Here is a 55,758-nt window from a genome sequence, read left to right on the forward strand (position 1 = left end):
TGGTGGTGTCGGTGCCGGTGGTGGGCTCGGTGACGCCCATCGATTGCAGGCGCAATTCGCCGCTGGCGAGCTTGGGCAGGTAGTAGCGCTTCTGCGCCGGGCTGCCGTGGCGCAGCAGGGTGAACATGTTGTACATCTGCCCGTGCACGGTGCCGGAGTTGCCGCCGCAGCGGTTCACCTCTTCGAGGATCACCGAGGCTTCGGCCAGCCCCAGGCCGGAGCCGCCGTACTCGGCTGGGATCATCGCCGCCAGCCAGCCGGCCTCGGTCAGGGCCTTGACGAAGGCTTCTGGGAAGCCCTTGCGCTCATCGATGCCGCGCCAGTAGGCGGCGTCGAACTCGGCGCACAGGGCACGCACGCCCTCACGGATGGCATTGAGTTGTTCAGTGTCATGGGGGGTCATCAATCGGCACTCCGCCTTGGCTTATTGTTGGAATTCAGTCGAACTGCACTTCGCCGCGCTGGGCCAGCCCGGCGCCGTCGCCGGCCCACAGTTCGGCGTGGCCAGGGGCGCTGATGCGCCCGCCGACCTCGAAAGGCTGCGGGGCAATCAAGGGCCGCAGGCCGCGGTAGGCGAAATGGCGCAGGCGCGCCTCGGGATGGGCCCGGCAGAAGGCCCCCAGGCTCAGGGTGGCGATCAGCGGGCCGTGCACCACCAGCCCCGGGTAGCCCTCGGTGGCGGTGACGTAGGGATAGTCGTAATGGATGCGATGGCCGTTGAAGGTCACCGCGCTGTAGCGAAACAGCAGGGTCGGCGTCGGCTCCAGCGACTCGCGCCAGTCGCCCTCGGGCAGCAGCTCGCCACTGCTCATTTTCGGCGGGGACGGTTCGCGGTAGACGATGTCCTGTTCTTCGCGCAACGCCAGTTGGCCGTCCTGAAAGTATTCGTGGCACAGGGTGACGAACAGCAACTGGCCGGTGCGCCCGGCTTTTTCCTCGACCTGGAGGATGCTGCTGACGCAACTGGCCTCGGCGCCGGCGCGCAGCGGCCGGTGAAACGCCAGGCGGCCTCCGGCCCACATGCGGTTGCGGTTGGCCGCCGGTGGCAGGAAACCGCCCCGCGCCGGATGGCCGTCGCCGCCCAGGGCCGCCGCCGGCTGCGGCTGCTGGAAAAAGCACCAGTGCCACAGCGGCGGCAGCGCTTCGTCCGGGGCTGGGGTGGGCAGGCCGAAGGTGGCGGCGATGCGGGTCAGCAGGTTGGCGCTGAGGTGGTCGTCGATCCGCTGGCTGCGGCCGATCCAGGCACTGGGGTCGGTGACACTCATAGAGGCAAGGTCCTGTGGCACGAAGGTGATGGCGGCCATCATGCAAGGGTGTGGCGCGTATGGAGAATTTGCATTTCTATAAACCGGCGTTCGTTTATGCTGAACGCCGCTCAGCACTCTCTTCCCCACCTTCGGGAGCCCGGACATGCATTTCGATCTGGCGGACCTGCGCCTGTTCATCCATATCGCCGAATCCCCCAGCCTGACCCAGGGCGCGCGCCGCGCCTTTCTCTCGCCAGCGGCCGCCAGCGCGCGGATCAAGGCCCTGGAAGGCCAGCTCGAAACCCGCCTGCTGTACCGCGACAGCCGCGGCGTGGAAGTCACCCCCGCCGGCGAACGGCTGCTGCAGCACGCGCGGCTGATCATGCGCCAGGTGGATTTCCTGAAGAGCGAATTCACCCAGTACGGCGGGGATTCCTCCGGGCATATCCGCATCTTCGCCAACACCACGGCGGTCACCGAGTTTCTGCCGGAGGTACTGGCCGGGTTTCTCTCGGCGCGCCCGGGGGTCACGGTGGACCTGCAGGAGCGCCTGTCCCGGGACATCGTCCGCGGCGTGCTGGACGGCACCAGCGACATGGGCATCATCGCCGGCCCGGTGGAGGCCGCCGGCCTGCAGGTGCTGCACTTCAGTACCGACCATCTGGTGCTGATGGTGCCGGTGGACCACCCCCTGGCCAGCCAGGCCTCGGTGACCCTGGAACAGACCCTGGCCTACCAGCACATCGGCCTGCATGAGGGCAGCACCTTGCTGAGCTTCCTGCGGGAGCACGTGGAGCGCCTGGGCAAGCCACTGTCGCTGCGCATCCAGGTGTCGAGCTTCGAGGCCATCTGCCGCATGGTCGAAGCCGGGGTCGGCATCGGCATCATTCCCGAGTCGGCGGCGCTGCGGCACAGCCGCACCATGCGACTGGTGACGGTGAAGCTCGACGAAAGCTGGGCGCTGCGCGAGCGCAGCATCATCGTCCGTGAACTCGAAGCCCTGCCGGGCACCCTCCGCGCCCTGATCAACACCCTGATGCCGCAGGCCAGCCCGGCACCCACCATCGGCAGCCGGCATGACCGATGATCGACAAGGCCAGAGGCGCAAGCAAAGACATTGATACCGATCAAGAGCCGCGAGCGCCGGGGCAGTCAACCTGAGGCCAATCAGGGCTGTTCGCACAGCCCGCCCTTTGGCTCTCCGGAGACTTGACCATGTCCAGCACTGCTCTCGATATCCTCCCCCACCCGCCATTCCCGGCGCAGCAAGGCCAATACTGGATCGACGCCCTGAACGACGGCAGCCACGTGCTGATCCGCCCGCTGCGCCCCCAGGACCGGGATCGGGAAAAGGCCTTTATCGAAAACCTCTCCCCGGTCACCCGGCACCAGCGTTTTCTCGGTGAGGTCAAGGAAGTCGGCGATCAACTGCTGGATCAACTGATGGACGTCGGCACCCCGCAACGGGTGGCCTACGTGGCCCTGGTCCACGACAACGGCGAACTACGGGAAGTCGGCATCAGTCGCTACGCCCAAGTCGACGACCAGCCCTGGCGCTGCGAATTCGCCGTGACCATCGCCGATCAATGGCAAGGCAAGGGCCTCGGCGCGCTGCTGATGCAGCACCTGATCGACGAAGCCCGTACCAATGGCTTCCAGCAGCTGTATTCGGTGGACTCCGCCGGCAACTACAGCATGCGCCGGCTGGCCAAACAGCTGGGCATGCGCAGCGCCATCGACCCCGACGATGCCACCCAGGTGATCCACAGCCTGGAGCTGTAAGCTGCCGCGCGCCGCGCCTCGGACCGAGGCGCGGCGCGCCCCTTAACACTCTTTGACAGTTTCCCGACAAAGCTGCCAAAGACTGCCCAAGCCCCCTTGCCTAGCATCCGCCCATCGAATGTCCGGTCGGTTGCTGTATGTCTTCCAAACTTCTTCACCTGCCTCTGCTCGGCGTGCTCCTGGGCAGCCTGGGCTGTCATGGCCAGCCCCCCGCGCCGCCGACTATCGGCCGCGGTGACTACGCCAGCATCATCGGTTACCTCAAGCAGTACATCCCCCGGGAAATGGCCGAGCATCGGGTGCCGGGGCTGTCCATCGCCCTGGTGGACGGCCAGGAGCTGATCTGGGCCCGGGGTTTCGGTTTTGCCGACCAGGCCCGCGGCCTGCAGGTGACCGAGAACACCGCGTTTCGGGCCGGGGCCCTGTCGCAGTTGCTGACCGCCACCGCCGTCATGCAACTGGTGGAACAGGGACGCCTGCAACTGGACGCGCCCCTGCAAGACAGCCTGCGGGAATTCTACGTCCGCTCGCGCTTTCACCAGGACCAGAACGCCGCTGACCAGGCGGTGACCCTGCGCCGTCTGCTCAGCCACCAGGCCGGCCTGCCCACCGACTATCTGCGCGACCGTTACACCCGCCAGCCCCTGGGCGAGCTGCCGGGCAAGGTCAGCGGGGTCTGGCTGAACCATTGCCCCGGCACCCAGACCGCCTACTCCAACCTGGGCTACGCCCTGCTGGGCGCGGCGATCGAGCGCAGCAGCGGCCTGGACTTCGAGCGCCAGTTGCAGAAAAGCCTGCTGCGCCCGCTGGGCATGAGCCAGTCGAGCTTCCTCGGCACCCGCCTGGCCCAGCCCTACCGCGCCCGGGGCTATGCCGACGGGGTCGGCAGCGCCGACGAACCGCTGCGCGACCTGTCCGCCACCGGCCTGTGGAGCAGCCCGCGGGACCTGAGCCGCTTTGTGCGGATGCTGTTCGCCCAGGGCTACTACAAGGACCGCCAGGTGCTGTCCCCGGCCTCAATCAATGAAATGGGCCGGGCGCAAAACACCGGCAACCCACTGGATTTCGATTGTCAGGTGGGCCTGGGCTGGTACCTCTCGCCCTGTGGCGAGGAATGGGTCAGTCCGGGGATCCGTACCTGGCAGCACAGCGCTGTGGGCAGTGACTTCCAGGCCCGGGTCAGTGTGCTGCCGGAGCAGCAGCTGGCGGTGATCGTGATGAGCAATTCAGGCTCCGGCGAGGCCGTGGCCAAGCCGCTGGTGCCCAAGGTGCTGCGCATGCTGCTGCAGGCCCACGGTGCCCCCGCGAGGCAAAAGCGCGACAGCGCCCAGCCCCAGGAACGGGTCGGCGGGCGGCGTCGGGTTCCGCAAGCCGCCGACCGCCAGCACCTGGCGGGTTTCTATGCCACCACCTGGGGCGTATTGCGCATTCGCGATCAGGACCAGCGCCTGTTCGGCGAACTGGCCGGCAAGCGTTTCGAACTGCTGCGCGACGAACAAGGCTGGCTGCGGGCGCAGAAGAAGTTCCTCGGCCTGTGGCAGCAGGACCTGGGTGACCTCGGACGGGTGCAGTTGGACCTGATGAACGTCCAGGGGCGTCGGGTGTTCACCGCCCGGCGCCACGGCCAGCTGCTGGCCATGGGCGAGCGCGTCGATCCGCTGCCCCTGCCCGACAACTGGCTGACCACGGTGGGCACTTACCAGGCCCTCAACGAGGACTCGGCCAACGCTGCCGTCAGCGACATCAGCATCACCCTGGAAGACGGTTTCCTGATGATCCGCAGCCTGCAACAGGGCCACGCACCCACCGATTACATCCTGGCCCCGATCGACAACGCCCACGCCGTGATTGCCGGCCAGGGGCCGGGCCTGGGCGATACGGTACGCCGCCAGATCAATGGCATCAGCGTCCTGGGCTACTCATTCAAACGTACCTACACCCGCCACTACCTGAGGTTCTAAAGCCGTATGAAAACCCTGAAACGCACCTCCACCGTCACCCTCCTGGCCAGCGCCCTGGGCTTGCTCGGGGCGTCCCCGGCCTTGCACGCCGAGGACTGGAAGTTCAGCGTGCGCGGCGGTGCTGCCAGCGTGCCGCGCTACAGCGGCAGTGACGAACGCACCGTGGCGCCGATTCTCGGCGGCGAGATCGTCAGCCCCTACGGCTTCTTTCTCAATACCGACCAGGGTCTGGGCTGGGGCAACGAATGGGACGGCCTGTCCTTCAGCACCTGGGTCGGCGCCAGCGACGAGCGACGCGACAAGAACCACCTGGGCCAGGGCTCCAAGCGCCTCAAGGGCATGGGTGAAATCAAGTCCCGGGCGCAGTTCGGCGCGCACCTGGGCTACGACCTGGGGCCGTTCGAACTGGGGGCCACCCTGACCCACGCGCAGAAGAAAAATAACGATCGCGACACCGGCTCGGCCTACAGCCTGCTGCAGCTGAGCATCGCCAGCACCCTGTACGAGGGCCGCCTGGGCAGCCTCGACGCCAGCCTCAACAGCCTGTACGGCAACGCCGACTACATGCAGACCTGGTATGGCGTGAGCAACACCCAGGCGGCCAACAGCCGCTTCAGCGCCTACCGCGCCAAAGGCGGCCTGGTGAGCAGCGGTGGCGACCTGACCTGGAACCTGCCGCTCAACGAGCAGACCAAGCTCTCGACCCAGCTGTCGCTGCAGTACCTGAGCAAGGAAGCCGGCAACAGTCCGATCGTCGACCGGCGCCTGCAGACGGTGCTGGGCACGCAGATCGAATACAGCTTTTGAGCTTCAAGCGGCAAGCTTCAAGCTGCAAGCGGTGGCGTTTGGCTTGCCGCTTGTAGCTTGCCGCTTGCAGCTGCCTTCAATCCACATGCGCCCAGGTCATGCGGAACGAGGCGCCGCCCCACTCCGAATCCAGTACTTCGACCTTGCCGCCGTGCCATTGCGACACGCGCCGCACCAGCGCCAGGCCCAGGCCGAAACCGCCGGTGCGCCGGTCACGACTGGCATCGAGGCGGGAAAACGGTTCGAAGATTTTCTCCCGCCCGTCCACCGGCACTCCGGGACCGTCATCGTTGACCCGCACTTCGTAGCCGTGCTCCAGGCGCACCAGGGACACTTCCACCCGCCGCTCGGCATAGCGGATGGCGTTGCGCAGCAGGTTGATCACCGCCCGGGCCATGAAGCGCGGCTCGATGCGCACGTGGTCCACCTGGCAGCAGCGGATCAGCAACTGCACCCCCGCCGCCTCAGCTTCCAGGGCCACGCTGCCGACCACGCTGTCGAGCCAGTTCTGGGCCTGGATGTCTTCGCGACTGATGCTGGCCGCGCCGTGTTCCAGGCTGGCGTAGGTCAGCAGCTCGGAAACCATTTCCTCCAGTTCGCCAAGGTCGGCGTACATGTCGGCGATCAGTTCGCGGTTTTCCTCCGGGTCGGGCTGTTGCTGCAACTGGTCCAGTTCGAAGGACAGCCGGGCAATGGGCGTGCGCAACTCGTGGGACACGGCGTTGGTCAACTCGCGCTGATTGGCGATCAGGCCTTCGATGCGCGCCGCCATGCGGTTGAAGTGCTGGGCCAGGTCGCGGATGTTCGAACGCCGCGACAGGTGCAGACGGGTGCTCAGGTCATTGCCGCCAAAGCGTTCGGCGGCCAGGCGCAGGCGCTCCAGGTCGCGCCAGTGCGGACGCACCCAGAAGTACAGGACGATGGCCAGCAGCGCACCGAGCAAGGCATAGGCGGCGATGTTGTAGAGCAGGGTCAGCGGCGGGTCTTCCGGCAGCTTGATGCTCAACAGCTGGGAGCCGCCGTCGATGCTGGAAATGAATTGGTTGAAATCATCCCGGACCACCAGTTGCTTGGCGCTCAGCAGCGCCCGCTCGCGCTCGTTGAGGTCCAGGTCGCCAGCCTGCACCAGCTTGAGCCCCAGCCCGTAATGGGGCTTGAGCAACTCCAACTGATGCTGGCGCCCGGCCTCGTCAAAGGGCCGCAGCTGCTTGCTGAGGCTGTAGGCCGGCCCGCGCACCGCATCGCGGTTGTAGGCCTCGATCAGGTCCACCGCCAGGTAGTTGAGGAAGATGTGTTGCACCGCGGTCATGGCCCCGGCAAAGCCGAGGGCCAGGAACAGGTAGAGCCCCAGAAACAGCCGCAGCATTCAGATCTCCCAGGCGAACGGATTGAACAGGTAGCCCTTGCCCCACACGGTCTTGATGCACACCGGCTCGCGCGGGTTGTCCTTGAGCTTGCCGCGCAATTTGCTGATGTAGACGTCGACGCTGCGGTTGAGGCCGTCGAACTCGATGCCGCGCATGCGGTTGAGGATGTCATCTCGGGACAGGGTCTTGCCCGCCGCGCTGGCCAGCAGCCAGAGCAGCTCGAACTCCATGGTGGTCAGTTCGATCGGCTCGCCGGACAGACGTACCTCGCGGCTGCTGCGGTCGATGCTCAGCACGCCGAACTCCAGGGCGCCGCGCGAGGCGCTGGACTCCGGCACCTGGCGCCGTTGCAGGGCCCGCAGGCGCGCCAGCAGCACCGCCGGCTTGATGGGTTTGATCACGTAATCGTCGGCGCCGGATTCCAGGCCGAGGATGTGGTCCAGATCGTCTTCCTTGGCGGTGAGGATGACGATCGGGGTGTCGGCCACGGCGCGGATTTCCCGGCACACGTGCAGGCCGCTCTGACCCGGCAACATCAGGTCGAGCACCACCAGTTTCGGTTTGAATTCGAGAAACGCCGCCAGGGCCACATCGCCCCGGTGCACCGTCAGCACTTCAAAGCCGTGCTGGGACAGGAAGTTGGCAATCAGCCCCGCGAGCTTCTCGTCATCTTCCACCAGCAGGACCTTGCCAAGACCCAGGTTATCCATAGCAATCCGTTCGCGAACACACAGTTTTGAGTGCGCGCAGTATAGAGGGGCCAAGGTTAAAAAAAGGCTAAGGTCGCGGCAAAACCGGCGTGTTGTCGCGGTTTTGCGCAAAGTTTCATTCTTTTAAGAGTTTTTAACAATTTGCCCCTGCTTTTACACAAGGGCAGCGCCTCACCAGGCCGGCACGCCGCTGTGGAAGCGGAACTCCGGGTCCGGGGACTCGATCAGTGCCTGCTCGGCGGCCCGCACCTTGTCGATCACCTGGGCGATGTCCCGGGCGTCGCCATATTGATAGGCCAGCTTGAGGTAGCCCTGGTAGTGCCGGGCCTCGCTTTTGAGCAGGCCGAAGTAGAACTTGCCCAGCTCTTCGTCCAGGTGCGGCACCAGGGCTTCGAAGCGCTCGCAACTGCGGGCTTCGATAAAGGCGCCGACCACCAGGGTGTCCACCAGCTTCACCGGCTCGTGACTGCGCACCACCTTGCGCAGGCCCGAGGCATAGCGCCCGGCGTGCAATTGGCGCAGCTCGACCTTGCGTCGTTTCATCAGGCGCATGACCTGTTCGTGGTGCACCAGCTCTTCCCGGGCCAGGCGCGACATCATGTTGATCAGGTCGACATGGGAGTGGTACTTGGCGATCAGGCTCAGGGCGGTGCTGGCGGCCTTGAACTCGCAGTTCTTGTGGTCGATCAGCAGGGTTTCCTGGTCGGCCAGGGCCGCCTGGACCCAGGCGTCGGGAGTCCGGCAGCCGAGAAAGTCATGAATTTCAGGAAAGTTCATCGGTGCATTTCCGAGCAATCCGCCATGGCAATGGCGGCAGTATCAGTGATCGATAACATGAGGCTCACGAGACAATTAAGGCTTCACAGCGAAAGGCTGGCGATTATACCGGCCACGCCGCAGACCACCAGCGGCCGCGATTGATATGCATCAACGTCCGCCCCGGGCGCCAGCAACTATAGTTGTGCACGCTAGCCGTTCATCCCTTTCCTGGAGATCCCGATCATGCAAAGCATCCGCAGTATCCTGGTGGTCATCGATCCCACGCCGGGCGAAAGTCTCGCCCTCAAGCGCGCCAAGCTGATTGCCGGGGTCACCCAGGCCCATCTGCACCTGCTGGTCTGCGACAGGAAGCACGAGCATTCGGCGCTGCTCAGCGTGCTCAAGAGCAGCCTGACCAGCGAAGGCTACAGCGTCACCACCGAGCAGGCGTGGAACGAGAGCCTGCATGAAACCATCATCGACGTGCAGCAGGCCGAAGGCTGCGGCCTGGTGATCAAGCAGCACGCCCATGAAAACCCGCTGAAGAAGGTCCTGCTGACCCCGGCGGACTGGAAGCTGCTGCGCTACTGCCCGACCCCGGTGCTGCTGGTCAAGACCGCCACGCCCTGGGCCGGCGGCGTGGTCATGGCGGCCATCGACGTCGGCAACATGGACGGCGAGCACCGCACCCTGCATGCCAGCATCGTCGACCATGGCTTCGACATCGCCAGCCTGGCCAAGGCCCAGCTGCACGTGATCAGCGCCCACCCGTCACCGATGCTCTCGGCCGCCGATCCGGTGTTCCAATTGAAGGAAACCATCGAGCAGCGCTATCGCGAAGCGTGCAAGGCGTTCCAGGCCGAGTTCGAGATCGACGACGCCCACCTGCATATCGAGGAAGGTCCGGCGGATGTGCTGATTCCCCACATGGCCCACAAACTGGGGGCCGTGCTGACCATCATCGGCACCGTGGCCCGCACCGGGCTGTCGGGGGCCTTGATCGGCAACACCGCCGAGGTGGTGCTCGACTCCCTGGACAGCGACGTGCTGGTGCTCAAGCCGGCGGACATCATGGACCACCTGGAAGAACTGGCGGCCAAGGCCTGAGCCCCTGTTCGGCAACCCCATCGCGCAACCTGCGCCGTCCATGACGGCGCTTTCGCTGGCCAGCCAGCGCATCAACCTCCCCTCGTAGCAGCCGGCCGGCGAAGAGGCCCTTGAGCCTTGCACCGCCCTGACGGCCGCCTTCGCTGACAAGTCAGCTCCTACAGCGGTATTTGCGTGGGAACCCTTGGTGTTGGCGCCGGCTGGCCGGTGAAGCACTCAGCCCAGGGCGTCCTTGAGGAAACCGGGGGCGATGTAGCGCTGGTAATGGGCTTCTGACAGGAGGAAGAATTCCCGATCGATGGCGTCGCGCAACTCCGGCAGGCCCCAGTCGCGGAACTCCGGCAACAGCACCATGCCGTAGGCGTCCAACTGGTTGATCACCCGCGCGCCCCGGGCAATCAGTTGGTAGGCCCAGCAGTATTCGGACTGGTGCGGCACGAAACGGATCTTGCGCTGCTCCAGCTGCCCGCGCAGGCGCGCCGGATCGAAGACTTCCAGCTTGGCCGCCATCACCTGCACCAGCAGTTGCTCAAGACGCAGCCAGACCGCGCGCTTTTGCTCCTCGTTGTAACCGTTCCAGTTGATCACTTCGTGATGGAAGCGCTTGCAGCCACGGCACACCAGATCGCCGTAGACAGTGGAGCAGAGGCCGACGCAGGGGGTCTTGATGGTCTGATTGGGCATAGAGAAACAACGCACGCAAAGGCAAAACAGTCGGCAATGTTAGCCCTTTGTCTAAGATTGATCACCCCTCAAACTTCAATACAGCAACTTACGTTGAGACTTTTTTTGCCGTAGAATCAGCCAGCCTTTTTAGGCGCCAATGTCCGTTTGAAGCTGTTTTCAAAGCGTCACGAGCACAGTCGTTCCTTCAGAGCGGTGTTGGCGAGGGATTTTTCCAGCGGGGAAAAATCCAGCGCCAACCCTCATCAGCTCCCCGTTCTGCAGGCGTAAAACTTTGAAAGCAGCTTCTGTAAGGAATTGTCGGTAATTCTGGCTAAGTGGCGCACAACGCCACGCAGCGCATGAGTACGGCAATTTCGGGATGAGCGTCCCGGACACCCATTTGGGACCACTGATGAGGGTAATAACTGTGCTTGAAGCCTACCGCAAACATATCGAAGAGCGCGCAGCACTGGGTATCGTTCCCCAGCCGCTTAACGCCGAACAAACTGCAGGCCTGGTCGAGCTGCTGAAGAATCCCCCGGCTGGCGAAGAAGCTTTCCTCGTTGACCTGATCACCAACCGCGTTCCACCAGGAGTCGACGAAGCCGCCTACGTCAAGGCCGGTTTCCTCTCCGCGCTGGCCAAAGGCGAAGCCTCCTCCCCTCTGATCGACAAGAAACGCGCCGTTGAACTGCTGGGCACCATGCAGGGCGGCTACAACATCGTCACCCTGGTGGACCTGCTGGACGACGCCGAACTGGCGCCAGTGGCCGCCGCTCAACTCAAGCACACCCTGTTGATGTTCGACGCTTTCCACGATGTCGCGGAAAAAGCCAAGAACGGCAACGTTCACGCCCAAGCCGTGCTGCAATCCTGGGCCGACGGCGAGTGGTTCAAGAACCGCCCGGTACTGGCCGACAAGATCAGCCTGCGGGTGTTCAAGGTCACCGGCGAAACCAACACCGACGACCTCTCCCCTGCCCCTGACGCCTGGTCCCGCCCGGACATCCCGCTGCACGCCCTGGCCATGCTGAAAATGGCCCGTGACGGCATCGTACCGGACGTGCAAGGCTCCATCGGCCCGATGAAACAGATCGAGCAGATGCGCAACGACGGCTTCCCGATCGCCTACGTCGGCGACGTGGTCGGCACCGGTTCGTCCCGTAAGTCGGCGACCAACTCGGTGCTGTGGTTCTTCGGCGACGACGTTCCTTACGTGCCGAACAAGCGTGCCGGCGGCTTCTGCTTCGGCAGCAAGATCGCTCCAATCTTCTACAACACCATGGAAGACGCCGGCGCCCTGCCGATCGAATTCGACGTGTCGAAGATGAACATGGGCGACGTGATCGACCTGTACCCGCACGCTGGCAAAGTCACCAAGCACAACAGCGACGAAGTCCTGGCCACCTTCGAAATGAAGACCCCGGTGCTGCTCGACGAAGTCCGTGCCGGCGGCCGTATCCCGCTGATCATCGGCCGTGGCCTGACCGAGAAGGCCCGCGCCGAACTGGGCCTGCCGCCATCCGATCTGTTCAAGAAGCCTGAAGCTCCCGCTGAAAGCACCAAGGGTTTCACCCTGGCGCAGAAGATGGTCGGCAAGGCGTGCGGCGTGACTGGCGTGCGTCCAGGCACCTACTGCGAACCGAAGATGACCACCGTCGGCTCCCAGGACACCACCGGTCCCATGACCCGTGACGAACTGAAAGACCTGGCTTGCCTGGGCTTCTCCACCGATCTGGTGATGCAGTCGTTCTGCCACACCGCGGCCTATCCGAAGCCGATCGACGTCACCACGCACCACACCCTGCCTGACTTCATCATGACCCGTGGCGGCGTGTCCCTGCGTCCGGGCGACGGCATCATCCACAGCTGGCTGAACCGCATGCTGCTGCCGGACACCGTCGGCACCGGTGGCGACTCCCACACCCGTTTCCCGATCGGCATCTCGTTCCCGGCCGGTTCCGGCCTGGTGGCCTTCGCCGCCGCCACTGGCGTGATGCCTCTGGACATGCCGGAATCGATCCTGGTTCGCTTCAAGGGCAAGCTGCAGCCTGGCGTCACCCTGCGTGACCTGGTCCACGCCATCCCTTACTACGCGATCCAGAAAGGCCTGCTGACCGTCGAGAAGAAAGGCAAGAAGAACGCCTTCTCCGGCCGCATCCTGGAGATCGAAGGCCTGGAAACCCTGACCGTCGAGCAAGCCTTCGAACTGTCCGACGCCTCGGCCGAGCGTTCGGCTGCCGGTTGCACCATCAAGCTGTCCAAAGAGTCGATCGCCGAGTACCTGAAGTCCAACATCACCCTGCTGCGCTGGATGATCGGCGAAGGCTACGGCGATGCCCGGACCCTGGAGCGTCGCGCCCAAGCGATGGAAGCCTGGCTGGCCAACCCTGAGCTGCTGGAAGCCGACAAGGACGCCGAGTACGCCGAAGTCATCGAGATCGACCTGGCCGACGTCAAGGAGCCTGTGCTCTGCGCGCCGAACGACCCGGACGACGCTCGCCTGCTGTCCAGCGTCGCTGGCCAGAAGATCGACGAAGTGTTCATCGGTTCCTGCATGACCAACATCGGTCACTTCCGCGCCGCCGGTAAGCTGCTGGATCAGGTCAAGGGCCAGCTGCCAACCCGTCTGTGGCTGTCGCCGCCGACCAAGATGGACGCTCACCAGCTGACCGAAGAAGGCTACTACGGCATCTACGGCAAGGCCGGCGCGCGCATGGAAATGCCGGGCTGCTCGCTGTGCATGGGTAACCAGGCACGTGTAGAACCGAACTCGACCGTGGTGTCGACTTCGACCCGTAACTTCCCGAACCGTCTGGGCGATGGCGCCAACGTCTACCTGGCTTCGGCCGAGCTGGCGTCGGTGGCTTCGATCCTGGGTCGCCTGCCGACCGTCGAGGAGTACATGGAATACGCCGGCAAGATCGACAGCATGGCCGCGGACGTGTACCGCTACCTGAGCTTCGACCAGATCGCCGAGTTCCGTGAAGCGGCGGCCAACGCCAAGATCCCGGTGGTGCAAGCCTAAGGCTCTAGCGTTGTAAAAAAGAACGCCGCGTATTCCACGATACGCGGCGTTTTTTTATGCCTGCTGCCTTGGGTGGCCGCCCTGCCCGCTAGTTCGCCCTGAGCTGCGCAGCCACCCAGGCGCGATACGCCCAAGCGCCCAGACTCAATGCCAGAGCCCAGCCTGAGCCTGACCACTCCAGTTCTGCAGGCTTTCCTGCAGCGTGTCGTCGACGCTGGTGCCACTGAGCAACACCTGATACTCGGCAGTCGATGGCAAGCCCGCCAGGGCGTCCTTGGCGTTGTGCTTGAGCCGGGCCAGGGCCAGGCGCTTGTGCTCCAGGTTGACCTGGCGGAAGAACTCGTCCAGGGCCTCGATGCTGGTGCCGTCCAGGTCCGGCGACTCTTCCAGGCTGAGAATGACGCTGTGAATCGGCACCTGCGCATGGCGGATCAAGCGCAAGGCGCCGCCCAGGATGCGCTCGGCGTTGGCGAAGAACAGCGCCTCCCCCGGTCGCAGGATCAGCACCCCCGGCACCTGCCGGGCCTCGGGATGACGGCTCAGGTCGACAAAATCATGACCACTGCCCAATTGGCCGAGGACCTGGATATCCGCCGCCGACAGCTGACGCAGCATCAACAGAATGCTCACCCCCACCGACAGCAACAGACCGTCCAGCACCCCCAGCACCAGCACCGCACTTACCGCGCAGATCACCAGGAAGCGATCCCGGCGCCAGATGAAATAGCGCCCCAACGGTTGCAGGCTCAGGCCATGGCCCAGGGCATACATGACGATCGCCGCCAGCACCGGTTCCGGCGTCAGGGCGATATAGGGCAATACCGTCAGCACGATGACCAGCATCACCGCCGCCGCGGTCAACCCCGCCAACCGCGAGCGCGCCCCGGCCGCCTCGTTGGCCGAGGTGGCCGAGTAGCCGGCGCCGGCCGGCATGCCGTGAAACAGCCCCGACACCAGGTTGGAAGCGCCCAGGGCCAGCAGGTCGCGATTGGACGACACCCGGTCGCCATGCTTGAGGGCCAGGGAGCTGATGGAGCCGTAGGACTCGGCGTACAGGATCATCACCAGGGCAAACGCCAGTTCACCCAGGCGCAGCCAATCGGCAAAGGGCAGGTCCGGCAGGCTCGGCACCTCAAGCTTCAGCTCGATGACACCGATCAGCGCCACCCCGTGAGCCGGCAGGTCGAGCCATTGTCCGGCGCCGATGCCAATCACCACCGCCACCAGCCCGCCAGGCACGTAGGGAATCCGCGAACAGATCGCCAGCACCAGCAAGGCCACCGCCGCCACCGCCACGCCCGCCCAGTTCCACTGCGGCCATTGCTCCAGCAACTGCGGCAGGAAACGCACCAGGTTGCCGGTGCTCAAGTGCACCCCGACCACGGTGGCGAACTGCTTGAGGATGATGGTCACCGCCAGGCCAAAGGCAAAGCCGCGCAACACCGGCTTGGCAATGAACGCGGTGACGCCGCCCAGGCGAAACAGCCCCGCCAGGATGAAAAACGCCCCGGTGAGCAGCACCAGGGCGAACCCCAGGCTCAGGCGCAGCTGCGCATCGCCGGCGGCCAGGGACAGGGTCGCCGCGGCCAGCACCGCGGCCGAAGACGAGGTGGCCGAGACGATGGCAAAGCGGCTGCTGCCGAACAGGCCGTAGCACAGCAGCCCGGCGAACAGGGCAATCACCCCGGCCTGGGGCGGCAAGGCGGCGATGCTGGAATAGGCCACCGCCTCGGGCAGCAACAGGCCGGCGATGGACAAGCCGGCCAGCAGGTCGCGGCTGCGTCGCGGTTCGGAAGTGGCAGCGAGCTGCCCTTGATCAGTCGACAATCTGGCCCACCCATCCTGGCAAGTAACGTGCGTCCTGGCTGCGCGCCAGCTTCATGGCCCGGGCCTGAACCTTGGCCCCCAGCCGGCCCAGCGCCTGACTGTCGATGCGCCGGCGGAAAAAGTCCGCCCAGAGAAATTCGCTGAACGGTGTCGCGTCCTTGGCGAAGCCGCCAGCACGCCGCAGCACCCCCGCCAGACTACGGTAAGGATCGTCCTGCAGCTCGAGGATGCGCGCGGGAATCCGCTCGAACGAGCGCCGCACGCCCTGCGCATCGTAAGGATGAGCCCATTGGTTGAACGCCATCACTTCCCAGAAACTGTCGGGCTCGACAAAGGACAAATCCTTGAGCACCAGCAACGGCACCTCTTTCACCCCCTCCTGCAACAGGGCCATACCGAAGTGATGGTGGTCGACGATGTAATAGCGCTGCTTGGGGCCCAGCACGCAGGGGAACCAGTGGTCCTCCAGGGCCGCCGCCCGCGCCTTGCGCTTGAGCTGCTGCCACATCTGGCGCTTGGCGTTGACTTCGGCCAAGCCCACGGTGAGCTGGGTCGGGTGCAGGGTATCCAGGCGGGCGTGGATCAACTGCGGATGAGCACGGGCCATGCAATGACTCCAGACAGGAACAAAATCATCAGCTTAGACCTTTATTCGCGGCCGCAGACGATCCCGGTCAATGCCATGAACGACAACGCCGCCGAGGCTGTGAAGCACCGGCGGCGTTGTCTGTTGGAGCGGGCTTGAGCCAAGGCTTGGCTGCAAGCGTCGCGGGCCGGGTGCGCCCTTCGCCGGCAGCTCGGCTGCTAGCGGGGGAGCGCGGCCCGAAGGCGCCTGCTAGGGCTTTGCAGCACTCAAGAGGCCAGCGAGTACACCAGGGCGGTAATCGCCACCAGGCCTACCAGGGTCACGAACACGTTGGACGCCTGGCCGCGATAGCGGGCCATGGCCGGCACCTTGCGGATGGCGTACATCGGCATCAGGAACAGGATCGCCGCGATGACCGGACCGCCGAGGGTTTCGATCATCCCCAGGATGCTCGGGTTAAGGGTCGCCACCGCCCAGCAGATCACAAGCATGAACGCCGCGGTCACGCGGTCCAGGGCCTTGGCCCCGGGACGCCGGCCACTCTTGATGATCAGCCCCTTGAGGCCTTCGCTGGCACCGATGTAGTGGCCCAGGAACGACTTGGCAATGGCCACGAAAGCAATCAGCGGCGCGGCAAAGGCGATGGTCGGGTTGCTGAAGTGGTTGGCCAGGTAGGACAGGATCGACAGGTTCTGCGCCTTGGCTTCGGCCAACTGCGCCGGCGACAGGGTCAGCACGCAACTGAAGACGAAGAACAGCACCATGGCCACCATCAGCAGGTGGGCACGGGACAGGATCTGCGAGCTGCGCTCTTCGGCGTGCAGGCCGTAGCGGCGCTTCTGGTCCACGGCAAAGGCCGAGATGATCGGCGAATGGTTGAACGAGAACACCATGACCGGGATCGCCAGCCACAGGGTGTGCAGGAAGGCCGAAGGCGCCGGCACGTCACTGGCGGTGGCGAGGATGCCGCCGTTCCAGTGGGGAATCAGGAACACCGCGAGGAACGCCAGGGCGACGATGAACGGGTAGACCATCAGGCTCATGGCCTTGACGATCACCTGCTCGCCACAGCGCACCACGGCCAGCAGGCCGAGAATCAGCATCAGGGACAGGATCGCCCGCGGCGGCGGCGCGATGTGCAGCTGGTGCTGCATGAAGCTGCCGACGGTATTGGTCAGGGCCACGCTGTAGATCAGCAGGATCGGGAAGATGGCAAAGAAGTACAGCAAGGTGATCAGGGCACCGGCCTTGATCCCGAAGTGCTCTTCCACCACCTCGGTGATGTCGGCGCCATCGCGCCCGGACAGCACGAAGCGGGTCAGGCCGCGGTGGGCAAAGAAGGTCATGGGGAAGGCCAGCAGCGCCAGGATCAACAGCGGCCAGAAGCCGCCGAGGCCGGCATTGATGGGCAGAAACAGGGTACCGGCACCGATGGCGGTGCCAAACAGGCCCAGCATCCAGGTGGTGTCTTGGCGGTTCCAGCTACTCAGGGTCGCTGGGGCCGCCGTTTCAAAGCGTTGATCAACGCTGTTGGCCTGATCATTCATCCGGTGGGATCTCCACATTCCGGTCGTTTGCCATTCGACCGGAGCGCGTCGGAGTACCCGACAGACAGAACCCCGGCCGAAATAGAGGGGGCGCGATTGTCCGGGATTCCGCGGGCGCTGCATAGACTCAGCTGAGGAACGGTTTATGCGCAGCAGGCATTTTTTTGTTGGCCGGCGAAGCGTCTGGCCCGGTCCTCTCACGCTCAATCCACGTTCCGTAGGAGCTGGCTTGCCAGCGAATGCGCCCGCAGGGGCAATGCACATCCCGCGTACCTGTTCCTCGGCAAGCCGACGCGCGCTGGGCTGCGTTGACAAGATTCACGGCCAGGCGGCATGATCGGCCCCCATGAATATCTACGCGCTCAACCCTGCCTCTACCACCACGACTGCCTACGGCGGGTCGTGTGGTAGCTGTGCGGGATGATGCAAGCACAGTAAAACCAAGGCCCCGCCAGCAATGGACGGGGCCTTTTGTTTCTCCGTCCAGCTGGCACTACAAGGAGAGACAAGATGCCTTTATCCAACCCCAAGCGTGCCCTGCTGGTCATCGACATGCAGGTTGGCCTGTTCAACGGACCGGACAAGCCCTACAAGCGCGAACAGACCCTGGAAAACATCAATCAGCTGATCCGCCGCGCCCGCCAGGCCGGGGCACCGATCTTCGCCGTGCGCCATACCGGCCCCGCCGATTCGCCGATTGCCGCCGGCAGCCCACTCTGGCAACTGCTGCCGACCCTGGAAGTGGATGAAGAACTGGACTGCGTGCTGGACAAGACCCGCCCCAGCTGCTTTGTCGGCACCGGGCTGGCCGAGCGCCTGCAGGAAGCACAGGTCAAGGAACTGGTGATCGTCGGCATGAAGACCCAGTACTGCGTCGACGCCACCTGCCGCGCCGCCGGCGACCTGGGCTTTGCCGCGCTGCTGGTGGAAGACGCCCACACCTGCATGGACACGCCCGTGCTGGGAGCGAAAAAAATCATCGCCCACCATAACGCCACCTTGAACGGCCCCTTCGTGCGGCTGATCAAGACCCCTGATGTGACCTTCTGATTCAAGCCGGCCCGCCACTGCCCCGGGGACGCCGAATCGCGCGTTACGCCCCGGGAACAGTGCCGGCCAGGATTGCCAAAATCCGCGCCGCCCCCCACCCTTGAGCCCTCGCCACGGTCTGCGCATGCCAACGGACCGTCGTCCGCGGCCATGCCGTACCCTCCCCAGCGCCGTTCATTCATTCCCAAGGAGCCCCTTGATGCGTGCCACCGTCCTGGTCCTGGTTGAAAACGTCAACGCCTACCTGCCGCTGCTCGAACAGCTGGGCTTTCATCTGATCCTGGCGCCCACCGCCGCCGAACGGGCCCGGGCCATCCAGGACCACGCCGGGCAGATCGACGCCGTGCTGACCCGAGGCCCACTGGGGCTGACTGCGGCGGAAATCGACGCCCTGCCCCGGCTGCAGATCATCTGCGTGATCGGTGCCGGCTATGAGCAGGTGGACCTGCAAGCGGCGAGCAACCGCGGGATTGCCGTGACCAATGGCGCCGGGGTCAACGCCTCGTCGGTGGCCGATCATGCTCTGGCCCTGTTGCTGTCTCTGGTCCGGGGCATTCCCCAGTCCGATGCCGCCGTGCGCCAGGGGCAATGGCCAAAGGTCCTGCGCCCTTCCGTGGCCGGCATGCGCCTGGGCATCCTCGGGTTGGGCGCCGTGGGCCAGGCCATCGCCCGCCGCTGTGCCCTGGGGTTCGACATGCCGGTGAGTTATCACAGCCGCCAGCCCCGGCCGGACCAGCCCTACCGCTTTTGCCCGAGCCTGCTGGAGCTGGCCCGGGACTCGGACGTCCTGGTGATCGCCACCCCCGGCGGCGCCGAGACCCGGCATCTGGTGGACCAGCCGGTATTGCAAGCCCTTGGCGCCGAAGGTTTCCTGGTGAACATCGCTCGTGCCAGCGTGGTGGACACCAACGCCCTGCTGCAGGCGCTGAAACAGCGGCGGATCGCCGGCGCGGCCCTGGACGTGTTCGATGACGAGCCGCAAGTACCGGACGGTTTCAAGGGCCTGGACAATGTGGTGCTGACCCCTCACGTCGCCGGCCTTTCGCCCCAGGCCAGCCGCGACACCGTGGACATGGTCGGCCAGAACCTGCTGGCCCACTTCGAGGGCCGGCCCCTGCTGACCCCACTTCACCTGCCGGCACCGAACTGACCCATCCCCGAGCCAACGCCTATGCTCGTGAGGCGGACAACCTCCGGCCTGCATGGCTTGTATAGGAGCTGGCTTGTGCAGGAGCTGGCTGGCCAGCGAAAGCCAGCGCCGGTCATGACGCCCTCTTCGCCGGCGAGCCAGCGCCTACGGGGGCTTGGTCTCACCGAGTTGTAGACACACGGGGCTAAATTCAAACGCTTGTATCAAAAGCAATGATTGCCCAGCAACACGCGCACCTATAAAGGCTCGCCGCGATTGTGGGGAGCCGTTAGGCGCATTAGATTAGTCAATAATCTCTGGCCTCCAGAATAAGCAGAAGGGATAAGCATGGCGCTTACAGACCAGTCCACCCGTACTCGCTCCGGCGAGGAACTTGACGCCAACCTGATCGATCCGTACCTCAAGGCGCACATTCCGGGCCTGTCCGGCACGCCGCGGATCAGCCAGTTCCCGGGCGGGGCTTCGAACCTCACTTACCTGCTGGAATACCCTGACCAGGAATTCGTCCTGCGGCGCCCGCCCTTCGGTCACAAGGCCAAGTCGGCCCACGACATGGGCCGCGAGTTCCGCATTCTCAACCAGCTCAGGGACGGCTTCCCCTACTGCCCAAAGGCCTACGTGCACTGCACCGACGAGTCGCTGATCGGTGCCGAGTTCTACGTCATGGAACGGGTCAAGGGCATCATCCTGCGCTCCGACCTGCCGCCGGAGCTGGGCCTGGACGCCAGCCAGACCGAGGCCCTGTGCAAGAGCTTCATCGACCGTCTGGTGGAACTGCACCGGGTCGACTACAACGCCTGCGGCCTCGGCGACCTGGGCCGCCCCGAAGGCTATGTGCAGCGCCAGATCAAGGGCTGGAGCGAGCGCTACGAAAAGGCCCTGACCCCGGATGCACCGCACTGGGACACGGTGAAGGCCTGGCTCAACGACAAGATGCCCGCCGACCACCCGACCTCGAGCATCGTGCACAACGACTACCGCTTCGACAACGTGATCCTCGACCCCCACAACCCGATGCAGATCATCGGCGTGCTGGACTGGGAACTGACCACCCTGGGCGATCCGCTGATGGACCTGGGCAACAGCCTGGCGTACTGGATCGAGGCCGCCGACCCGGCGCCGGTGCAACTGATGCGGCGCCAGCCGAGCAACGCGCCGGGCATGCTGACTCGCCAGGAATTCGTCGATTACTACGCCGAACGCGCCGGCATCCAGATCGGCAATTTCGACTTCTACTACACCTACGGCCTGTTCCGCCTGGCCGGCATCGTGCAGCAGATCTACTACCGCTTCTACCACGGCCAGACCCAGGACAAACGCTTCGCGCAGTTCATTCACATGAACAAACTGCTGGAGCAGATGAGCCTGCAGGTCATCGAAAAATCCAGCCTCTGACCGCGCCCCCGGCGCCCGACAGCCCCGCAAGGAAAAACCATGTCCAAGACTCAGTTGTTCGACCTCGACGGCAAGATCGCTTTCGTTTCCGGCGCCAGCCGCGGTATCGGCGAGGCCATTGCCAAGCTCCTGGCCCAGCAAGGGGCCCATGTGATCGTGTCGAGCCGCAAGCTCGACGGCTGCCAGCACGTGGCCGACGCGATCATCGCCGACGGTGGCAAGGCCACGGCGATGGCCTGCCACATCGGTGAAATGGAGCAGATCAGCCAGGTCTTCGCCACCATCCGCGAACAGTTCGGGCGCCTGGACATCCTGGTCAACAACGCCGCCACCAACCCGCAGTTCTGCAACGTGCTGGACACTGACCTGGGGGCCTTCCAGAAGACCGTCGACGTCAACATCCGCGGCTACTTCTTCATGTCGGTGGAAGCCGGCAAGCTGATGCGCGACAACGGCGGCGGCAGCATCATCAACGTGGCCTCGATCAACGGCGTGTCGCCTGGGGTCTTCCAGGGCATCTACTCGGTGACCAAGGCCGCGGTGATCAACATGACCAAGGTCTTCGCCAAGGAATGCGCGCCGTTCGGCATCCGCTGCAACGCCTTGCTGCCGGGCCTGACCGACACCAAGTTCGCCTCGGCCCTGGTGAAGAACGACGCCATCCTCAAGACCGCCCTGGCGCAGATCCCCCTCAAGCGCGTGGCCGACCCCAGCGAAATGGCCGGCGCGGTGCTGTACCTGGCCAGCGACGCCTCCAGCTACACCACCGGCATTGCGCTGAACGTGGACGGCGGCTTCCTCTCCTGAGGCCCGCTTGCACCACAGAAAAGGCAGCCCCCGGGCTGCCTTTTTCATTTCCCGTAGCAGCTGGCTGGCCAGCGAAGAGGGCCTGGAGCCCGGCGTAACCCAGGCGCGCCCTTTCGCCGGCAAGCCGGCTCCTACGGCGTCCGTCAAAATTTTAGTTCCACCAATTGCAATTAACGAATATTTATTCCATAACAGAGCTTCCCTAGAACAATAATTCTGCAGGAGCGGTTATGGACGAACTTGGCATTGGCTTGATCGGCACCGGTTTCATGGGCCGGGCGCACGCCCTGGCGTTTCGCAGCGTCGGCGCGGTGTTCGAATTGCCGGTGCGCCTGCACCTGGCGGCCCTGGCCGATGCCGATGCGCAGCGCGCCGAACACTGCGCCGGGGCCTGGGGCTTTGCCCGGGCCCACCGCGACTGGCAAGACCTGATCGCCGATCCCCGGGTCAATCTGGTGGCCATCACCACCCCCAACCATCTGCACTTCCCCATGGCCATGGCGGCATTGGCGGCGGGCAAGGCGGTGTACTGCGAAAAACCCCTGGCGGTCAGCGTCGACGAGGCCCGGCAGATGCACCACGCGGCCCAGGCCGCCGGGGTGGTGACCCGGGTCGGCTACAACTACCAGCACAACCCGATGATCGTCCTCGCCCGGCAGCTGATCGACCAGGGTCAGCTCGGGCAACTGGTGAGCTTCCAGGGCGAGTTCAGCGAAGACTTCATGGCCGACCCGGATTCACCCTGGTCCTGGCGTTGCGACCCGCAGCACGCTGGCGGCGCCCTGGCCGACCTGGGCAGCCACCTGCTGGCCATGGCGCGCTTTCTCATGGGGCCGGTGCAGGCGGTGTGCGCCGACGTGCAGACGGTGCATCAGCAACGACCGACCCACGCCGGCAGCCAGGAACGGCGCCACATTGCCGTGGACGACCAGGCCCACGCCTTGTTGCGTTTCGCCAATGGCGCCCGGGGCAGCCTGAGCAGCAGCTGGATCAAGCATGGCTACAAGAACCACCTGAGCTTCGAGATCAGCGGCACCCTGGGCACCCTGGCCTTCGACCAGGAACGGCTCAACGAGCTGCGTCTGTACCGGGTCGGGCAGAAAGGCTTCCAGCGCCTGCTGGCCGGACCCGAACTGCCCGGCTACGCAGCCTTCAGCCCGGCCCCTGGGCATCAACTGGGCTACAACGAACTCAAGACCCTGGAGGTTCACGAATTGATCATGGCCCTATGCGGCCAGGGTCGCGATGGCACGGATTTCCACGAAGCCTGGGAAGTGGAACGCCTGGCGGCGGCGATCCGCACTGCCGCCGAGGAACAGCGCTGGGTCCCCCTCATGTAGCCGCTGCTGAGCCCGCGAAGCTGCGCAAAGGTCCGCAGGACCTTGCTTGGCAATCGCCAGCCAAACCCGCAGCGGCCTCAAGAACCCTGCGTCCCTGCGGGCCGTTCGCAGCCTGCGGCAGCGGCTACACAAACCCCGATCGGCATTGGATGTAGCCGCTGCTGAGCCACGGCGAAGCTGCGCAAAGGTCCGCAGGACCTTGCTTGACGATCGCCAGCCGAACCCGCAGCGGCCTCAAGAACGCTGCAGCAGCGGCTACAGCAATCTCGCCAGGCGCGCGGCCAGGGCCTTGGCTTGCAGGGCGACGTCGGTGACGGCGGTGCTTTCCCACCACAGGCCGCGCAACGGCGGGCCCATGGCGAACAGGCGCTCGGAGGCCTGGCCCCGGGCATCGTGCACGGCACCCTCCGCCGTGGCGCTGATGCCCAGGGCCAGAGGCCCGGGGCTGACCAGGCCGCGAGCCAGCAGTTGCTGCGGCAAGGGCCGCGCCACCCGGCGCCAGTCGTATTCGATGCCGCTGGAGTTGATCAGGGCGTCGCCCGCCACAGGCACGCTGTCCCGGCTGCCGCGATAGCGCAGGCGGATCGTCAGCCGGCCGTCGGCGCCCGGCTCCAGCCCCTGGTAGCAAGCGGCATGCACCCGCAACCGGCCTTGCTCTTGCAGGCGCGCCACCAGTTCCGCGCTCAAGGGCGGCGAGCGATGGTGATGGCTTTCCCACCAGGGCCGCACATGACGCACGAACTGGCGTTTCTGCACCTCGCTGGCCTGGCTCCACAAGCGCCCGATATGGGCCCGCACCGTGTCCAGCGGCGCTTGCCAGTCGATGCCCTGAGCCTCGGCCATGCGGCATTGCTGGCGCAGCGCCCGCAGCAGTTGCCGGGGGCTGCGCAGGCTCAGGTCGGCGCCGAGAAAATCCGCCCAGGCCGGCGGCTGGCGCCGCACGTGCGGCAGCAGCCCGTGCCGCGAGAACACTTCGATCGGCCCGCGATGCCCGGCATGCTCCAGGGACACCACGGCGTCCACCATGGTCAGCCCGGAGCCGATGATCAGCACCGTCGCCCCGGGATCGAGGCGGGCCATGGCGGCCACGTCCCAAGGGTCCAGCGCGGCGGCGTTGAGGCCGCTGGAGCGAGTCTGCGGCGTGCGCGCCGCCGGGAACATGCCGGTGGCCAGCACCGCCCGCGCGCCGCGCAGTTGCCGGCCATCGGCCAGGGTCAGGAGCACGCCGTCGGGGCTGGTTTCCAGGTCCACCGCTTCGCCCTGCACATGGCTCAGCGAGGAACCCTGCTCCCGGCCCTGGGCTTGCGCCTCGGCCAGCCGCTGCTGGACATAGACGCCAAACAGCCCGCGGGGCGGAAACAGTTCGCTGACCGGCACATGCTGGCGGTCCGACTCGGGCCAGCCGCCCTCGGCAATGTGCCGGGTCAGCCACTGGGTCAGATCGTCGGCGTTGTCCGGGTCGACGCTCATGCGCGCGGCGTTGCCGTTCAGGGTGTGGCCCAGCTCCACGGCGCTGTAGGCCTCGCCCCGCCCCAGTTCGCGGCGTGGCTCGATCACCAGGATCCGTCGCCGCCCCGGCCGGCGCAGCAATTGCGCGGCCAGCAAGGCGCCGCTGAGGCCGCCGCCGACAATCAGAATGTCCGCATCAGGGTGGGCCGGGGTGGCCTGTGGGGTGTGGCTCTGGCTCATGGCGTGCTCGCGGTCAATGTTTGCCCAGGTAGAAATCCTGCAGATCGCCCCGGGCCAGCAACTGCTCGGCGGTGCCGGACAGGGCCACCCGCCCGGTGTCCAGCAGGCAGGCGTGGGACGCGTACTTGAGCGCCAGATTAATGCTTTGTTCGGCGATCAGAAAACTGACCCCCGCCTCGCGATTGAGCTGGGCGACGATCTGAAAAATCTCCTGGACGATGATAGGCGCCAAGCCCATGGAAGGTTCGTCCAGCAGTACCAAAGTAGGATGGGTCATCAACGCCCGACCGATGGCCAGCATCTGCTGCTCGCCGCCCGAGGTCAGTCCGGCACGCACCTTGCGCTTGCTCAGCAGCCGCGGAAACCAGTGATAGATGCGCTCCAGGTCCTCGGCCAGCTGCCGGCGCCCCAGCCCGCGGACAAAGCCGCCGCTGCGCAGGTTGTCCTCCACGGTCAGTTGACCGAACACATGCCGCCCCTCCAGCACGTGCACCATGCCCTGGCGCACCCGCCGGCTGGGGTCGACCCCGGCCAGGTCCTGCCCGGCGAAGCGGATGCTGCCGCGCCCCAGCTGGGCCCGCTCGGCGCGGCCCAGGCCGGAGATGGCCTTGAGGGTGGTGCTCTTGCCGGCGCCATTGGCCCCCAGCAAGGCGACGATCGCCCCCTGGGGCACGTCCAGGGACACCCCGGCCACCCCGAGGATGGCGCCGTCGTAGATCACCTCGATGTCCTGCACCTGCAGCAGGTGCTCGGCCGCGCTGGCCGTGGCGCTGTGGCTCATGCTTCAGTCATCCCCGTTGCAGGTACGCGGCGTCAGTTGCTTTTCCTTGGCGAAGGCCGCGGCCTTGTCGTCGATCAGCGGCCGCAACAGCGCGCGGTCGGCGGCGATCCAGTCGCTGATCAGGGTCCAGTTGGCTCCGTCCCATTGCTGCACCCGCGCCGCGCCGCCGCCTTCGTGATCGCGGCACGACAGCTTGAGGTTCTGCATCAGCCCCAGGTAGCCCATGGCCTTGAGCCGGGCGTCGTCGATATTCAGGTGCTCCAGGCCCCAGCGCCCCTCTTCACCGTTGAGCGGGCGCTGGCCGAACTTGCCCTGGGCGGTGCGGATCGCCTCCACCGCCACCGCGGCGTTCACCAGCCCGGAGTTGTAGTACACGCTGCCGAAGTTCTTCAGGTCCTTGAGGTCGCTCTTGCCGGTATCGAGGATGTACTGCTTCAGGCGCTTGTGGATCTCGAAGTCGCTGCCTGCCGGGTACGGGGTCAGCGCCAGGTAGCCCTTGGCCGCGACCCCGGCCGGCAGCACGTCCTCGCTGGAGCTGGCCCAGATGTCGCCGATGATGTGATCCACCGGGAAGCCGAAGCGCGCCGCGGTCTTCACCGCCACCGGGGTCGACACGCCCCAGGTCCGCAGGAACACCCAGTCCGGGTTCTGCTGGCGGATCTGCCGCCATTGCGCCGATTGCTCGTTGCCCGGGTCGGCCACCGGAATCTGGATGTTCTCGAAGCCGTATTTTTCCGCCAGCAGCTTCAGCGGCCCGAGGGTTTCCCGGCCATAGGCGGAGTCGTGATAGAGCGTGGCGATCTTCTTGCCCTTGAGCTTGTCGAAGCCGCCCTCGCGCTGGGCGATGTAGTTCACCAGGGTCGAGGCCTCGCTGTAGAAGGTCAGCATCACCGGGAAGTTGTAGGGGAACACCGTGCCATCGGTGGCTTCGGTGCGACCGTAGCCCAGGGTAATCAGCGGGATCTTGTCGACCTCGGCGCGCTCGCTCAAGGCATAGGCCGCCGGTGCGCCGTTGGGCTGATAGACCGCCACCGGCGCGCCGTCCAGGCCCTTCTTGAAGCGCTCATAGCACTCGATGCCCTTCTCCGCGGTCCACTCGGTCTCGCATTCCTGCCACACCAGCTTGACCCCGTTGATCCCGCCCTCGACCTGATTGATGTAGTTCAGGTAGTCGATCATCCCGGCCCAGACCTGCACGCCGCTGGAGGCGTAGGCGCCGACCCGGTAGGTGGCCAGGGGGAAGAACTGCTGGTCCGGCGCGGCCTGGGCCTGCGGTGTCAGGGCCGTCGACAGCAGCAACGCCGCAGCGGCCAGGGAAGCTTTCAAGGATGCACGCATGTTGTCTCTCTAGGTCTTGGGTGGAATTCAGAAGCGCAGCGGCCAATGCCGCAGGCGCTCGCGCAGGTTGCTCAGCAGGCGGATCAGGCCCTCGGGCTCCTTGATCAGGAACAGGATGATCAGCACGCCAAAGATGATTTTCTGCAGGTTCTGCAACTGCCCGGCGTCCACCGCCCCGCCCAGCAGCCACTGCCCGGCATGACTGAGGAAGATCGGCAGCAGGCTGATGAAGGCCGCGCCGACGAAGTTGCCGGCGATGCTGCCCATGCCACCGATAATGATGATGAAGAGGATCTGGAACGAACGGTTGATATCGAAGCTGCCGGCGCTGGCGGTGCCCAGGTAGGCAAAGGCCCACAGCGCCCCGGCGATGCCCAGGTAGAACGAGCTGACGGCAAAGGCCTGGCGCTTGTAGCGGGCCACCGGGATGCCGATCACCGCGGCCGCGGTGTCCATGTCGCGGATCGCCATCCAGTTGCGGCCGATCTGGCTGTGCACCAGGTTCTGCGCCACCCGGGTCAGCAGCAGCACCGTCACCAGGGTCAGCAGATAGCGGCCCAGGGGGTGATTGAGATCATGGCCGAACAGCTCCAGGCGCGGCGCGGAAATGGTCCCCGAGGAGCCGTAGTTGTAGAACCAGGGAAACTTGACGAACAGCCACTCCAGAAAGAACTGCGCCGCCAGGGTGCTGACCATCAGGTAGAAGCCCTTGATCCGCGAACTCGGCAAGCCGAACACCCAGCCCACCAGGGCGCTGATCAGGCCGCCGCCCAGCAGGGCCAGGGGCAGCCCCAGCTCCGGCAGGCGCAGCAGAAAACCGTAGGTGGCAAACGCCCCGACCGCCATGAAGCCGGCGGCGCCCACCGAGGTCTGCCCGGTGTAGCCGGTCAGCAGGTTGAGCCCGAGCCCGGCCAGGGACAGCACCAGGAAGGGAATCAGAATGGCGTTGAGCCAATAGTCGTTGCCAACCAACGGCACCACGCCAAAGGCCAGCAGCAACAGGCCGATCAGGCCCCAGGGCAGACGGCGGCGGATCAACAGCAGCGGCGCCGTTTCCTGTGTCAGGGGAATGGACATCAATTCACACTCGCTCGATGGCCCGCTCGCCGAACAGGCCGGCGGGACGGATGTAGAGGAAGGCCAGGGCCAGGACATAGGCGAACCAGGGGCTGATGCCACCGCCGATCAGCGGGCCGATGTAGACCTCCGCCAGGTTCTCCGCGGCGCCGACGATCAGGCCCCCGGCAATTGCCCCGCCGATGGAGGTGAAGCCGCCGATGATCAGCACCGGCAGCGCCTTGAGCACCACCAGCGACAAGGAAAACTGCACCCCCTGGCGTGCGCCCCAGAGCAGCCCGGCCACCAGCCCCACCACCCCGGCCACGGCCCAGACGATCTGCCAGATGCGGTTGAGGTTGATGCCGATGGACAGCGCCGCCGTGGTGTCGTCGGCCACCGCCCGCAGCGAGATGCCGATGCGGGTCTTGTTGAACAGCAGCGCCAGCACCGTCACCAGCACCAGGGCGGTCGCGGCGGCGATCAGGTCGAACTGGCTGAGCATCAGCGGCCCGAGAAACAGCGGCACATCGCCGATCCCCAGGTCCAGGGCGCGCACCTGGGAGCCCATCAGCCCCTGGGCCAGGCCCTCGATGATGAACGACAGGCCCAGGGTGGCCATGAACAGGGTGATCTGCGAGCGGTTGACCAGGGGCCGCAGCACCAGGCGCTCGATCAGCCAGGCGCCGATGATCATCACCAGCACCGTCAGCAGCAGCGCCAGGGCAAAGGGCAGGCCCTGCTCGTGCAGGCTGACGAAGGTCAGGGCGGCGAACAGCAGCATCGCGCCCTGGGCGAAGTTGAACACGCCGCTGGCCTTGTAGATCAGCACGAAGCCGATGGCCACCAGGGAGTACAGGGTGCCGGCCAGCAGGCCGCCGAGCAGGGTTTCGAGGAAGAAACTCATTCGTGCACCACCCCCAGGTAGGCGGCGATCACTTCGGGATTGGCCTGGACCTCGGCTGGCGTACCGTCGCCCACCTTGCGTCCGTAGTCGAGGACCACCACGTGGTCGCACAGCTCCATGACCACCCCCATGTCGTGCTCGATCAGCACCACGCTGGTGCCCAGGTCGCGATTGATGTCGGCGATGAAACCGGCCATTTCCTGTTTTTCCTCGGCGTTCATCCCCGCCAGGGGTTCGTCCAGCAACAGCAGGCTGGGCCCGGCGATCAGCGCCCGCCCCAGCTCCACGCGCTTTTGCAGGCCGTAGGACAGGTTGCCCACCGGGATGTCGCGCAGCGCCTGCAAATCGAGAAACTGCAGGATGCCCTGGGCCAGCTGGCGAAAGTTCGCGGCCTCGCGCCGGGCCCGGGGCAAGCCAAGGGCCTGCTCGATCAGGTAGGTGCGCGAATGCCGCGACAGGCCGGTGAGCAGGTTGTCGATCACGCTCATTTTCTTGAACAGGGCATTGTTCTGGAACGTCCGGCCGATGCCACGGCGGGCGGCGCTCAGCGGGTCGATGCGCGAATAGCTCTGGCGGTCGAAGATCATCGCCCCGCTGTCGCAGCGATAGACCCCGTTGAGCAGGTTGAGCAACGAGCTCTTGCCGGCGCCGTTGGGTCCGATCAGCCCGCAGATTTCGCCACGGCGCACCTGGAACGACAGCCGGTTGATGGCCTTGACCCCCTTGAACGACAGGGAGATGTCACTGACTTGCAGAATGGGTTCGGCGTGGCTCATGCAATGTTCCGTGTGAATTCGCCGATCCAGGCCGGGGTTGCCGGTTGGGTCGTGGTCTGCGGGGCCTGCCAGATGAACTGCAAGCGGGAAAAGCCCAACAAGCGGCGTACATGCTGCTTGAGCAGCCGCGGCAGCGGCCTGTGGGGATGGGCGATGGCCCATTCGCACAGGCCCCGGCGCCAAGTGCCGGGGGGCGCCAGGCGGCTTTCGATTTCGTCCGCCAGCTGTTGCAGGCGCTGGGGCGACAGCAACAGCCCGCTGGGGGCCACCTCGCGCCGGTCGCGGCTGGCCGAGCCACGGCTTTCGGCAAAGGCCAGGCACTGGCCGCTGCCCAGCCACTGCTCCAGCAGCACCGTCAGGCCGCCTTGCCACTGCGTGCCCTCCTCGCTCCACAGCTGGCCTGTGCTGACCGGCATTCGCCAATAGGCCTGGCGCCGGGGCGGTTCGCCACGGCCCAGCAACTGGCTGAACGCCAACAAGGGCTGATGTGCGCCTTCGGGCAGGCGCGGCAAGGCTTGCCCGACAATCAACCGCTCTGGGGCCAGCGCGCTTTCACCGGCGGCGAGCCAATCCAGCACCTGCTGGCGGGAATGCACAAAGGCGTAGCTCGGCCGCAGACGCCACAGGCTCTGGCGCAACGCGTCCGGCGCCAGCGCGGGGTCCAGGCTCAGTACCTCGGCGCCGATGCTGTGGGCGGCCAGGGCCAGCAGAAGCAGGTCCGGCTCGAACTGGCCGCTGACCGCCAGCCGTGAATCGGCGTTCAAGCCCTGCTGGCGCAGGCCGTCGGCCAGGCGCTCGACATCGCGCCGCGCATCGATCCAGCGCCAGGCGTACCAATGGCCGTGACGCTTGTGGCGCAAAGCGCTGTGCAACGGGCTGACCTGAGCCCAATGACGCAACTGCTCCAGGGCCCCGCTCAACTGCAAGCGGTCCTTGGGGGCTAACGCATCCGCGGTGGGCGGACGCTTGAGTTGATGCACGCTCATGAATTGACCTCTTGGCAAACGCGTGCGGTGGTCCGCTGGCTGGATATAAACGGGGCTGGCCCTGGGACGCAGGTCGTGCGGGCCTCTTCGCTGGCAAGCCAGCTCCTACCGGAATTGGACGGCTCCCTGGTAGGAGCCGGCTTGCCGGCGAAGGCGTTGCTGACTCCGGCGCCTGTGTTGCGGGCCCTTTCGCTGGCGAGCCAGCTCCTACAGGGGTTGGGTCAGGCGCGGGCGCGTTGCACGGGTGCTTGGTGTTGCTCGCCCAGGTTGCGCCAGGCGTTGCCCGGGTGGCTTTCGGGCAGGCGCGGGCCGGTGCCGAAGAGCTTGTCCCGCAGGGTGCCGGGGGCGTAATCGGCCTTGTACACCCCGCGTTTCTGCAGCTCCGGGACCAACAGCTCAACCGCGTCGATAAAGGTTTCGTGGGTCAGGGCGTAGGCCAGGTTGAAGCCGTCGACATCGGTCTCCTCGACCCACTCCTGGAGCAGGTCGGCCACGGTTTCCGGGCTGCCGACAAACAACGGGCCAAAGCCACCGATGCCGACCCAGTCGGCCAGTTCGTGGGGCGTCCAGACCTTGTTCGGGTCCGCCGTGGAGAAGGCTTCCACCGCCGACTGGATGGCGTTGGTGTGCACGTGCTTGAGGGGCTCGTCGGGCTTGAAGCGGCTGAAGTCGATGCCGGTCCAGCCGGAAATCAGCGCCATGGCGCCCTCGTAGCTGACCCAGGACTTGTATTCCTCGAACTTGGCCTTGGCCAGGGCATCGGTTTCGCCGAGGATCACCGTCTGCAGGTTGAAGATCAGGATCTTCGACGGGTCGCGCCCGGCTTCGGCGGCGCGGCGGCGGATGTCGGCCACGGTCTTTTTCAGCAGCACCTTGGACGGCGCGGCCACGAACACGCATTCGGCGTGCTCGGCGGCGAACTGCTTGCCACGGCTGGACGCCCCGGCCTGGTACAGCACCGGGGTGCGTTGTGGCGACGGCTCGCACAGGTGGATGCCCGGCACCTGGAAGTGTTTGCCGACATGGCGGATCTCGTGGATCTTGCTCGGGTCGCTGAAGATCCGCCGCTCGCGGTCACGCAGGATCGCGCCGTCTTCCCAGCTGCCTTCCCAGAGCTTGTAGCAGACCTCCAGGTATTCCTCGGCGTAGTCGTAGCGGGCGTCGTGTTCGGTCTGCGCCTGCTGGCCGAGGTTCTTCGCTCCGCTCTCCAGGTAGGAGGTGACGATGTTCCAGCCGGCGCGGCCCTTCGTCAGGTGATCGAGGGTGGATAGGCGCCGGGCAAAGGGGTACGGATGCTCGAACGACAGCGAGGCGGTAAGGCCAAAGCCCAGGTGCTCGGTAACCAGGGCCATGGGCGGAATCAGTTGCAGCGGGTCGTTGACCGGCACCTGGGCCGCCTGGCGGATCGCCGCCTCGCCATTGCCGTTGTAGACGTCGTAGATGCCCAGCACATCGGCGATGAACAGTCCGTCGAACTTGCCCTTTTCAAGAATTTTCGCCAGGTCGGTCCAGTACTCCAGGTCCTTGTACTGCCAGGAGCGATCCCGGGGGTGGGCCCAGAGCCCCGGCGACTGGTGGCCGACGCAGTTCATGTCGAAGGCATTGAGGCGGATTTCACGGGACATCACACAGCACTCCTGAAACCTTGGGGCAGCGCGCCGTTGAGGCGGTAGTTGCCGACCAATTGATACTTCCAGCGCAGCGGGTCATGCAGGGCCTGTGGCTGCGGGCTACGCTGGCCGGTGAGTTCGAATTCGGCGTTGCCCGTCGCCAGCAGGGCTTCGCCGACGGCGATCGCCGCCTCGGCCAGGGCGACGGCGACTTCGGCCGGGTCCTGGTCCTGTTGCAGGCGCTGCCGAGCCCGCTCGTGCAGGGCCGCGGCCACCTCGATGCGGATCTGCAGATCGCCGAAGCGGCTGATGACATACGGGTCGTCGCTGGCCTTGCTCAGGCCGCTGCCGGACCAGGGCCGGGCCTGCTGGCGAACGAACTCCAGGGTCCGCTGCAACAGGTCGCGGGCCCGTTGCAGTTGCTCGCCGTTGGCGGCCAGGGCGGCCTGGGGGCTGTCGGGTTGGGTCAATGCGTTCATGGCGATGTCCTTTCAGTTCCAGGCGTGACGGGGCGGCTTGACGCCGTTGAGCAGGAAGTTGCCGATCAGGTGGTATTTCCAGCGCGCCGGATCGTGCAGGGTGTGGGTGCGGGCGTTGCGCCAGTGGCGGTCGAGGTTGTACCTGGACGACACCGAGCGGGTGCCGGCCAGCTCGAACAGCTTGCTGGCGGCGAGCAAGGCGCTTTCCGCCGACAGCACCTTGGCCTGGGCCACCACCAGCGAGGCCTGGGCGACGCTGTCTTCGCTGGGGCTGGCCAGGGCCTGGTCGACCGCTTCGGCGGCCTTGACCAGGATCGCCTCGGTGCCGTGCACCCGCCATTCCAGGTCGCCGATGGCGGCGATGGTGAACGGGTCCTGCCAGCCGTGATCCAGGCCGCTGTCGATCCACGGCCGCGATTGCCGGGCATGGTGCTTGGCGTCTTCCAGGGCGGCGACGGCGATGCCGATGTCCACCGCGGCCTGGATGATCTGCGAGATCGGACCGTCGGCGGTGGGTTGGTCGAAGGCCCGGTGGGCCGGGATCACCGCGCTGCGCGGCACTTGCACCGCCTTGAGGCTGACCCCGCCGCTGGCGGTGGTGCGCTGGCCGAAGCCGTCCCAGCTGTCGATCACCGTGAGGCCGGGGGTGTCGCGCTCGATAAAGGCGATGTGCGCCTGATTGTGCTCGTCCACCGCCACGGTCGGCACGATGTGGGCGAACAAGGCGCCGGTGCAGTAGAACTTCTCGCCATCGATCTGCGCCCGGTCTCCGTCGAAACGGATCCGGGTTTCAAAGGCGCCGACGTGTTTGCTGCCAGCCTCGGAAAACGCGTTGCCGAAGCGGTAGCCCTGCAACACCTTGGCGAAGTAGTACTGCTTCTGCTCTTCGCTGGCGGTCTGCAGCAGGATGTCCACCACCCCGAGGTGGTTCTGCGGCAACTGGCCCAGGGACGGATCGGCGGCGGAGATGAGCTTGATCACCTCGGTCAGGGTCACGTAGGACACCCCGGCGCCACCGTAGGCCCGGGGAATGGTGATGCCCCACAAGCCGCTGGCGGAGAACTGGTCCAGCTCGGCCCGTGGCAGGCGCCGTTCGCGGTCGCGCACCGCGGCCTCCACGGCAAAGCGCTGGGCCAGGTCCCGGGCGACACGGATGGCCTCGGCATCGCTGCGGATGAGGTGGGCACTGGGTGAGGGTTGGGCTGGGGCTGTCATGGGCCGACTCCACGTCCTGAAGATCAAGATGAACACCGCTGGGGTGCTCGCTATCAGGACAATTGCAGGAGTCGTGCCTAAATATAAAATCCTTTTATTTCAACAGCTTGAAGATTCTTTCAGAGAAAAGGCATCAACTGAAAACAGGCAAAATGTTCAACCGCTGTTGGCTAGCCAACAGTGACCGCCGCGCCTGGGCGATCAGTACACCACGTTGCGCACGAAGCGCGTGGCCAGGGGGCCGTCATTGCGATAGCCGTGGGGCACATGACTGGCGAACATGAAGAAATCGCCGCTTTCCAGGCGCCGCTCGGCGTCGCCGAAGAACAGCGTCAGGCAGCCCTCGACCACATAGATCTGCTCGCTCCAGCCGACGGTGTCGCACTCCGAGTGATAGACCTCGCCGGGCTCGAGCTGCCACTCCCAGAGTTCCACTTCACGGCTGGCTTCGGCCTTGGCCAGGAGCAGCGCCTTGCTCCCGGGGATGACGCCGGCCCAGGCCAGCTCGTTGATCCGGCTCGGGTCGCGGGAATCCGGGGCCTGGATCAGGTCGCTGAAAGCCACGTTCAAGGCCTCGGCCACCCGGTCCAGGGTGCCCAGGCTGACGTTCTTCTCCCCGGCCTCGATGGCCACCAGCATCCGCCGACTGACCGCGGACTTTTCCGCCAGGGCGCTCTGGCTCAGGCCTGCGGCATGGCGCAGGCGTCGCACGTTGAGGCTGACATGTTGCAGGACCGAAGCCCGTTGGACGTTATCTTTGTGCACTATATTGCTCGCTCTCCGGGCCTGCGCAGTATACTGCCCAGCTTCCGGCGCATTGTGCGTCCCCCCTCAGGTAGCACGCAAGGCCATGACTTCAACGCCCTCCCGCGCAACGCGCTTCCCACTCAGCAGGGCCGAAGCGGTGCTGGTGCTGATCACCATGATCTGGGGCGGCACCTTCCTGCTGGTGCAGCACGCCATGAGCGTCAGCGGACCGATGTTCTTTGTCGGCCTGCGCTTTGCCGCGGCGGCATGCATCGTCGCCCTGTTTTCACTGCGCCACCTGCGCGGTCTGACCCTGTTCGAGCTGCGCGCCGGGAGCTTCATCGGCACCGCCATCATGCTCGGCTACGGCCTGCAGACCGTCGGCCTGCAAAGCATTCCCAGCAGCCAGTCGGCGTTCATCACCGCCCTGTATGTGCCCTTTGTGCCCCTGCTGCAGTGGCTGTTCATGGGCAAGCGCCCGGGGTTGCTGCCGAGCATCGGCATCATGCTGGCCTTTAGCGGCCTGATGCTGCTGTCCGGGCCCAATGGCGCGTCACTGGACTTCAGCCCCGGCGAAATCGCCACCCTGATCAGCACCGTGGCGATTGCCGCGGAGATCATCCTCATCAGCAGCTTCGCCGGGCGGGTGGATGTGCGCCGGGTGACGGTGGTGCAACTGGCGGTCACCTCGCTGCTGGCCTTTGCCATGGTGCTGCCGACCGGCGAGGCGCTGCCGGCATTTTCCTGGCTGCTGCTGGCCAGCGCCCTGGGGCTGGGGGCGGCCAGTGCGGCGATCCAGGTGGCGATGAACTGGGCGCAGAAAAGCGTCTCGCCGACCCGCGCCACCCTGATCTATGCCGGTGAGCCGGTGTGGGCCGGGATCGTCGGGCGGATCGCTGGAGAACGCCTGCCCGGACTGGCGCTGCTGGGCGGGGCCTTGATCGTGCTGGCGGTGATTATCAGCGAATGGAAGCCCAAGGGCCGGGCCACGCCGGCATTGATCGACCAGACAGCGGACGGTGTGTAGGAGACGACTTGCCGGCCTCTTCGCTGGCAAGCCAGCTCCTACGGTTGGCAGGGACATCGCGGGGGATCTGTAGGAGCCGGCTTGCCGGCGAAGGCGATCTTGCGGACCTCTTCGCTGGCGAGCCAGCGCCTAGAGCGCGGGGTCGCCGGGGGCGTAGAGCCAGGTCGGGACGGTCAACGACCCCTTGTGCTTGGGCTCCAGCAGTACCCGGTCATTTTCAGGCTCGCCGTGGAAATAGAAATAGGCGTGGTAGAGCACGTGCCCCTCGGCAAAGGCACGATCGAAATAGAGCACCGTGCCCGCTGGCAGCTGGTAGGTCCGATCATCCCCCATCGGGCCTTCGATGATCAGCGCCTGGCGGGTCTTGAGCATGTCGGGTCGGTCGAGATAATGCTCCACACCCACCCCCAACCCGGCGCCGAAGGCGGTGAACAGCAAGGCGAAACAGCCGCGTCGAAACAGCCGGCCCAGGGCCGATCCTTTAATCATTTGCACCCTTGTCGATCCTTGTGGCGGCTTGAGCTGGGCAGGACATTTGCCCCACAGCACCCGGTGAACGGGCGCATTCGGCCTTTGTCTCCTACCTTTGAAAGCGCATGTAACATTTCTTTGGGGGGCCGGGCCGCCCATGGCGGTTGGTGATCGGCGGCCTGGCACGTATTATGCGTCATACTTTTCCGCAGATTAGAAGCCTATGTCCCTGATAGTTCTACTGCTTCTGCCATTCATTGGCAGCTGTCTGGCGGCCCTGCTGCCGCACAACGCACGTAACACTGAATCTCTGCTGGCTGGCCTGGTGGCACTCATTGGCACCATCCAGGTGGCGTTGCTGTACCCGCAGATCGCCGACGGCGGGATTATCCGCGAGGAATATACCTGGCTGCCAAGCCTGGGTTTGAATTTCGTGCTGCGTCTGGACGGATTCGCCTGGCTGTTCTCGTTGCTGGTGCTGGGCATCGGCAGCCTGGTGGCGCTGTACGCGCGCTACTACATGTCGCCGGAAGATCCGGTGCCGCGCTTCTTCGCCTTCTTCCTGGCGTTCATGGGGGCCATGCTCGGCCTGGTGATCTCCGGCAACCTGATCCAGATGGTGTTCTTCTGGGAGCTCACCAGCCTGTTCTCGTTCCTGCTGATCGGCTACTGGCACCACCGCTCCGACGCCCGCCGCGGCGCCTACATGGCGCTGATGGTCACCGGCGCCGGGGGCTTGTGCCTGCTGGCGGGGGTCATGCTGCTCGGCCATGTGGTCGGCAGCTACGACCTGGATCAGGTGCTAGCTGCCGGAGACAAGATCCGCGCCCACGCGCTCTATCCGATCCTGTTGCCCTTGATCCTGCTGGGCGCCTTGAGCAAGAGCGCGCAGTTCCCCTTCCACTTCTGGCTCCCCCACGCCATGGCCGCGCCAACGCCGGTCTCGGCCTACCTGCACTCGGCGACCATGGTCAAGGCCGGGGTGTTTCTCCTGGCCCGCCTGTGGCCGTCGTTGTCCGGCACCCAAGAATGGTTCTACATCGTCAGCGGCGCCGGGGCCTGCACCCTGGTGCTGGGCGCCTACTGCGCGATGTTCCAGAACGATCTGAAAGGCCTGCTGGCCTACTCCACCATCAGCCATCTGGGGCTGATCACCCTGCTGCTGGGCCTGAACAGCCCGCTGGCGGCGGTGGCGGCGGTGTTCCACATCCTCAACCACGCCACCTTCAAGGCGTCCTTGTTCATGGCCGCCGGGATCATCGACCACGAGAGCGGCAGCCGCGATATCCGCAAGCTCAACGGCCTGATCAAGTTGATGCCCTACACCGCGACCCTGGCCATGGTGGCCAGCGCCTCCATGGCCGGGGTGCCGCTGCTCAACGGCTTCCTGTCCAAGGAGATGTTCTTCGCCGAGACGGTGTTCATCAATTCCAGCGCCTGGGTGGAAATCGCCCTGCCGGTGATCGCCACCCTCGCCGGAACCTTCAGCGTCGCCTATGCCTTGCGCTTCACGGTCGACGTATTCTTCGGCGAGCCGGCCACCGACCTGCCGCACACGCCCCACGAGCCGCCACGCTGGATGCGCGCCCCGGTTGAGCTGCTGGTGTTCACCTGCCTGCTGGTGGGCATGTTCCCGGCGCAGATCATCGGTCCGCTGCTGGCCGCCGCCGCGCGGCCAGTGGTGGGCGGCACCCTGCCCGAGTACAGCCTGGCGATCTGGCACGGCCTCAATGCGCCGATGATCATGAGCCTGATCGCCATGTCCTGCGGCATCGTGCTCTACCTGCTGCTGCACAAGCCGCTGGTGGCGGGGCGTTTCGCCTACCCGCCGGTGGTGGGCCGTCTCAACGGCAAGCTGCTGTTCGAACGCAGCCTGGTGGGCATGACCCGCCTGGCCCGGCGACTGGAGCGGCGGCTGAGCACCAAGCGCCTGCAGACCCAGCTGTTTCTGCTGATTCTGGCGGCGGTGATCACCGGCCTGATTCCCATGCTCTACAGCCAGCTGACCTGGGGCGACCGGCCGAAGATTCCCGGCTCCATCGTCTTCGTGACCTTCTGGCTGCTGGCCATCGCCTGTGCCCTGGGCGCCGCCTGGCAGGCCAAGTATCACCGTCTCGCGGCCCTGACCATGGTCAGCGTCTGCGGGCTGATGACCTGCGTGACCTTCGTCTGGTTCTCGGCGCCGGACCTGGCCCTGACCCAGCTGGTGGTGGAGGTGGTGACCACGGTGCTGATCCTGCTCGGCCTGCGCTGGCTGCCACGGCGGATCGAAGAAGTCTCGCCGCTGCCCAGCAGCCTGCCCAAGGCGCGCATCCGCCGCCTGCGCGACCTGAGCCTGTCGGTGGCCGTGGGCCTGGGCATGGCGGTGCTGTCCTACGCCATGCTGACCCGTCCGACCCCCAACGACATTTCCTCGTTCTACCTCAGCCGTGCCTTGCCTGAAGGCGGCGGCACCAACGTGGTCAACGTCACCCTGGTGGACTTCCGCAGCTTCGACACCCTGGGCGAGATCACCGTGCTGGCGGCGGTGGCCCTGACCGTGTTCGCCCTGCTGCGGCGCTTCCGCCCGCCCAAGGAGAGCATGCAGCTGCCGGCGCAACAGCGCCTGCTGGCCCCGGACGTGGTCACCGACCTGGTCAACCCGCGCCAGGCCAGCGACACCGCCCTGGGCTTCATGATGGTGCCGGCGGTGCTGGTGCGCCTGCTGCTGCCGATTGCCCTGGTGGTGTCCTTCTACCTGTTCATGCGCGGGCACAACCTGCCGGGCGGCGGTTTTGTCGCCGGGCTGGTGATGTCGGTGGCCTTCATCCTCCAGTACATGGTGGCGGGCACCCAATGGGTAGAGGCCCAGATGAGCCTGCGGCCGCTGCGCTGGATGGGCACCGGCCTGCTGTTCGCCCTGGCCACCGGCCTCGGCGCGCTGGCCTGGGGCTACCCGTTCCTCACCACCCACACGGTGCACGTGGACCTGCCGCTGTTCGGTGATATCCATATCGCCAGCGCCTTGTTCTTCGACATCGGCGTGTACGCGGTGGTGCTGGGCGCGACCCTGCTGATCCTCACCGCCCTGGCGCACCAGTCGGTGCGGGCCCACAAACCGGCCAGCCAATCCAAATCCCTGATCAAGAGCGGAGCCGCCTGATGGAAGAAGTCATCGCAATCGCCATTGGGGTCCTCGCCGCTTCCGGGGTCTGGCTGGTCCTGCGCCCGCGGACCTTCCAGGTGGTGATGGGCCTGTGCCTGCTGTCCTACGCGGTCAACCTGTTCATCTTCAGCATGGGCAGCCTGTTCATCGGCAAGGAGCCGATCGTCAAGGACGGTGTGCCCCAGGACCTGCTGCACTACACCGACCCCCTGCCCCAGGCCCTGGTGCTCACCGCCATCGTCATCAGCTTCGCCATGACCGCACTGTTCCTGGTGGTGCTCCTGGCGTCCCGGGGCCTGACCGGCACTGACCACGTCGACGGCCGGGAGCCCAAGGAATGAGTTCGTTGTCGCACCTGATCGTCGCCCCCATCCTCCTGCCGCTGCTGACCGCCGCGGTGATGTTGCTGCTGGGAGAAAAGCACCGCCCGCTGAAGGCCCGCATCAACCTGTTGTCGACCCTCTTGGGCCTGGGCCTGGCGGCCTACCTGCTGTACTGGACCCAGGTCCAGGGCGCCACCGGCTCCTTCGGCGTGTACCTGCCGAGCAACTGGCAGGTGCCGTTCGGCATCGTCCTGGTGGTCGATCGCCTGTCGGCGCTGATGCTGGTGCTCACCGGGATCATCGGGGTAAGCGCGCTGCTGTTCGCCATGGCCCGCTGGGACGGCGCCGGGGCCAGCTTCCATGCGTTGTTCCAGATCCAGCTGATGGGCCTGTACGGCGCCTTCCTCACCGCCGACCTGTTCAACCTGTTCGTGTTCTTCGAGGTGCTGCTGGCGGCCTCCTACGGCCTGATGCTGCACGGCTCGGGCCGGGCGCGGGTGTCCTCGGGGCTGCACTACATCACCATCAACCTGCTGGCCTCGTCGCTGTTCCTGATCGGCACGGCGATGATCTACGGGGTCACCGGGACCCTGAACATGGCCGACCTGGCGATGAAGATCCCCCTGGTGCCGGAAGCCGACCGCGGCCTGCTGCACGCCGGCACGGCGATCCTGGCCATCGCCTTCCTGGCCAAGGCCGGGATGTGGCCGCTGAACTTCTGGCTGGTGCCGGCCTATTCCTCGGCCAGCGCCCCGGTGGCGGCGCTGTTCGCGATCATGACCAAGGTCGGCATCTACACCGTGCTGCGCCTGTGGACCCTGCTGTTCTCCGGACAGGCCGGGGCCTCGGCCTATTTCGGCAACCAGTGGCTGATCTACGGCGGCCTGGCGACGATCTTCTGCGCGGCCCTGGCGATTCTTCCGGCCCAGCGCCTGGAGCGCATGGCCAGCCTGAGCATCCTGGTGTCGGCGGGCATCCTGATCGCGGTGATCGGCTTCGCCCAGCCGGCGCTCACCGGCGCGGCGCTGTTCTACCTGTTCAGCTCGACCCTGGCGCTGTGCGCGCTGTTCCTGCTGGCGGAGCTGATCGAGCGTTCGCGTTCGGCGGTGGAAGTGCCCCTGGAAGACGAAGGCGAAATCCTCCCGCGGCCCATGGAACCCCTGCCGCCGCCCCGGGGCAGCAACCTCGATGACGAACAGCAAGTGGTGGTCGGCCAGGTGATTCCCTGGACCATGGCCTTCCTCGGCCTGAGCTTCATTGCCTGCGCCCTGCTGATCATCGGCATGCCGCCGCTGTCGGGCTTTATCGGCAAGCTCAACCTGATCGCCGCCCTGCTCAACCCGACGGGCCTGGGCACCAGCAGCGACACGCCGATCCCGCTGGCGGGCTGGCTTTTCCTGGTGCTGCTGATCCTCTCCGGCCTGGCCTCGCTGATCGCCTTCGCGCGCCTGGGGATCCAGCGCTTCTGGAGCCCGGAGGAGCGGCCCTCGCCCGTGTTGCGGCGCCTGGAATGCCTGCCGATCGTGGCGCTGCTGGGGCTCTGCGTGCTGCTCAGCTTCAAGGCCGAGCCGCTGCTGCGCTTCACCCAGGCCACCGCCGACAGCCTCAATCATCCGGAGCACTATGTGATGGCGGTGCTGGGCACCCGCACCGTGCTCAGCCCCGAGTCCAAGGCCGCCGCGGCGCTGGAGGTGCAACCATGAAGCGCCTGTTCCCCGCGCCCTTCCTGTCCCTGGCGCTGTGGCTGCTGTGGCTGGTGCTGAACCTGTCCATCAGCCCCGGCAATCTGCTGCTGGGGGCCATCCTGGGCTTTCTCGCGCCTTTGCTGATGCGCCCGTTGCGGCCGTTGCCGATCCGCATCCGCCGCCCCGGCACCATCCTGCGCCTGCTGTTGCGGGTGGGCTGCGACGTGGTGCTCTCGAACCTGATCGTGGCCTGGGGCGTGCTCAACGACGGACGCCGCCCGGTGCGCTCGGCCTTCGTCAAGATTCCCCTGGACCTGCGCGACGCCAACGGCCTGGCGGCGCTGTCCACCATCACCACGGTGGTGCCGGGCACGGTCTGGTCCGAGCTGTCCCTGGACCGCAGCATTCTCCTGCTGCACGTCTTCGATCTGCAGGATGAAGGGCAATTCATCCAGCACTTCAAGGCGACCTACGAGCGCCCGCTGATGGAGATTTTCGAATGAGCGTGCTGTTGACCAACGCAATCTTGCTGAGCCTGTTCCTGTTTTCCCTGGCCATGGTCCTGACCCTGGTGCGCCTGTTCAAGGGCCCCTCGGCCCAGGACCGGGTCCTGGCCCTGGACTACCTGTACATCCTGGCGATGCTGATGATGCTGGTGCTGGGCATCCGCTACGCCAGTGACACCTACTTCGAGGCGGCGCTGCTGATCGCCCTGTTCGGCTTTGTCGGCTCCTTCGCCCTGGCCAAATTCCTCCTGCGCGGCGAGGTGATCGAATGAACAGCCTGGAACAACTGCCCCTCTGGGTGGAGGTCCTGGTGGCCGTGCTGCTGGTGATCAGCAGCCTGTTCGCCCTGATCGGCGCCCTGGGCATCCTGCGCATGAAGAGCTACTTCCAGCGCATGCACCCGCCGGCCCTGGCCTCGACCATGGGCTCCTGGACCGTGGCCCTGGCCTCGATCCTGTACTTTTCCGCGCTCAAGTCCGGACCGGTGCTGCACGCCTGGCTGATCCCGATCCTGCTGGCGATCACCGTGCCGGTCACCACCCTGCTGCTGGCCCGGGCGGCGCTGTTCCGCAAGCGCATGGCCGGCGACGATGTCCCGGCGGAAGTCAGCAGCAAACGCAACGAAAGCGGCAACTGAGCTCACCCACCCCATGTAGGAGCCGGCTTGCCGGCGAAGAGGCCTGTGAGCCTTGCAGCGACCGCGAAAACGCTTTCGCTGGCAAGCCAGCTCCTACGCAAGCCCGTTCCTACACAAGCAGCCCGCAGTGGGTTGGCGGCCCTTCAGGCCCAGGCCAGCACCAGCAGGCCGGCACCCAGTACCACGCACAGCGGGGAGTAGAACAGGGTGTCGAGACGGGCGAACTTCGAGTCGCGCACTTGCTTGAAGAAACCCACCAGCTCCGAGTCGCCAATGGCCCGGGCGAACATCAGCAGGGCAATGGCGCTGATCACCCACTGCAGGGAGGGATGGGTCACGCTCGGCAGGTAGAGCCCGACCCGCAGGCACACCAGCATGGCCACCAGCAAGAGCCCCACCGCCACCAGCAAGGTGGCCAGGGCCGGCGGGTGAAAGGCCGGTTGGCTCTGCCCGGGAGCCGGCCCCGGCACCTGGGGAATCAGCGCGTCGCTGCCGCGCTTGCCACCGGCGGCCCAGTACAGATGGATCAGGCTGATGAACAGGAAAGTAGCGGACATTCCCTGTGCAAGCAGAAGGTTCATGTGCAGACGTCCTTGTAAAAAAGTCGTAAAGAGAATGGACTCGATTACGGGTTTTTGTAAGTACGTTCGTCGCCTTCGGTGGTAAAGTGCCGCCCCATGAATTTGACCCGTTCCGATCGCTCGCTCGTTGCCTGGATGCTCTATTGCTGCGTCCTGTTCAACGTGTTCGCCTGCAGCATCGGACACGGGCAGATGCTCGGCCAACAGCTCAACGGCATTGGCGGGCAGTTCTGCAGCATTGATCCCAACACCCAGGCGCCGTCCCAGCAACCGGCCGACCAGGACTCCCTGCCGACCCTGTCCAAGGCCTTTGGTTGCCCGCTGTGCTCCAGCGGCGGCATGGGGCCGGCGCTGAACTCCAGCCTCAGCCTGGCGCTGTTGCCGCAACCCCAGGCGCCGCCGCTGACCCGCCAGTTCCAGTCCCACCTCCCTGCCCGCTTCACCTGGCCCGCCGCCCATCCTCGGGCACCGCCCTACGCCTGAATCTTGCTCGTGCTCAACCCGCCCACTGCGCTGCTGCGCGGCGCGTTCTGGTGGGCTCTTTTCCTAGTCAAGCATTCAGGATTCACCCATGAAACAGCTTCCTTTGCTGGCCAGCGTGCTGGCCTGCCTGTCCGTCAATGCCTGGGGCCAATCCGCCCTGGAGTTGGCCCCCACCACCGTCAACGCCGAGGGCACGGACGTCGAACCCGGCCTGGACCTGGAGCAGTCCAGCGGCATGGCCTCGCGCCTGGGCCTGAGCCTGCGCGAAACCCCGGCCTCGGTGGCGATAGCCAGCCGCCAGGACATCGAGCGCCGGGGCGCGCGAACCTTCCAGGACGCCGCCAATGCCCTGCCCGGGGTCAACGCCAGCGCGCCGCCAGGGTTCGGCGGCTTTGTCTCCTACCGCGGCTTCAGCAGCAGCCAGATCACCCAGATGTTCAACGGCATCAACGTCGCCACCGGCCTGGCACGTCCCGTGGACGCCTGGATCTATGACCGGGTGGAACTGGTGGGCGGGCCCTCCTCGCTGATCAATGGCGCCGGCTCCGTGGGCGGCTCGCTGAACTACGTGACCAAGCTGGCGGAGCGCCGCGAACAGGCAGCTGAAGGCCTGCTCAGCTACGGCAGCTACGACACCACGCAAACCGCCTTCGGGGTCAATCACGCCCTCAGCCCGGCCGGCGCCGAGGTGCAGCACTACGCGCGCTTCGACGTCAGCCACAACACCAGCAACGGCTACATCGACCGCCAGGAAAGGGACGCCTGGAGCCTGGCCTTCTCCCTGCTCAGCGACCTGACCCCGGACCTGTCCCACACCCTGGCCGTGGAATACCAGGACGAACACGAGGACAGCCCCTACTGGGGCACCCCGGTGCGCAACCCCAAGGCCGGCGAGCTGAAGATCGACAAGCACAATCGCTTCAACAACTACAACGTCGCCGATGGCCTGTATGAACAGCGCACGGTGTGGCTGCGCTCGATCATCGACTACCGGATCAACCCCAGTACCACGCTGCGCAACACCCTCTACCACCTGGACAGCCAGCGCGACTACCGCAACCTGGAAACCTACCAGTACAGCTCCGACAACAGCCTTGTGAACCGCTCCACCGCCTACCTGGTGCGGCACCAGGGCCAGCAGGACGGCAACCAGTTCGAACTGCGCCATGACGATCAGTTATTCGGCCTCGACACCACCTGGTCCGGGGGTTTTGAGTACAAGGTCAACAGCACCACCAACTCGCCGTGGAACGTGCCAGCCAACAACAGCGTGGACCCCGGCCATTTCCAGCCGGGCTATTTCTATGATCTCAAGGACACCCGCCAGCGCTGGGTCAAGGACAAGACCAACCAGGTCACCACCCGTGCCCTGTTCATCGAGAACCGCCTGGCCCTGACCGACGAGCTGTCCCTGCTCAGCGGCCTGCGCTATGACGCCATCGACCTGGACGTGACCAACCACCGGGCGATCACCGCCAGCAACCCGCGTCACCTCAAGCGCAACTGGGAGCCGCTCACCGGGCGCCTGGGGCTGACCTGGCAGTTCCTGCCCAGCGCCAACGTCTACGTGCAATACAGCACCGCCGCCGAACAGCCCAGCGGCACCCAGAACTTCGAGGTGTCCACCGGCAAGCAATGGGAAGTGGGCAGCAAGTTCGACTACCTGGACGGACGCGGCTCGGCGACCCTGGCCGCCTACCGCATCCAACGCCAGGACTTTGCCGTCACCGATCCTCTGGACCCGGCCAACAGCATTCCCGTGGGCCAGCAGACCTCCAAGGGCATCGAACTGGCCAGCTCGCTGCGGGTGACGCCCAAGCTGCTGGCGGAAGCCAACTTCGCCTGGGTCGACGCCGAATACGACGAGTTCAACGAGAAGATTGCCAGCGGCGCGGTGGTCTCGCGCAAGGGCAACACCCCGACCAACGTCCCCGAGCGGGTGGCCAACCTGTGGTTGACCTATGACCTGGCCCCGAGCTGGCAGACCGGGGTCGACGCGCGCTACGTGGCCTCGGTGTACGCCAACAACGCCAACACCTTGCGCATGCCCGCCTACACCCTGTACGGCAGCTTCCTGCGCTATCAGGTCGACAGCCACACCAGCGTCACCGGCCGGGTACGCAACCTGACCAACGAGGTCTACGGCCAGTTCGCCCATGTGTCCCCGGCCTATTACCTGGGCACCCCGCGGACCTTCGAACTGGCGCTGCAGACCCGTTTCTGACCCGGCTTGCGGGCCTCTTCGCCGGCAAGCCGGCTGCTACATCAGGGCAGCAGCGACTTTGTCGGCGATGTCCTGGGGCACCCAGGCGCGCCAGATCTCGGGGTGCTGCTTGAGAAAGGCGCGGGCCGCGTCGCGCGGAGCACTGTGGCTTTCGCTCATCTGCGCCAGGGCCTGGTTGAGAGGATCGATCGGCAAGTCCACCTGACGGAAGAAGCTCACCAGTTGCGGGTACTGCTGGTGAAACGGCGCGGACACGCCAATCGACAGCTTCGAGGCCAGGGAACGGCTCGGGCGCGGGTTGGGATTGCCGGCATCGGTCAGGGTTTTCCAGGCCTCGGCATCGAACGGCGGCTCTTGCAGCTGCACCAGCTTGTAGCGTCCCAGTAGCGGCGTCGGCGACCAGTAGTAGAACAGCACCGGTCGGCCCCGGCGGATCGACGAGGTGATCTCCGCATCCAGCGCCGCTCCGGAACCGCTGCGAAAGTTCACGTAGCTGTCTTGCAGGCCATAGGCCTTGAGTTTCTGCTGGTTGACGATTTCCGAGGTCCAGCCGATCGGGCTGTTGAGGAAGCGGCCCTTGCCCGGAGTTTCCGGGTCCCTGAACACGTCCTTGTAGCGGGCCAGGTCCGCGACACTGCGCAACTCCGGGGCCAGCGGCTTGAGGCCTCTGGCCGGATCGCCCTTGATCACGTACTCCGGCACCCACCAGCCTTCGGTGGCGCCCTTGACCGTATCCCCCAGGGCGATCACCTTGCCCTCGGCCTCGGCCTTGACCCATACCGGGCTGCGCCCGGCCCACTCTTCGCCGATCACCTGGATATCGTTGCTGGCCAGGGCGGTTTCCAGGGTGATGGTGGTGCCCGGCAGGCTGTCGGTGGGCAAGCCATAACCGCTCTCCACCACGACGCGCAGGATCTCGGTGATCAGGCTGCCGCTTTCCCAGTTCAGGTCGGCGAAGTGAATCGGCTCGGCGGCCACGGCCGGCGGCAAGGGGGCAAAGCCGGCCAGGGTCAGCAGGCCGCTGGCCAGCAGCGCTCGGAAGCCTTTCATGGGGTACACCTCTCGGAGTCGGGACCTGGGCCAAAAGGGACCCGCTGCGCCAATGCGCGCGGCCCCTGAAGCATTGAGTCAACTGACTGTAGTAGAGGTTCCGTATTTTCCACCGGGGGCGATGCCGGGATCGGCCATCACGGGTCCGCCGGCTCCTGCAAGCGCTGCAACTCGCGGCGCACCATGCTGGCGTAGGCCGCCGGACGCAGGTGGTACAGCTCGCCGGCCACCCAGTTCAGCCAGGCGCCCTGCAAGCGCGGCTTTTCGGCGAACAGGCGCCGGGCCTCTTCGGCGGCGGCCTGTTGATGCTGGCGATGAAACTCGGCGCGGCCCTGGCTCATCACTCGCTGGCCTTGAAACTCACCAGTTCGCCCTTGCGGAATTTGGCGGCCTTGGCGGTGACCGCCTTGAGGGTCTTGGTCAGGCCTTCCTGCAGTTGCTCGTTGGCGGCGAAGAGCGTCACCACCGCATGCCCTTCCTTGAAGACGATCCCCTGCCCCAGGGGGCTGCTGACAAAGGCATAGTCGCCCAGGCCATAGACGGTGAGCTTGATCTCGCGAAAGCGGATCTCCAGCTTGCCGCCTTCGCGACTGGGCAGCACGGCGGCGCGAAAATGATCGCCGACCTTGAGTTCCAGGCGTGGCTTGTCGTCCACCACCAGCGCGGTCGCGGTATCGATCTCGGCGACGTAGAAGCCTTCAGCGGACTGTTCGGTGATGTAGACAAAACGAGATTGGAACAGCTTGACCAACTTTGCGCGCAAATCACCCAACACGAACAAAGCATGCATTTCAAGATTACTTACTGCCAAGGAACACTCCCCGATACTCAAAAGGGTGCCGCCCGAAAAAAATGGACAGCACAAAAAACCGCCATGACGGCGTGATCACCTCAATCAGTTACCCCAAAAAACACTCAAATGCAGCGGGTACTCCAGGCCACGGCGTTGGCGCCGGCGCTGAACAACGGGCATTTCGCCGAAGCATCAGGCACAGGTCGAAGGCTGTAGGAGTAGGCTCTGACACCCCGAAAAGTGTGGCGGCGAGTTATCTGGGGCGGGTACTGAAACAGGCCGGTAAGCCGGATATACCCTGAGATTGAATCCCCGGATCGGCAGCCACTTCGGGTTGCAGAGGCAATTCTAGAGCAACTTTGTGCATTTCGACCATTTAAAGAGAGCGATTGATGGCGGCCCGGCCATTGATTAGTACACAGACTAATGTTGCTCATCAGCGGGTAATCTTGCCCGCAGTCGTCACACGAAGGCCCGGCATTCTAACCAGTAATACGTGGGCGCAGTGATCTGGGTTGGCGGATTTAAGCGTAAGAAAGTTCACTTTAGTCCCTCGGAACATTCGTTACCTAAAACCGCAATGACATAACTCAGCCCCTCGCAACGCAACAACTGCCATACTCCGCCGCTGGTTGAGCGACCGCGGTACGGGCGCTCAAGCACTCACTCATCTCCAAGGGAAGGCTAGAAGTGACCGAACTAGATATTGGCGAGTTTTTCATTCGTGGCGAGTGCAGAGAAGTCGAAGGCGAATTCCAGGCCGTGATTGCCATGCGCGCCAAACCTCCACTGACTCAGATCACCTTCCACCAGGTGGAACGGGACCGCTGGTTCAAGACTCCGGAAGAAGCCCTGGCCGCAGCCAAGGCCTCGGCCAAGGCCCTCAAGCTGGCCATTGACCAGGGCGCCCTGAACGCCTGATTCCCCTCTTGACCCGAACACACCCGCCGCCCTGGCCGCACAGGCCCAAGGGCGGCGACAAGCGCCCAGCGCCCCCACCTCGAACGCCTGCGCCCAACCAAGATTCAAGCCGAGTGCCTGAACCCCTGGCGCGCTCCCTGGACACTGGCCAGTTGTGCCTGCCACGCCTGCCGGCACTCTTCGGCTTCGGCCCGACTGGCAAACGCGGTGCCGCGCTGCTCGCCATTGACCAGCACCACCCAGCACGCCTTGCGCCCCAGGGCCCGCAGCGAAGCGGGAACGCCACTGCCAATCATCACTGCCACATCGACTTTGCTGTGCATGGAGCACCTCGCGGAATTAGTTAGCTTCCTAACGATGTTCGGATACTAATCGCTTCCCGGCCTCGATAACAGCCCGAATCTGCACAGCAGCGTTACCCCGCGAGTAACAATCGACCTCTCAAGACTTGCGCCTAGGGGCTGCCTGCTCGGGTTTGTAGCCCAGGCGCAGGCCGCCCCAATGCCGTCCCTGGACCATGATCGGCACCGACAGGTCATGCATCAGCTCGCCGGTATCACGGGTGTAGGTCTGCAGCAACAACGGCTGCTGGTGACTGCCGCAACGGATGCCGGTGCGATCGGCGAACTTGCGCTTGCTGCGGTTGTGCAGGTTGTCCACCTGGGGATCGCCGGTCAGCGGCTGGGAGAAAATCTTGTTGTGGGTCGGTACATAACCTTCCTGGGTGCAGGCGATGGCGAACACCAGGCCGTCGTGGCGCGGCAGCAGGGACTCCTGGATCGGCGGCAGCACCTGGTCGGTGTAGCGGTCGAACCGGGTCTGGTACTTGGGCGGATGGGTATTGGGAATCGGCTGATAGTGGCGGTCGAACAAATCATCGAGGCTGATGCGGTTCTGCGCCAGGTCGGCCTCGAACTGCTCGGCGATGCGCCGCGCGCCTTCGCGGGCCAGGTCGTAGATACGCTGGTGATAATCGTCCAGGCCCACCGCCGCCAGACGCTCGCTGATGGTTTCCGCCTGCCCTTCCATCTGCACCGCGGCCTCGGCCAGGCTGCGGGTCTGCTGGTCGCTGATGGCCAGGTCGCTGCGCATCTGCTCCACGGCGTGGAACAGGCTGTCGAGCTGTTCGCGATTGGTTTCGGCGCCCCGGGCGATCTCGCTGACCTGCTCCTCCACTCCCGCCGCCAGCCGCGCGATGTTGTCCAGATGCCGCCCGGTGTGCTCCACCTGCTCCACCCCCAGGTTCAGGTCGTCGGACAGCTGGCGGATCTGCTCCACCACATCGCTGGTGCGCTGCTGGATATCCGCCACCATCACCCCAACCTCGTCGGTGGCCGAGGCGGTGCGCCCGGCCAGCCCGCGCACCTCGTCGGCGACCACGGCAAAGCCGCGCCCGTGCTCCCCGGCCCGGGCCGCTTCGATGGCCGCGTTCAGGGCCAGCAGATTGGTCTGGCTGGCGATGGACTGGATCACCAGGGTCACCCGCTGGATCTCTTCGCTGCGCTGGCTCAAGGCCTCGATCAGCTCGCGACTGCCATTGGCCCGCTGGCTCAGGGAATGCATGCGGCTGATGGACTCGCCCAGCACCGTGCGCCCTTCGGCACTGCTGGCATGGGCTTGGCTGGCGGCGCCCAGGGCCTGCTGGCTGAGCTGTGAGGTGACCTGTTCGGTCTTGATCATCACCTCGGCATTGCCGACGATGCGCGCCGCGGCATCCAGCTGGGATTGCAGCTTGCCCGCCAGTTGCGTCACCGAATAGGCCACGCCAGCGGCAGACAGGGCGTTATGGGTGGTGCTGTAGGACAGGTCGCGGGTCAGCGAGGACAGCTCACTGTCGGCCGTTGCCGCCGGCGTCTCGGGCACCTTGCGGCTTCTCAGCCGGGGCAGCCAGACCACCAGCACCGCCAGGGGCAGGCACAGGTACAGCGACCAGTCACCCAGTGCCTGGCCAACCAGCAAGCCCATCAAGGCCGCGCTCTGCAAGGTCGGCGCCCACCAACGGGCGGCGGGTGTTGCTGCCAGCGGTTGCGCGATCGGCACCGCTAGAGATCCTTCTCTTGACATGTTTAGCACCCCACATCGTTCTAATTATTTTCGGCATTAGACGCCACTATAAGGCCATTAACCATGGTCCCTTAGTAGGAAGAAGAGCAGCGGCAAGCTACAAGCAGCAAGCGGCATGTGCGAGGCATTATTCAGGGTCTGAAGAGGGGGATGTTGCAGTAGATCAAGGGAAGTGAAGACTGGCGTAGAAGCGCCGGGGACTGGCTCCCGCTCCAGTGCGCAGCGCTGGCACGGCTACGCACTCGGAGGCAAGGATGCACTTGCAGCTTGCAGCTTGAAGCTACAAGCTTGCAGCTGCTTTTAAGCCTGACGCTGATGCTTGTCGATCTGCTCGTGGCGCTCTTGGGCTTCGATGCAGTACTTGGTGGTCGGGCTGATCAGCAGGCGCTTGAGGCCAATGGGCTCGCCGCTGTCGTCGCACCAGCCGAAGGTGTCGTCACTGATCCGGCCCAGGGCCTGCTCCAGTTGCGGCAGCATGCGCTGATCGCGATCAATGGCGTTGACCAGCCAGGTGCGCTCTTCTTCGACGGAAGCGGCGTCGGCCGGGTCAGCCGGGGTGTCCAGGCTTTCAATGGCGATCCGGTTCTGTTCGATGCGCTCGTGGGTTTCCACCTTCATGGCTTGCAACAGGTCGCTGAAAAAAGCGTGCTGCTCGGCATTCATGTAGTCATCCGCCGGCATGGCCAGCAACTTTTCCTTGGTCATTGATTTCTCTATAAAAAATACGTGCATTAAGGCGAATTCAAACGGTTTCCGGTTGACCCGTCAGGTCATCAGAAAGGCGCCATACCTTCCAAGCGCCACCCGGCACTCAATTTACGAGGGGCGGCAGTCTAAGGCCGGTTTGAGGGCGCAGCAACTGAAATGACAGCGAATCTGTCCGACAAAACGCACAAAGCCCGTAATCACGGGCTTTGCTGGCGCTTATCGGAGTGCGTTTATAACAAAAAATTCCATAGAGGCGTGCCTGTTAGAAGACAAACGGCAGTACCGGACAGCCAATTCGAGCCTTTTACCCCCCGTTTCAGCCCTTGTCAGCCGGCTTGCCGGCGAACCGGCCAGCCAGCGTTGCATTCCCTTATGGGCTGCTTTGCGGCCAAGCCAGCGTCGCCACCAGGCCGGTGCCTCAGCGCTTGAGCTTGCGCTTGTTGCGGTACTGGTCGATGACCACCGCCACCACGATGATCAGGCCCTTGATGATGTCCTGGATGTAGGCATCCACGCCGACAAAGGTGAAGCCGCTGGCCATGACCCCGAGGATCAGCGCGCCGATCACCGTGCCGGTAATGCGCCCTACGCCGCCGGCCAGGCTGGTGCCGCCGATCACCGCGGCGGCGATCGCGTCCAGCTCGTAGGACATGCCCATCCCCGCCTGCCCGGTGGCGGCCCGCGCCGAGGCCACCACCCCGGCCAGCCCGGCCAGCAGCCCGGCGATGCTGTAGACAATCACCAGATGGCGCTTGACATTGATCCCCGAGGTGCGCGCCGCCTGCATGTTGCCGCCAATGGCGTAGGTGTACTTGCCGTACTTGGTGTAGCGCAGCGCGACATGGAAGATCACCGCCACCACCAGGAAGATGATCACCGGCATGGCCCCGTGGCCGATGACGGTGTAGGAGTCGGAAAGCATGCTCACCGGCTGGCCTTCGGTGTAATAGCGGGCCAGGCCACGGGCCGACACCATCATGCCCAGGGTGGCAATAAAAGGCGGAATGCCGGTGATGGCGATGATGCTGCCGTTGATCGCCCCCGCCAGCAGGCCCACCCCCAGCCCGGCCACCACCGGGATCCACACCGGCAGGTCGGTCAGGGACGGGAACACTGCCCGGGCAAAGTCCGAGGTCTGCGCCAGGCTCGCGGCGATCATCGCCGACAGCGCCAGCACCGAGCCCGAGGACAGGTCGATACCGGTGGTGATGATCACCTGGGTCACGCCGATGGCCAGCAGACCGATGATCGACACCTGCAGGATCATCAGCACCAAACGCTGGGAGTTCAGCAGAAAGCTCTGGTCACGAACGATCCAGCCGAACAGCTCGAACACCAGGCCGATGCCGATCAGCACCAGGAAAATGCTCAGTTCGGTGGGCCAGCGCCGACGCGTCCTGGCGGGTACCACGGCCGGTTTGTTTTCAGACATCACGTTCATAACCACTCACCTTTGTTAGCGCCTGACCGTGACGCCTCAGCGCGCCGCCGGTCGCCATCGATTGGAGAATCAGTGCACCAGCGACATGCCCGACGCCAGCTGCATCACCCGTTCCTGGGTCGCTTCGCTGCGGTCGAGAATGCCCATGAGCTCGCCTTCGTGCATGACCATGACCCGGTCGCTCATGCCCAGGACTTCCGGCAGTTCCGAAGAAATCATGATCACCGCCATGCCTTCGCTGGCGAGGGCGGCGATCAGGCGGTAGATCTCGGCCTTGGCCCCGACATCGATGCCCCGGGTCGGCTCGTCGAGAATCAGGATCCGCGGCTTGGTCATCAGCCAGCGCGCCAGCAGCGCCTTCTGCTGATTGCCCCCGGACAGGGTATCGATGCATTGCTCCAGGGACGGGGTCTTGACCCGCAGCTTCCTGCACATGTCCTCGCACAGGGCGCGCAGGGCCTTCTGCTGGATGAAACCGCCCCCGGCGTAATGCGGCAGCACCGCCACTTCCATGTTTTCCAGGACCGACAGGCAAGGGAACAGGCCGCTGAGCTTGCGATCCTCGGTCAGCAGGGCAAGGCCCTTCTCGATCGCCCGGTGCGGGTCGCCGATGCGCAGCGGCTGGCCGTCGAGGACAATCTCGCCGCCATCGCTTGGGGTGATGCCGAACAGGGTTTCGGCGACATTGGTCCGCCCCGAGCCCATCAGCCCGGCGATGCCGAGGATCTCCCCGGCGTGCAGGTCGAAGGACACGCCGTCGAACACCCCGTCCAGGCGCAGATCGCGGACCTTGAGCAGCAGCTCGCCGATGGGCTTGTCGCGCTGGGGAAACAGCTGGCTCAGCTCGCGCCCGACCATCATCGAGATCAGGCTGTCGCCGTCCAGGCTGTCGGCCCGTTGCAGGCCGATATAGGCGCCATCGCGGAACACCGCCACTTCATCGGCGATGGCGAACACTTCGTTCATCTTGTGGGTGATGTAGATGATGCCCTTACCCTGGGCCTTGAGGTCGGCAATGATCGAGAACAGGTGCGCCACTTCCTTGTCGGTGATGGCCGAGGTCGGTTCATCCATGATCAGCACGTCGGAGTCGTAGGACACCGCCTTGGCGATCTCCACCATCTGCCGCTCGGCGATGCTCAGGTTGCCCACCTGCTCCTCGGGATCGAGGTCGATGCGCAGGCGCTCCAGCAACTGCGAGGTGCAGCGGTGCATGGCGCGGTGATCGATCAGGCGCAGGCCGTTGAGCTGTTCGCGGCCGATCCAGATGTTCTCGGCGATGCTCATGTGCGGCATCAGGTTGAGTTCCTGATGGATCATGGCGATGCCCGATTGCAGGGCCGCCAGGGGCGTGTCGAAGACCACCGGCCGGCCCTTGAGGCGCAGCTCGCCGGCATCCGGCTGGTAGATGCCGGCGATGATTTTCATCAGGGTCGACTTGCCGGCGCCGTTCTCGCCCATCAGCGCCAGCACCGTTCCCGGGCGTACCCGCAGCTGCACATCGGACAGGGCCACCACGCCGGGAAAGCCCTTGCTGACGTTGATCACCTCCAGCAGATAAGGCTCTGCGGTCGCCGGGGTGACCGCCTGGACGGCGGCCAGCGGGGTGCTTGAGGCAGTCGCGCAAGAGAACATGATCAGGTACTCCATCGGCAGGGCCGGCCGGGGCCGCCCTGTCACTTATTGTTGTTATGGAACCGCTTGGCCGGGTGCGCGGCGTTACTTGAACTGGTCGACGTTGTCCGGGGTGATCAGGCGATACGGAATCCACACCGCCGGCTCCACCGGCTCATGCTTGATCATCTTCACCGCGGTATCGATGGAGCCGTCCGCCTGGCCCTTGGCGTCCTGGAACACCGACAGCGCCAGCTCGCCCTTCTTCACCGCGCGCAGGCCATCGGGGGTGCCATCGACACCGGCGATCAGCACACTGCCCTTCTCGACCCCGGCCTGCTTCAGCGCCATGGCGGCGCCAATGGCCATTTCATCGTTGTTGGACACCACCGCGTCGAACTTGCGGCCCTGGGTCAGCCAGTCGTTGACCAGGGTCATGCCCTTGTCCCGCAGCCAGACCCCGGTCTGCTCCTGATCGACCTTGATCCCCGGGTACTGGGTCAGCACTTCCTTGACCCCCTTGGTGCGGTTGGCGGTGGAGTTGTTGGCCAGATCGCCCAGCAGGATCACGATGTCGCCCTTGCCGCCCATTTTTTCGGCCAGGTACTGCATCTGCATCTTCCCGGCCTCCAGGTCGTTGGAGGCCACGGTGACCACGCCCTTGGGCAGGTTCAGGTCATCCGGACGGCGATTGACGTAGACCAAGGGAATGCCGGCCTTGACCGCGGCCTCGGTGATTTTCTTGGTGGCGGCGGTGTCCACCGGGTTGACCACGATGGCGTCGACCTTCTGGCTGATGAAGTTCTCGACCTGGCTCAATTGCTTGACCACGTCGCTGCGGGCGTCCTCGAACTGCAGCTTGACGCCATCGGGCAGGGACTTGGCTTTCTGATCCATCGACTCGCGCAGGTAGGTCAGCCAGGTGTCATCGAACTGCGACATGCTCACGCCGATCTTGATATCGGCCAGCGCCGCCCCACTGGTCAGCAGCAGCGACAGCGCGAGCGAGGCAAAACGGATCTTGGTGTTCATCACAGGTCTTTCTCCACATTCTTGTAGGTTTTATGGATAAAGCGCAGAACGACTCAGAGCGGCAGACGCACCACAGGCGCGCCGGGAACGCAGCACAGCAGCGCACCATTGCGCTCTACACAGAGAAAGCCGAGGCAGGTCAGGAGGATGGCAGAGCGGCTGGCCCGGGGTGTCGCGGTGGCCGGCGCGCGAAAAGAGCGCAGCGGTGAAGTGACAGCGAGGACAGCGGATTTGAAGGTTTTCATCGACGGTACCTGTTTGTTTTTGTGGGTCGGTGCACGCCGCGCTCAAAGCCTGCTTGAGGGGTGTGCAACCTAGCTAGTCGGCAACCTG

General features: G+C 65.3%; 52 protein-coding genes and 1 pseudogene (1 of these 53 cut by a window edge). 21 read left to right on the forward strand and 32 right to left on the reverse strand.

From position 1 onward, the window contains the following. Positions 1-403, reverse strand: the 5' portion of a protein-coding gene (locus tag GWQ44_RS26665) for an acyl-CoA dehydrogenase family protein (protein ID WP_199011003.1). The gene continues 761 nt to the left of window position 1, outside the view; the window shows 403 of its 1,164 coding nt (coding positions 1-403); the start codon lies at positions 401-403; the stop codon falls past the left edge of the window. 34 nt (positions 404-437) lie between these two features. After that, positions 438-1,265 (reverse strand): MaoC family dehydratase N-terminal domain-containing protein, encoded by an 828-nt coding sequence (locus GWQ44_RS26670; protein WP_275928662.1) that lies wholly within the window; start codon positions 1,263-1,265, stop codon positions 438-440. 145 nt (positions 1,266-1,410) lie between these two features. Between GWQ44_RS26670 and GWQ44_RS26675 the strand changes: the two genes are divergently transcribed. From GWQ44_RS26675 to GWQ44_RS26690, 4 genes are all read left to right on the forward strand, one after another. Then, positions 1,411-2,334 carry a LysR family transcriptional regulator gene (locus tag GWQ44_RS26675; protein ID WP_275928663.1) on the forward strand — a complete coding sequence of 308 codons (924 nt, stop codon included), beginning with the start codon at positions 1,411-1,413 and terminating at the stop codon, positions 2,332-2,334. Between the two features lie 128 nt (positions 2,335-2,462). Beyond that, positions 2,463-3,029, forward strand: a complete 567-nt coding sequence (locus tag GWQ44_RS26680; protein ID WP_047303997.1) for a GNAT family N-acetyltransferase — start codon at positions 2,463-2,465, stop codon at positions 3,027-3,029. A gap of 137 nt (positions 3,030-3,166) precedes the next feature. Beyond that, a complete protein-coding gene (locus GWQ44_RS26685; protein WP_275928664.1) occupies positions 3,167-4,990 on the forward strand; it encodes a serine hydrolase domain-containing protein in 1,824 nt (607 codons plus the stop codon). A 6-nt stretch (positions 4,991-4,996) separates the two neighbouring features. After that, the gene (locus GWQ44_RS26690) at positions 4,997-5,797 is read left to right on the forward strand and encodes a MipA/OmpV family protein (RefSeq protein ID WP_275928665.1); all 801 of its coding nucleotides are present in this window, start codon (positions 4,997-4,999) and stop codon (positions 5,795-5,797) included. 76 nt (positions 5,798-5,873) lie between these two features. Here GWQ44_RS26690 and GWQ44_RS26695 read toward each other — a convergent pair whose 3' ends face one another. From GWQ44_RS26695 to miaE, 3 genes are all read right to left on the reverse strand, one after another. After that, positions 5,874-7,163 carry an ATP-binding protein gene (locus GWQ44_RS26695; RefSeq protein WP_047303993.1) on the reverse strand — a complete coding sequence of 430 codons (1,290 nt, stop codon included), beginning with the start codon at positions 7,161-7,163 and terminating at the stop codon, positions 5,874-5,876. After that, entirely contained in the window at positions 7,164-7,874 is a 711-nt protein-coding gene (locus GWQ44_RS26700; protein WP_047303991.1) for a winged helix-turn-helix domain-containing protein, read from the reverse strand. 171 nt (positions 7,875-8,045) lie between these two features. Then, complete coding sequence (miaE, locus tag GWQ44_RS26705) at positions 8,046-8,651, reverse strand: tRNA isopentenyl-2-thiomethyl-A-37 hydroxylase MiaE (RefSeq protein WP_253129327.1); 606 nt, start codon at positions 8,649-8,651, stop codon at positions 8,046-8,048. Positions 8,652-8,876: 225 nt separating this feature from the next. Here miaE and GWQ44_RS26710 point away from each other — a divergent pair, with 225 nt between their 5' ends. Continuing rightward, complete coding sequence (locus GWQ44_RS26710; RefSeq protein ID WP_016965897.1) at positions 8,877-9,740, forward strand: universal stress protein; 864 nt, start codon at positions 8,877-8,879, stop codon at positions 9,738-9,740. A gap of 216 nt (positions 9,741-9,956) precedes the next feature. Here GWQ44_RS26710 and GWQ44_RS26715 read toward each other — a convergent pair whose 3' ends face one another. After that, positions 9,957-10,424, reverse strand: coding sequence for a DUF1289 domain-containing protein (locus GWQ44_RS26715; protein WP_016965898.1), 468 nt, complete (start codon positions 10,422-10,424; stop codon positions 9,957-9,959). 409 nt (positions 10,425-10,833) lie between these two features. Here GWQ44_RS26715 and acnB point away from each other — a divergent pair, with 409 nt between their 5' ends. Then, positions 10,834-13,434 carry a bifunctional aconitate hydratase 2/2-methylisocitrate dehydratase gene (acnB, locus tag GWQ44_RS26720; RefSeq protein ID WP_275928714.1) on the forward strand — a complete coding sequence of 867 codons (2,601 nt, stop codon included), beginning with the start codon at positions 10,834-10,836 and terminating at the stop codon, positions 13,432-13,434. A gap of 144 nt (positions 13,435-13,578) precedes the next feature. Here the strand turns inward: acnB and GWQ44_RS26725 are convergent, their stop codons facing one another. From GWQ44_RS26725 to GWQ44_RS26735, 3 genes are all read right to left on the reverse strand, one after another. Further along, entirely contained in the window at positions 13,579-15,261 is a 1,683-nt protein-coding gene (locus GWQ44_RS26725) for a SulP family inorganic anion transporter (protein ID WP_275928666.1), read from the reverse strand. Next, positions 15,251-15,868, reverse strand: a complete 618-nt coding sequence (locus GWQ44_RS26730) for a ParB-like protein (RefSeq protein ID WP_275928667.1) — start codon at positions 15,866-15,868, stop codon at positions 15,251-15,253. The genes GWQ44_RS26725 and GWQ44_RS26730 overlap by 11 nt, the downstream gene beginning before the upstream one ends. 245 nt (positions 15,869-16,113) lie before the next feature. Further along, a complete protein-coding gene (locus GWQ44_RS26735; RefSeq protein ID WP_275928668.1) occupies positions 16,114-17,394 on the reverse strand; it encodes a serine/threonine transporter in 1,281 nt (426 codons plus the stop codon). A gap of 510 nt (positions 17,395-17,904) precedes the next feature. On the opposite strand from GWQ44_RS26735, the gene GWQ44_RS26740 reads away from it, so the two are divergent. The 5 genes from GWQ44_RS26740 to GWQ44_RS26760 all read left to right on the forward strand — a co-directional run bounded on the left by GWQ44_RS26740 (position 17,905) and on the right by GWQ44_RS26760 (position 23,136). Continuing rightward, positions 17,905-18,444, forward strand: coding sequence for a cysteine hydrolase family protein (locus GWQ44_RS26740; protein WP_016962838.1), 540 nt, complete (start codon positions 17,905-17,907; stop codon positions 18,442-18,444). A 199-nt stretch (positions 18,445-18,643) separates the two neighbouring features. Beyond that, positions 18,644-19,594 (forward strand): 2-hydroxyacid dehydrogenase, encoded by a 951-nt coding sequence (locus tag GWQ44_RS26745; RefSeq protein ID WP_275928669.1) that lies wholly within the window; start codon positions 18,644-18,646, stop codon positions 19,592-19,594. A gap of 327 nt (positions 19,595-19,921) precedes the next feature. Next, entirely contained in the window at positions 19,922-20,989 is a 1,068-nt protein-coding gene (locus GWQ44_RS26750) for a phosphotransferase family protein (protein WP_275928670.1), read from the forward strand. A 39-nt stretch (positions 20,990-21,028) separates the two neighbouring features. Further along, positions 21,029-21,796 (forward strand): SDR family oxidoreductase, encoded by a 768-nt coding sequence (locus tag GWQ44_RS26755; RefSeq protein ID WP_016962841.1) that lies wholly within the window; start codon positions 21,029-21,031, stop codon positions 21,794-21,796. Positions 21,797-22,026: 230 nt separating this feature from the next. Further along, complete coding sequence (locus GWQ44_RS26760; protein ID WP_275928671.1) at positions 22,027-23,136, forward strand: Gfo/Idh/MocA family oxidoreductase; 1,110 nt, start codon at positions 22,027-22,029, stop codon at positions 23,134-23,136. A gap of 255 nt (positions 23,137-23,391) precedes the next feature. Here GWQ44_RS26760 and GWQ44_RS26765 read toward each other — a convergent pair whose 3' ends face one another. From GWQ44_RS26765 to GWQ44_RS26815, 11 genes are all read right to left on the reverse strand, one after another. After that, a complete protein-coding gene (locus GWQ44_RS26765) occupies positions 23,392-24,825 on the reverse strand; it encodes an FAD/NAD(P)-binding protein (RefSeq protein WP_275928672.1) in 1,434 nt (477 codons plus the stop codon). Positions 24,826-24,838: 13 nt separating this feature from the next. Further along, a complete protein-coding gene (locus GWQ44_RS26770) occupies positions 24,839-25,606 on the reverse strand; it encodes an ABC transporter ATP-binding protein (protein ID WP_047303971.1) in 768 nt (255 codons plus the stop codon). Between the two features lie 3 nt (positions 25,607-25,609). After that, positions 25,610-26,944 (reverse strand): ABC transporter substrate-binding protein, encoded by a 1,335-nt coding sequence (locus GWQ44_RS26775; protein ID WP_103742219.1) that lies wholly within the window; start codon positions 26,942-26,944, stop codon positions 25,610-25,612. A 27-nt stretch (positions 26,945-26,971) separates the two neighbouring features. Beyond that, positions 26,972-28,021, reverse strand: a complete 1,050-nt coding sequence (locus GWQ44_RS26780; protein WP_103742221.1) for a branched-chain amino acid ABC transporter permease — start codon at positions 28,019-28,021, stop codon at positions 26,972-26,974. Positions 28,022-28,025: 4 nt separating this feature from the next. Further along, entirely contained in the window at positions 28,026-28,907 is an 882-nt protein-coding gene (locus GWQ44_RS26785) for a branched-chain amino acid ABC transporter permease (protein WP_275928673.1), read from the reverse strand. Then, complete coding sequence (locus GWQ44_RS26790) at positions 28,904-29,683, reverse strand: ABC transporter ATP-binding protein (protein ID WP_016962846.1); 780 nt, start codon at positions 29,681-29,683, stop codon at positions 28,904-28,906. Before GWQ44_RS26790 ends, GWQ44_RS26785 begins: the two co-directional genes overlap by 4 nt. Beyond that, entirely contained in the window at positions 29,680-30,669 is a 990-nt protein-coding gene (locus GWQ44_RS26795) for an AMP-binding protein (RefSeq protein ID WP_275928674.1), read from the reverse strand. The genes GWQ44_RS26790 and GWQ44_RS26795 overlap by 4 nt, the downstream gene beginning before the upstream one ends. Positions 30,670-30,890: 221 nt before the next feature. Continuing rightward, a complete protein-coding gene (locus GWQ44_RS26800) occupies positions 30,891-32,294 on the reverse strand; it encodes an LLM class flavin-dependent oxidoreductase (RefSeq protein WP_275928675.1) in 1,404 nt (467 codons plus the stop codon). Beyond that, entirely contained in the window at positions 32,294-32,758 is a 465-nt protein-coding gene (locus tag GWQ44_RS26805) for an acyl-CoA dehydrogenase (protein ID WP_275928676.1), read from the reverse strand. The genes GWQ44_RS26800 and GWQ44_RS26805 overlap by 1 nt, the downstream gene beginning before the upstream one ends. A gap of 12 nt (positions 32,759-32,770) precedes the next feature. Then, entirely contained in the window at positions 32,771-33,973 is a 1,203-nt protein-coding gene (locus tag GWQ44_RS26810) for an SfnB family sulfur acquisition oxidoreductase (RefSeq protein WP_275928677.1), read from the reverse strand. A 201-nt stretch (positions 33,974-34,174) separates the two neighbouring features. Beyond that, a complete protein-coding gene (locus tag GWQ44_RS26815; protein WP_016962852.1) occupies positions 34,175-34,738 on the reverse strand; it encodes an XRE family transcriptional regulator in 564 nt (187 codons plus the stop codon). On the opposite strand from GWQ44_RS26815, the pseudogene GWQ44_RS26820 reads away from it, so the two are divergent. Continuing rightward, a pseudogene (locus tag GWQ44_RS26820) lies at positions 34,733-35,747 on the forward strand (DMT family transporter). The gene GWQ44_RS26815 and the pseudogene GWQ44_RS26820 sit on opposite strands and share 6 nt — an antisense overlap. A gap of 129 nt (positions 35,748-35,876) precedes the next feature. Here the strand turns inward: GWQ44_RS26820 and GWQ44_RS26825 are convergent. Further along, positions 35,877-36,236: a hypothetical protein gene (locus GWQ44_RS26825; RefSeq protein WP_275928678.1), complete on the reverse strand. Its 360-nt coding sequence runs from the start codon at positions 36,234-36,236 to the stop codon at positions 35,877-35,879. 205 nt (positions 36,237-36,441) lie between these two features. On the opposite strand from GWQ44_RS26825, the gene GWQ44_RS26830 reads away from it, so the two are divergent. The 6 genes from GWQ44_RS26830 to GWQ44_RS26855 are packed head-to-tail and all read left to right on the forward strand — an operon-like array spanning position 36,442 to position 42,514. Then, complete coding sequence (locus tag GWQ44_RS26830; protein WP_016962855.1) at positions 36,442-39,360, forward strand: monovalent cation/H+ antiporter subunit A; 2,919 nt, start codon at positions 36,442-36,444, stop codon at positions 39,358-39,360. After that, positions 39,360-39,704: a Na+/H+ antiporter subunit C gene (locus GWQ44_RS26835; protein WP_011060906.1), complete on the forward strand. Its 345-nt coding sequence runs from the start codon at positions 39,360-39,362 to the stop codon at positions 39,702-39,704. The genes GWQ44_RS26830 and GWQ44_RS26835 overlap by 1 nt, the downstream gene beginning before the upstream one ends. Next, positions 39,701-41,389 (forward strand): monovalent cation/H+ antiporter subunit D, encoded by a 1,689-nt coding sequence (locus tag GWQ44_RS26840; RefSeq protein ID WP_047303953.1) that lies wholly within the window; start codon positions 39,701-39,703, stop codon positions 41,387-41,389. Before GWQ44_RS26835 ends, GWQ44_RS26840 begins: the two co-directional genes overlap by 4 nt. Next, positions 41,386-41,874: a Na+/H+ antiporter subunit E gene (locus GWQ44_RS26845; RefSeq protein WP_047303952.1), complete on the forward strand. Its 489-nt coding sequence runs from the start codon at positions 41,386-41,388 to the stop codon at positions 41,872-41,874. The genes GWQ44_RS26840 and GWQ44_RS26845 overlap by 4 nt, the downstream gene beginning before the upstream one ends. After that, a complete protein-coding gene (locus GWQ44_RS26850) occupies positions 41,871-42,149 on the forward strand; it encodes a K+/H+ antiporter subunit F (protein WP_016962858.1) in 279 nt (92 codons plus the stop codon). Before GWQ44_RS26845 ends, GWQ44_RS26850 begins: the two co-directional genes overlap by 4 nt. Beyond that, on the forward strand, positions 42,146-42,514 hold the full coding sequence (locus tag GWQ44_RS26855) for a Na+/H+ antiporter subunit G (RefSeq protein WP_103740716.1): 369 nt from the start codon (positions 42,146-42,148) through the stop codon (positions 42,512-42,514). The genes GWQ44_RS26850 and GWQ44_RS26855 overlap by 4 nt, the downstream gene beginning before the upstream one ends. A 143-nt stretch (positions 42,515-42,657) precedes the next feature. On the opposite strand, the gene GWQ44_RS26860 is transcribed toward GWQ44_RS26855, so the two are convergent. Next, a complete protein-coding gene (locus GWQ44_RS26860) occupies positions 42,658-43,095 on the reverse strand; it encodes a DUF3995 domain-containing protein (protein WP_275928679.1) in 438 nt (145 codons plus the stop codon). Positions 43,096-43,191: 96 nt separating this feature from the next. Between GWQ44_RS26860 and GWQ44_RS26865 the strand changes: the two genes are divergently transcribed. Further along, the gene (locus GWQ44_RS26865; protein WP_275928680.1) at positions 43,192-43,578 is read left to right on the forward strand and encodes a DUF2946 domain-containing protein; all 387 of its coding nucleotides are present in this window, start codon (positions 43,192-43,194) and stop codon (positions 43,576-43,578) included. An 88-nt stretch (positions 43,579-43,666) separates the two neighbouring features. Then, the gene (locus GWQ44_RS26870) at positions 43,667-45,802 is read left to right on the forward strand and encodes a TonB-dependent receptor (protein ID WP_275928681.1); all 2,136 of its coding nucleotides are present in this window, start codon (positions 43,667-43,669) and stop codon (positions 45,800-45,802) included. Positions 45,803-45,838: 36 nt separating this feature from the next. Here GWQ44_RS26870 and GWQ44_RS26875 read toward each other — a convergent pair whose 3' ends face one another. From GWQ44_RS26875 to GWQ44_RS26885, 3 genes are all read right to left on the reverse strand, one after another. Next, a complete protein-coding gene (locus tag GWQ44_RS26875; RefSeq protein ID WP_047303947.1) occupies positions 45,839-46,852 on the reverse strand; it encodes an ABC transporter substrate-binding protein in 1,014 nt (337 codons plus the stop codon). 137 nt (positions 46,853-46,989) lie between these two features. Beyond that, positions 46,990-47,193: a hypothetical protein gene (locus GWQ44_RS26880; protein WP_016962864.1), complete on the reverse strand. Its 204-nt coding sequence runs from the start codon at positions 47,191-47,193 to the stop codon at positions 46,990-46,992. Further along, entirely contained in the window at positions 47,193-47,642 is a 450-nt protein-coding gene (locus GWQ44_RS26885; RefSeq protein WP_016962865.1) for a hypothetical protein, read from the reverse strand. Before GWQ44_RS26885 ends, GWQ44_RS26880 begins: the two co-directional genes overlap by 1 nt. 693 nt (positions 47,643-48,335) lie before the next feature. On the opposite strand from GWQ44_RS26885, the gene GWQ44_RS26890 reads away from it, so the two are divergent. Further along, positions 48,336-48,566 (forward strand): hypothetical protein, encoded by a 231-nt coding sequence (locus GWQ44_RS26890; RefSeq protein ID WP_016962866.1) that lies wholly within the window; start codon positions 48,336-48,338, stop codon positions 48,564-48,566. A 104-nt stretch (positions 48,567-48,670) separates the two neighbouring features. Here GWQ44_RS26890 and GWQ44_RS26895 read toward each other — a convergent pair whose 3' ends face one another. The 7 genes from GWQ44_RS26895 to GWQ44_RS26925 form a co-directional block, all read right to left on the reverse strand. Continuing rightward, a complete protein-coding gene (locus GWQ44_RS26895; RefSeq protein ID WP_016962867.1) occupies positions 48,671-48,889 on the reverse strand; it encodes a hypothetical protein in 219 nt (72 codons plus the stop codon). Between the two features lie 118 nt (positions 48,890-49,007). Beyond that, positions 49,008-50,630: a methyl-accepting chemotaxis protein gene (locus GWQ44_RS26900; RefSeq protein ID WP_103740711.1), complete on the reverse strand. Its 1,623-nt coding sequence runs from the start codon at positions 50,628-50,630 to the stop codon at positions 49,008-49,010. Positions 50,631-50,930: 300 nt separating this feature from the next. Then, positions 50,931-51,335 (reverse strand): TraR/DksA family transcriptional regulator, encoded by a 405-nt coding sequence (locus GWQ44_RS26905; RefSeq protein WP_016962869.1) that lies wholly within the window; start codon positions 51,333-51,335, stop codon positions 50,931-50,933. A 421-nt stretch (positions 51,336-51,756) separates the two neighbouring features. Next, on the reverse strand, positions 51,757-52,779 hold the full coding sequence (locus tag GWQ44_RS26910) for an ABC transporter permease (RefSeq protein ID WP_275928682.1): 1,023 nt from the start codon (positions 52,777-52,779) through the stop codon (positions 51,757-51,759). 69 nt (positions 52,780-52,848) lie between these two features. Beyond that, on the reverse strand, positions 52,849-54,414 hold the full coding sequence (locus tag GWQ44_RS26915) for a sugar ABC transporter ATP-binding protein (RefSeq protein ID WP_275928683.1): 1,566 nt from the start codon (positions 54,412-54,414) through the stop codon (positions 52,849-52,851). A gap of 84 nt (positions 54,415-54,498) precedes the next feature. Further along, complete coding sequence (locus GWQ44_RS26920) at positions 54,499-55,425, reverse strand: sugar ABC transporter substrate-binding protein (RefSeq protein WP_047303941.1); 927 nt, start codon at positions 55,423-55,425, stop codon at positions 54,499-54,501. Positions 55,426-55,478: 53 nt separating this feature from the next. Next, complete coding sequence (locus GWQ44_RS26925; protein WP_275928684.1) at positions 55,479-55,670, reverse strand: hypothetical protein; 192 nt, start codon at positions 55,668-55,670, stop codon at positions 55,479-55,481. Positions 55,671-55,758 lie beyond the last annotated feature (88 nt).

The sequence above is a fragment of the Pseudomonas sp. 3MA1 genome (assembly GCF_029237275.1).
GTDB classification, from domain to species: Bacteria; Pseudomonadota; Gammaproteobacteria; order Pseudomonadales; family Pseudomonadaceae; genus Aquipseudomonas; species Aquipseudomonas fluorescens_AP.

What these genes read in the sequence shown, in the direction of transcription:
- GWQ44_RS26670 (WP_275928662.1), bottom strand. Translation starts at nt 1,265, where the DNA reads ATGAGTGTCACCGACCCCAGTGCCTGGATCGGCCGCAGCCAGCGGATC.
- GWQ44_RS26675 (WP_275928663.1), top strand. Translation starts at nt 1,411, where the DNA reads ATGCATTTCGATCTGGCGGACCTGCGCCTGTTCATCCATATCGCCGAA.
- GWQ44_RS26680 (WP_047303997.1), top strand. Translation starts at nt 2,463, where the DNA reads ATGTCCAGCACTGCTCTCGATATCCTCCCCCACCCGCCATTCCCGGCG.
- GWQ44_RS26685 (WP_275928664.1), top strand. Translation starts at nt 3,167, where the DNA reads ATGTCTTCCAAACTTCTTCACCTGCCTCTGCTCGGCGTGCTCCTGGGC.
- GWQ44_RS26690 (WP_275928665.1), top strand. Translation starts at nt 4,997, where the DNA reads ATGAAAACCCTGAAACGCACCTCCACCGTCACCCTCCTGGCCAGCGCC.
- GWQ44_RS26695 (WP_047303993.1), bottom strand. Translation starts at nt 7,163, where the DNA reads ATGCTGCGGCTGTTTCTGGGGCTCTACCTGTTCCTGGCCCTCGGCTTT.
- GWQ44_RS26700 (WP_047303991.1), bottom strand. Translation starts at nt 7,874, where the DNA reads ATGGATAACCTGGGTCTTGGCAAGGTCCTGCTGGTGGAAGATGACGAG.
- miaE (WP_253129327.1), bottom strand. Translation starts at nt 8,651, where the DNA reads ATGAACTTTCCTGAAATTCATGACTTTCTCGGCTGCCGGACTCCCGAC.
- GWQ44_RS26710 (WP_016965897.1), top strand. Translation starts at nt 8,877, where the DNA reads ATGCAAAGCATCCGCAGTATCCTGGTGGTCATCGATCCCACGCCGGGC.
- GWQ44_RS26715 (WP_016965898.1), bottom strand. Translation starts at nt 10,424, where the DNA reads ATGCCCAATCAGACCATCAAGACCCCCTGCGTCGGCCTCTGCTCCACT.
- GWQ44_RS26730 (WP_275928667.1), bottom strand. Translation starts at nt 15,868, where the DNA reads ATGGCCCGTGCTCATCCGCAGTTGATCCACGCCCGCCTGGATACCCTG.
- GWQ44_RS26735 (WP_275928668.1), bottom strand. Translation starts at nt 17,394, where the DNA reads ATGAATGATCAGGCCAACAGCGTTGATCAACGCTTTGAAACGGCGGCC.
- GWQ44_RS26740 (WP_016962838.1), top strand. Translation starts at nt 17,905, where the DNA reads ATGCCTTTATCCAACCCCAAGCGTGCCCTGCTGGTCATCGACATGCAG.
- GWQ44_RS26745 (WP_275928669.1), top strand. Translation starts at nt 18,644, where the DNA reads ATGCGTGCCACCGTCCTGGTCCTGGTTGAAAACGTCAACGCCTACCTG.
- GWQ44_RS26750 (WP_275928670.1), top strand. Translation starts at nt 19,922, where the DNA reads ATGGCGCTTACAGACCAGTCCACCCGTACTCGCTCCGGCGAGGAACTT.
- GWQ44_RS26755 (WP_016962841.1), top strand. Translation starts at nt 21,029, where the DNA reads ATGTCCAAGACTCAGTTGTTCGACCTCGACGGCAAGATCGCTTTCGTT.
- GWQ44_RS26760 (WP_275928671.1), top strand. Translation starts at nt 22,027, where the DNA reads ATGGACGAACTTGGCATTGGCTTGATCGGCACCGGTTTCATGGGCCGG.
- GWQ44_RS26765 (WP_275928672.1), bottom strand. Translation starts at nt 24,825, where the DNA reads ATGAGCCAGAGCCACACCCCACAGGCCACCCCGGCCCACCCTGATGCG.
- GWQ44_RS26770 (WP_047303971.1), bottom strand. Translation starts at nt 25,606, where the DNA reads ATGAGCCACAGCGCCACGGCCAGCGCGGCCGAGCACCTGCTGCAGGTG.
- GWQ44_RS26775 (WP_103742219.1), bottom strand. Translation starts at nt 26,944, where the DNA reads ATGCGTGCATCCTTGAAAGCTTCCCTGGCCGCTGCGGCGTTGCTGCTG.
- GWQ44_RS26780 (WP_103742221.1), bottom strand. Translation starts at nt 28,021, where the DNA reads ATGTCCATTCCCCTGACACAGGAAACGGCGCCGCTGCTGTTGATCCGC.
- GWQ44_RS26785 (WP_275928673.1), bottom strand. Translation starts at nt 28,907, where the DNA reads ATGAGTTTCTTCCTCGAAACCCTGCTCGGCGGCCTGCTGGCCGGCACC.
- GWQ44_RS26790 (WP_016962846.1), bottom strand. Translation starts at nt 29,683, where the DNA reads ATGAGCCACGCCGAACCCATTCTGCAAGTCAGTGACATCTCCCTGTCG.
- GWQ44_RS26795 (WP_275928674.1), bottom strand. Translation starts at nt 30,669, where the DNA reads ATGAGCGTGCATCAACTCAAGCGTCCGCCCACCGCGGATGCGTTAGCC.
- GWQ44_RS26800 (WP_275928675.1), bottom strand. Translation starts at nt 32,294, where the DNA reads ATGTCCCGTGAAATCCGCCTCAATGCCTTCGACATGAACTGCGTCGGC.
- GWQ44_RS26805 (WP_275928676.1), bottom strand. Translation starts at nt 32,758, where the DNA reads ATGAACGCATTGACCCAACCCGACAGCCCCCAGGCCGCCCTGGCCGCC.
- GWQ44_RS26810 (WP_275928677.1), bottom strand. Translation starts at nt 33,973, where the DNA reads ATGACAGCCCCAGCCCAACCCTCACCCAGTGCCCACCTCATCCGCAGC.
- GWQ44_RS26825 (WP_275928678.1), bottom strand. Translation starts at nt 36,236, where the DNA reads ATGATTAAAGGATCGGCCCTGGGCCGGCTGTTTCGACGCGGCTGTTTC.
- GWQ44_RS26830 (WP_016962855.1), top strand. Translation starts at nt 36,442, where the DNA reads ATGTCCCTGATAGTTCTACTGCTTCTGCCATTCATTGGCAGCTGTCTG.
- GWQ44_RS26835 (WP_011060906.1), top strand. Translation starts at nt 39,360, where the DNA reads ATGGAAGAAGTCATCGCAATCGCCATTGGGGTCCTCGCCGCTTCCGGG.
- GWQ44_RS26840 (WP_047303953.1), top strand. Translation starts at nt 39,701, where the DNA reads ATGAGTTCGTTGTCGCACCTGATCGTCGCCCCCATCCTCCTGCCGCTG.
- GWQ44_RS26845 (WP_047303952.1), top strand. Translation starts at nt 41,386, where the DNA reads ATGAAGCGCCTGTTCCCCGCGCCCTTCCTGTCCCTGGCGCTGTGGCTG.
- GWQ44_RS26850 (WP_016962858.1), top strand. Translation starts at nt 41,871, where the DNA reads ATGAGCGTGCTGTTGACCAACGCAATCTTGCTGAGCCTGTTCCTGTTT.
- GWQ44_RS26855 (WP_103740716.1), top strand. Translation starts at nt 42,146, where the DNA reads ATGAACAGCCTGGAACAACTGCCCCTCTGGGTGGAGGTCCTGGTGGCC.
- GWQ44_RS26860 (WP_275928679.1), bottom strand. Translation starts at nt 43,095, where the DNA reads ATGAACCTTCTGCTTGCACAGGGAATGTCCGCTACTTTCCTGTTCATC.
- GWQ44_RS26865 (WP_275928680.1), top strand. Translation starts at nt 43,192, where the DNA reads ATGAATTTGACCCGTTCCGATCGCTCGCTCGTTGCCTGGATGCTCTAT.
- GWQ44_RS26870 (WP_275928681.1), top strand. Translation starts at nt 43,667, where the DNA reads ATGAAACAGCTTCCTTTGCTGGCCAGCGTGCTGGCCTGCCTGTCCGTC.
- GWQ44_RS26875 (WP_047303947.1), bottom strand. Translation starts at nt 46,852, where the DNA reads ATGAAAGGCTTCCGAGCGCTGCTGGCCAGCGGCCTGCTGACCCTGGCC.
- GWQ44_RS26880 (WP_016962864.1), bottom strand. Translation starts at nt 47,193, where the DNA reads ATGAGCCAGGGCCGCGCCGAGTTTCATCGCCAGCATCAACAGGCCGCC.
- GWQ44_RS26885 (WP_016962865.1), bottom strand. Translation starts at nt 47,642, where the DNA reads ATGCATGCTTTGTTCGTGTTGGGTGATTTGCGCGCAAAGTTGGTCAAG.
- GWQ44_RS26895 (WP_016962867.1), bottom strand. Translation starts at nt 48,889, where the DNA reads ATGCACAGCAAAGTCGATGTGGCAGTGATGATTGGCAGTGGCGTTCCC.
- GWQ44_RS26900 (WP_103740711.1), bottom strand. Translation starts at nt 50,630, where the DNA reads ATGTCAAGAGAAGGATCTCTAGCGGTGCCGATCGCGCAACCGCTGGCA.
- GWQ44_RS26905 (WP_016962869.1), bottom strand. Translation starts at nt 51,335, where the DNA reads ATGACCAAGGAAAAGTTGCTGGCCATGCCGGCGGATGACTACATGAAT.
- GWQ44_RS26910 (WP_275928682.1), bottom strand. Translation starts at nt 52,779, where the DNA reads ATGAACGTGATGTCTGAAAACAAACCGGCCGTGGTACCCGCCAGGACG.
- GWQ44_RS26915 (WP_275928683.1), bottom strand. Translation starts at nt 54,414, where the DNA reads ATGTTCTCTTGCGCGACTGCCTCAAGCACCCCGCTGGCCGCCGTCCAG.
- GWQ44_RS26920 (WP_047303941.1), bottom strand. Translation starts at nt 55,425, where the DNA reads ATGAACACCAAGATCCGTTTTGCCTCGCTCGCGCTGTCGCTGCTGCTG.
- GWQ44_RS26925 (WP_275928684.1), bottom strand. Translation starts at nt 55,670, where the DNA reads ATGAAAACCTTCAAATCCGCTGTCCTCGCTGTCACTTCACCGCTGCGC.